The organism is Nitrincola lacisaponensis (assembly GCF_000691225.1).
In the GTDB taxonomy this organism is placed as follows: Bacteria; Pseudomonadota; Gammaproteobacteria; order Pseudomonadales; family Balneatricaceae; genus Nitrincola; species Nitrincola lacisaponensis.
Genome location: NZ_JMSZ01000001.1, coordinates 113,538 through 157,104, shown reverse-complemented (window position 1 = coordinate 157,104; position 43,567 = coordinate 113,538). Strand labels below are relative to the sequence as shown.

At 52.4% G+C, this 43,567-nt stretch carries 47 protein-coding genes and 1 pseudogene (1 of these 48 running past the window's edge); 12 read left to right on the top strand and 36 right to left on the bottom strand.

Annotated elements, in window-relative coordinates; all coding sequences use genetic code 11:
- Nucleotides 1-87: 87 nt before the first annotated feature.
- The 13 genes from ADINL_RS00770 to mnmG all read right to left on the bottom strand — a co-directional run bounded on the left by ADINL_RS00770 (nt 88) and on the right by mnmG (nt 11,507).
- The gene (locus ADINL_RS00770; RefSeq protein WP_036542552.1) at nt 88-513 is read right to left on the bottom strand and encodes a F0F1 ATP synthase subunit epsilon; all 426 of its coding nucleotides are present in this window, start codon (nt 511-513) and stop codon (nt 88-90) included.
- Nucleotides 514-545: 32 nt separating this feature from the next.
- Nucleotides 546-1,925 carry a F0F1 ATP synthase subunit beta gene (atpD, locus tag ADINL_RS00765; protein ID WP_036542549.1) on the bottom strand — a complete coding sequence of 460 codons (1,380 nt, stop codon included), beginning with the start codon at nt 1,923-1,925 and terminating at the stop codon, nt 546-548.
- 37 nt (nt 1,926-1,962) lie between these two features.
- Nucleotides 1,963-2,832 carry a F0F1 ATP synthase subunit gamma gene (gene atpG / locus ADINL_RS00760; RefSeq protein WP_036542546.1) on the bottom strand — a complete coding sequence of 290 codons (870 nt, stop codon included), beginning with the start codon at nt 2,830-2,832 and terminating at the stop codon, nt 1,963-1,965.
- A gap of 78 nt (nt 2,833-2,910) precedes the next feature.
- Nucleotides 2,911-4,455 carry a F0F1 ATP synthase subunit alpha gene (gene atpA / locus ADINL_RS00755; RefSeq protein ID WP_036542545.1) on the bottom strand — a complete coding sequence of 515 codons (1,545 nt, stop codon included), beginning with the start codon at nt 4,453-4,455 and terminating at the stop codon, nt 2,911-2,913.
- Nucleotides 4,456-4,470: 15 nt separating this feature from the next.
- Nucleotides 4,471-5,007, bottom strand: a complete 537-nt coding sequence (locus ADINL_RS00750; protein ID WP_036542625.1) for a F0F1 ATP synthase subunit delta — start codon at nt 5,005-5,007, stop codon at nt 4,471-4,473.
- Nucleotides 5,008-5,019: 12 nt separating this feature from the next.
- Nucleotides 5,020-5,490 (bottom strand): F0F1 ATP synthase subunit B, encoded by a 471-nt coding sequence (locus ADINL_RS00745; RefSeq protein WP_036542543.1) that lies wholly within the window; start codon nt 5,488-5,490, stop codon nt 5,020-5,022.
- Nucleotides 5,491-5,565: 75 nt separating this feature from the next.
- Entirely contained in the window at nt 5,566-5,790 is a 225-nt protein-coding gene (gene atpE / locus ADINL_RS00740) for a F0F1 ATP synthase subunit C (protein WP_036520659.1), read from the bottom strand.
- Nucleotides 5,791-5,862: 72 nt separating this feature from the next.
- Entirely contained in the window at nt 5,863-6,687 is an 825-nt protein-coding gene (gene atpB / locus ADINL_RS00735; protein WP_036542539.1) for a F0F1 ATP synthase subunit A, read from the bottom strand.
- 16 nt (nt 6,688-6,703) lie between these two features.
- Nucleotides 6,704-7,069 carry an ATP synthase subunit I gene (locus ADINL_RS00730; protein ID WP_161667713.1) on the bottom strand — a complete coding sequence of 122 codons (366 nt, stop codon included), beginning with the start codon at nt 7,067-7,069 and terminating at the stop codon, nt 6,704-6,706.
- A gap of 199 nt (nt 7,070-7,268) precedes the next feature.
- Complete coding sequence (locus ADINL_RS00725) at nt 7,269-8,171, bottom strand: ParB/RepB/Spo0J family partition protein (protein ID WP_036542531.1); 903 nt, start codon at nt 8,169-8,171, stop codon at nt 7,269-7,271.
- Nucleotides 8,171-8,986 (bottom strand): ParA family protein, encoded by an 816-nt coding sequence (locus ADINL_RS00720; protein WP_036542528.1) that lies wholly within the window; start codon nt 8,984-8,986, stop codon nt 8,171-8,173. The genes ADINL_RS00725 and ADINL_RS00720 overlap by 1 nt, the downstream gene beginning before the upstream one ends.
- 2 nt (nt 8,987-8,988) lie before the next feature.
- The gene (gene rsmG, locus ADINL_RS00715) at nt 8,989-9,612 is read right to left on the bottom strand and encodes a 16S rRNA (guanine(527)-N(7))-methyltransferase RsmG (RefSeq protein ID WP_036542525.1); all 624 of its coding nucleotides are present in this window, start codon (nt 9,610-9,612) and stop codon (nt 8,989-8,991) included.
- Complete coding sequence (mnmG, locus tag ADINL_RS00710) at nt 9,609-11,507, bottom strand: tRNA uridine-5-carboxymethylaminomethyl(34) synthesis enzyme MnmG (protein WP_152547584.1); 1,899 nt, start codon at nt 11,505-11,507, stop codon at nt 9,609-9,611. The genes rsmG and mnmG overlap by 4 nt, the downstream gene beginning before the upstream one ends.
- Nucleotides 11,508-12,075: 568 nt before the next feature.
- Here mnmG and ADINL_RS00705 point away from each other — a divergent pair.
- A complete protein-coding gene (locus tag ADINL_RS00705; protein WP_036542520.1) occupies nt 12,076-12,627 on the top strand; it encodes a copper chaperone PCu(A)C in 552 nt (183 codons plus the stop codon).
- A gap of 49 nt (nt 12,628-12,676) precedes the next feature.
- Here ADINL_RS00705 and ADINL_RS00700 read toward each other — a convergent pair whose 3' ends face one another.
- The 4 genes and pseudogenes from ADINL_RS00700 to ADINL_RS00685 form a co-directional block, all read right to left on the bottom strand.
- Complete coding sequence (locus ADINL_RS00700; RefSeq protein WP_036542517.1) at nt 12,677-13,234, bottom strand: carboxymuconolactone decarboxylase family protein; 558 nt, start codon at nt 13,232-13,234, stop codon at nt 12,677-12,679.
- Between the two features lie 9 nt (nt 13,235-13,243).
- Nucleotides 13,244-14,572: an aspartate aminotransferase family protein gene (locus tag ADINL_RS00695; RefSeq protein WP_036542514.1), complete on the bottom strand. Its 1,329-nt coding sequence runs from the start codon at nt 14,570-14,572 to the stop codon at nt 13,244-13,246.
- Nucleotides 14,573-14,701: 129 nt separating this feature from the next.
- Nucleotides 14,702-16,227 (bottom strand): annotated as a pseudogene (locus ADINL_RS00690) (cryptochrome/photolyase family protein).
- A 210-nt stretch (nt 16,228-16,437) separates the two neighbouring features.
- Nucleotides 16,438-17,319 carry a DMT family transporter gene (locus ADINL_RS00685; protein WP_036542511.1) on the bottom strand — a complete coding sequence of 294 codons (882 nt, stop codon included), beginning with the start codon at nt 17,317-17,319 and terminating at the stop codon, nt 16,438-16,440.
- Between the two features lie 105 nt (nt 17,320-17,424).
- Here ADINL_RS00685 and ADINL_RS00680 point away from each other — a divergent pair, with 105 nt between their 5' ends.
- A complete protein-coding gene (locus tag ADINL_RS00680; protein ID WP_051632431.1) occupies nt 17,425-19,674 on the top strand; it encodes a bifunctional diguanylate cyclase/phosphodiesterase in 2,250 nt (749 codons plus the stop codon).
- On the opposite strand, the gene lhgO is transcribed toward ADINL_RS00680, so the two are convergent.
- Together lhgO and ADINL_RS00670 are read right to left on the bottom strand one after the other, a co-directional pair.
- Entirely contained in the window at nt 19,671-20,867 is a 1,197-nt protein-coding gene (gene lhgO, locus ADINL_RS00675; protein WP_036542508.1) for an L-2-hydroxyglutarate oxidase, read from the bottom strand. The genes ADINL_RS00680 and lhgO overlap by 4 nt on opposite strands.
- Nucleotides 20,868-20,925: 58 nt before the next feature.
- Nucleotides 20,926-21,858: a LysR family transcriptional regulator gene (locus ADINL_RS00670; protein ID WP_036542504.1), complete on the bottom strand. Its 933-nt coding sequence runs from the start codon at nt 21,856-21,858 to the stop codon at nt 20,926-20,928.
- Between the two features lie 166 nt (nt 21,859-22,024).
- On the opposite strand from ADINL_RS00670, the gene aptA reads away from it, so the two are divergent.
- Nucleotides 22,025-23,359 carry an omega-aminotransferase AptA gene (gene aptA, locus ADINL_RS00665; protein WP_036542501.1) on the top strand — a complete coding sequence of 445 codons (1,335 nt, stop codon included), beginning with the start codon at nt 22,025-22,027 and terminating at the stop codon, nt 23,357-23,359.
- Between the two features lie 25 nt (nt 23,360-23,384).
- The gene (locus ADINL_RS00660; protein WP_036542498.1) at nt 23,385-24,872 is read left to right on the top strand and encodes a CoA-acylating methylmalonate-semialdehyde dehydrogenase; all 1,488 of its coding nucleotides are present in this window, start codon (nt 23,385-23,387) and stop codon (nt 24,870-24,872) included.
- An 11-nt stretch (nt 24,873-24,883) separates the two neighbouring features.
- Here the strand turns inward: ADINL_RS00660 and ADINL_RS00655 are convergent, their stop codons facing one another.
- From ADINL_RS00655 to ADINL_RS00645, 3 genes are read right to left on the bottom strand one after another with little or no spacing between them, the layout of a single operon-like run.
- Complete coding sequence (locus ADINL_RS00655; protein ID WP_036542495.1) at nt 24,884-25,432, bottom strand: YaeQ family protein; 549 nt, start codon at nt 25,430-25,432, stop codon at nt 24,884-24,886.
- Between the two features lie 9 nt (nt 25,433-25,441).
- Nucleotides 25,442-27,343, bottom strand: coding sequence for a M48 family metallopeptidase (locus ADINL_RS00650; protein ID WP_036542493.1), 1,902 nt, complete (start codon nt 27,341-27,343; stop codon nt 25,442-25,444).
- An 18-nt stretch (nt 27,344-27,361) separates the two neighbouring features.
- Entirely contained in the window at nt 27,362-27,958 is a 597-nt protein-coding gene (locus tag ADINL_RS00645; RefSeq protein ID WP_193364951.1) for a LemA family protein, read from the bottom strand.
- Nucleotides 27,959-28,124: 166 nt separating this feature from the next.
- Between ADINL_RS00645 and ADINL_RS00640 the strand changes: the two genes are divergently transcribed.
- Both ADINL_RS00640 and ADINL_RS00635 read left to right on the top strand, forming a co-directional pair.
- Nucleotides 28,125-28,376, top strand: a complete 252-nt coding sequence (locus tag ADINL_RS00640; protein WP_036542491.1) for a GNAT family N-acetyltransferase — start codon at nt 28,125-28,127, stop codon at nt 28,374-28,376.
- Entirely contained in the window at nt 28,373-29,212 is an 840-nt protein-coding gene (locus ADINL_RS00635) for an MOSC domain-containing protein (protein ID WP_051632430.1), read from the top strand. The genes ADINL_RS00640 and ADINL_RS00635 overlap by 4 nt, the downstream gene beginning before the upstream one ends.
- On the opposite strand, the gene ADINL_RS16470 is transcribed toward ADINL_RS00635, so the two are convergent.
- The 3 genes from ADINL_RS16470 to ADINL_RS00620 are packed head-to-tail and all read right to left on the bottom strand — an operon-like array spanning nt 29,203 to nt 31,711.
- Nucleotides 29,203-29,664 carry a DUF411 domain-containing protein gene (locus tag ADINL_RS16470; protein ID WP_036542487.1) on the bottom strand — a complete coding sequence of 154 codons (462 nt, stop codon included), beginning with the start codon at nt 29,662-29,664 and terminating at the stop codon, nt 29,203-29,205. The two genes, ADINL_RS00635 and ADINL_RS16470, sit on opposite strands and share 10 nt — an antisense overlap.
- 18 nt (nt 29,665-29,682) lie before the next feature.
- Complete coding sequence (locus ADINL_RS16465; RefSeq protein WP_036542484.1) at nt 29,683-31,269, bottom strand: multicopper oxidase family protein; 1,587 nt, start codon at nt 31,267-31,269, stop codon at nt 29,683-29,685.
- 46 nt (nt 31,270-31,315) lie between these two features.
- Entirely contained in the window at nt 31,316-31,711 is a 396-nt protein-coding gene (locus ADINL_RS00620; RefSeq protein ID WP_036542481.1) for a hypothetical protein, read from the bottom strand.
- A 168-nt stretch (nt 31,712-31,879) separates the two neighbouring features.
- Here ADINL_RS00620 and ADINL_RS00615 point away from each other — a divergent pair, with 168 nt between their 5' ends.
- A complete protein-coding gene (locus ADINL_RS00615; RefSeq protein WP_036542477.1) occupies nt 31,880-32,929 on the top strand; it encodes an NAD(P)H-dependent flavin oxidoreductase in 1,050 nt (349 codons plus the stop codon).
- 74 nt (nt 32,930-33,003) lie between these two features.
- Nucleotides 33,004-33,594, top strand: a complete 591-nt coding sequence (locus ADINL_RS00610) for a LysE family translocator (protein WP_036542473.1) — start codon at nt 33,004-33,006, stop codon at nt 33,592-33,594.
- Here the strand turns inward: ADINL_RS00610 and ADINL_RS00605 are convergent.
- A complete protein-coding gene (locus ADINL_RS00605) occupies nt 33,547-34,416 on the bottom strand; it encodes a helix-turn-helix transcriptional regulator (protein ID WP_036542468.1) in 870 nt (289 codons plus the stop codon). The two genes, ADINL_RS00610 and ADINL_RS00605, sit on opposite strands and share 48 nt — an antisense overlap.
- Nucleotides 34,417-34,533: 117 nt before the next feature.
- Here ADINL_RS00605 and ADINL_RS00600 point away from each other — a divergent pair, with 117 nt between their 5' ends.
- Nucleotides 34,534-35,586, top strand: a complete 1,053-nt coding sequence (locus ADINL_RS00600) for a phosphotransferase (RefSeq protein WP_036542463.1) — start codon at nt 34,534-34,536, stop codon at nt 35,584-35,586.
- A complete protein-coding gene (locus ADINL_RS00595; protein ID WP_036542461.1) occupies nt 35,583-36,839 on the top strand; it encodes an aspartate aminotransferase family protein in 1,257 nt (418 codons plus the stop codon). Before ADINL_RS00600 ends, ADINL_RS00595 begins: the two co-directional genes overlap by 4 nt.
- Here the strand turns inward: ADINL_RS00595 and ADINL_RS00590 are convergent.
- The 8 genes from ADINL_RS00590 to ADINL_RS00555 form a co-directional block, all read right to left on the bottom strand.
- Entirely contained in the window at nt 36,819-37,502 is a 684-nt protein-coding gene (locus tag ADINL_RS00590) for a GntR family transcriptional regulator (RefSeq protein ID WP_036542459.1), read from the bottom strand. The genes ADINL_RS00595 and ADINL_RS00590 overlap by 21 nt on opposite strands.
- 72 nt (nt 37,503-37,574) lie before the next feature.
- Nucleotides 37,575-38,000 carry a secondary thiamine-phosphate synthase enzyme YjbQ gene (locus ADINL_RS00585; protein ID WP_036542455.1) on the bottom strand — a complete coding sequence of 142 codons (426 nt, stop codon included), beginning with the start codon at nt 37,998-38,000 and terminating at the stop codon, nt 37,575-37,577.
- A 34-nt stretch (nt 38,001-38,034) separates the two neighbouring features.
- Nucleotides 38,035-38,520 carry a GNAT family N-acetyltransferase gene (locus ADINL_RS00580; protein ID WP_036542452.1) on the bottom strand — a complete coding sequence of 162 codons (486 nt, stop codon included), beginning with the start codon at nt 38,518-38,520 and terminating at the stop codon, nt 38,035-38,037.
- 94 nt (nt 38,521-38,614) lie between these two features.
- Nucleotides 38,615-39,022: a VOC family protein gene (locus ADINL_RS00575; protein ID WP_036542449.1), complete on the bottom strand. Its 408-nt coding sequence runs from the start codon at nt 39,020-39,022 to the stop codon at nt 38,615-38,617.
- A gap of 107 nt (nt 39,023-39,129) precedes the next feature.
- Complete coding sequence (locus ADINL_RS00570; RefSeq protein ID WP_239644304.1) at nt 39,130-39,654, bottom strand: GNAT family N-acetyltransferase; 525 nt, start codon at nt 39,652-39,654, stop codon at nt 39,130-39,132.
- A gap of 96 nt (nt 39,655-39,750) precedes the next feature.
- The gene (locus ADINL_RS00565; protein WP_036542445.1) at nt 39,751-40,293 is read right to left on the bottom strand and encodes a GrpB family protein; all 543 of its coding nucleotides are present in this window, start codon (nt 40,291-40,293) and stop codon (nt 39,751-39,753) included.
- An 83-nt stretch (nt 40,294-40,376) separates the two neighbouring features.
- A complete protein-coding gene (locus ADINL_RS00560) occupies nt 40,377-40,748 on the bottom strand; it encodes a VOC family protein (protein ID WP_036542442.1) in 372 nt (123 codons plus the stop codon).
- A gap of 262 nt (nt 40,749-41,010) precedes the next feature.
- The gene (locus ADINL_RS00555) at nt 41,011-41,547 is read right to left on the bottom strand and encodes a DMT family transporter (protein ID WP_036542439.1); all 537 of its coding nucleotides are present in this window, start codon (nt 41,545-41,547) and stop codon (nt 41,011-41,013) included.
- Between the two features lie 58 nt (nt 41,548-41,605).
- Between ADINL_RS00555 and ADINL_RS00550 the strand changes: the two genes are divergently transcribed.
- Nucleotides 41,606-42,574 (top strand): LysR family transcriptional regulator, encoded by a 969-nt coding sequence (locus ADINL_RS00550; RefSeq protein WP_204368172.1) that lies wholly within the window; start codon nt 41,606-41,608, stop codon nt 42,572-42,574.
- A 71-nt stretch (nt 42,575-42,645) separates the two neighbouring features.
- On the opposite strand, the gene ADINL_RS00545 is transcribed toward ADINL_RS00550, so the two are convergent.
- Together ADINL_RS00545 and ADINL_RS00540 are read right to left on the bottom strand one after the other, a co-directional pair.
- On the bottom strand, nt 42,646-42,945 hold the full coding sequence (locus ADINL_RS00545) for a type II toxin-antitoxin system RelE/ParE family toxin (protein ID WP_036542433.1): 300 nt from the start codon (nt 42,943-42,945) through the stop codon (nt 42,646-42,648).
- Nucleotides 42,946-43,215: a type II toxin-antitoxin system Phd/YefM family antitoxin gene (locus ADINL_RS00540; protein ID WP_036542430.1), complete on the bottom strand. Its 270-nt coding sequence runs from the start codon at nt 43,213-43,215 to the stop codon at nt 42,946-42,948. It lies immediately after the preceding gene.
- A 197-nt stretch (nt 43,216-43,412) separates the two neighbouring features.
- Here ADINL_RS00540 and ADINL_RS00535 point away from each other — a divergent pair, with 197 nt between their 5' ends.
- Nucleotides 43,413-43,567, top strand: the 5' portion of a protein-coding gene (locus ADINL_RS00535) for a type II toxin-antitoxin system CcdA family antitoxin (RefSeq protein WP_036542428.1). Its footprint extends 91 nt past the window's final position; the window shows 155 of its 246 coding nt (coding positions 1-155); its start codon is at nt 43,413-43,415; the stop codon falls past the right edge of the window.

Below are 43,567 nucleotides of genomic sequence, written 5' to 3'. Positions count from 1 at the left end.
ATTAACTATGCCACTACAATTCGTATGCATTACATCCGGTAAATAAAAAAGCCTCCCGAAGGAGGCTTTTTTTGTATCGGCAAGCGATTACTTGCCAAGCTTTTTCTTGATCTGCTGCAGAGTACGCAGCTGAGCTGCGGCTTCTGCCAGCTGGGAGGCAGCACGTGAGTATTGGAACTCACCGGATTTGTCAGAAATAGCATGCTGAGCATGTTTCTGAGCTTCCATTGCTGCAGCTTCATCCAGATCCTTGGCATGCAACGCTGTGTCTGCCAGTACCGTTACCTTGAACGGCTGAATCTCAATAAAACCACCAGAGACGTAGAATACGTCCTGTTCACCGCCCTCTTTTCGCAGTTCGACCGGGCCTGGTTTCAGTTCCGTTAACAGCGGAGTGTGACCGGGCATGATACCCAGGTCACCCAGGCTACCTGTCACCGAGATAAACTCGACCATGCCAGAGAAAATTTCCTCTTCAGCACTGACGATCTCGCATTGAACAGTTACAGCCATGTTGATTACCTCTTAAAAGGTTCCGCCAGAACTTATTTCATGCCCTTGGCTTTCTCAATCGCTTCTTCGATACCGCCAACCATGTAGAAGGCCTGCTCCGGCAGGTGATCATATTCACCTTCCAGAATACCTTTAAAGCTGCTGATAGTATCTTTCAGCGGTACGTATTTGCCCGGAGAACCGGTGAATACTTCCGCAACGAAGAACGGCTGAGACAGGAAACGCTGAATCTTACGTGCACGGGATACGATCTGCTTGTCTTCATCAGACAGCTCGTCCATACCCAGAATCGCAATGATGTCTTTCAGCTCTTTATAGCGCTGCAGAACACCCTGTACGTTACGTGCAACTTCGTAGTGCTCCTGGCCGATAACCAGCGGGTCCAGCTGACGTGAAGTCGAGTCCAGCGGATCTACGGCAGGGTAGATACCCAGCTCGGCGATCTGACGAGACAGTACCACGGTCGCATCCAGATGCGAGAAGGTGGTCGCTGGAGACGGGTCAGTCAAGTCATCCGCCGGTACGTATACCGCCTGGATAGACGTGATAGAGCCGACTTTGGTAGAGGTGATACGCTCCTGCAGAACGCCCATCTCTTCCGCCAGTGTTGGCTGGTAACCTACCGCAGAAGGCATACGACCCAGCAGTGCTGATACTTCAGTACCGGCCAGGGTGTAACGGTAGATGTTGTCAACGAACAACAGTACGTCACGACCTTCGTCACGGAATTTTTCTGCCATGGTCAGACCGGTCAGCGCTACACGCAGACGGTTACCTGGTGGCTCGTTCATCTGACCGTATACCAGAGATACTTTATCCAATACATTGGACTCTTTCATCTCGTAGTAGAAGTCGTTACCTTCACGGGTACGCTCACCGACACCGGCAAACACAGAGAAACCGCTGTGCTCGATCGCGATGTTACGGATCAGCTCCATCATGTTTACGGTTTTACCTACACCGGCACCACCGAACAGACCGACTTTACCACCCTTGGCAAACGGGCATACTAGGTCGATAACCTTGATACCGGTTTCCAGCAGTTCGTTGGAAGCTGCCTGGTCTGCATAGGAAGGTGCTTTACGGTGAATAGGCATACGCTCTTCTTCACCAATCGGGCCCGCTTCATCAATCGGGTTACCCAGTACATCCATAATGCGTCCCAGAGTCGCTGTACCGACAGGTACAGAGATAGGCGCACCAGTATTTTCTACATCCAGTCCACGGCTCACACCTTCGGTCTGACCCATGGCAATTGCCCTGACAACACCATCGCCCAGCTGCTGCTGAACTTCCAGTGTCAGGCCGGTTTTAGTGACGTGTAATGCGTCATAAACCTTCGGAATGGAGTCACGTGGGAATTCCACGTCAACTACCGCACCGATAATCTGAACAATACGTCCGCTACTCATGTTCGGATCCCCTCAACGTTTAAACCTGTTCACTGCACTATACAGCAGCAGCACCACTGACGATCTCAGATATTTCCTGAGTGATAGCCGCCTGACGAGCTTTGTTGTATACCATTTGCAGCTCATCAATAAGGTCGCCAGCATTATCTGTTGCGTTTTTCATCGCCAACATACGTGCTGCCTGCTCACAGGCGATATTCTCAATCACACCCTGGTAAACCACTGATTCCACGTAACGGATAAAGAGTGCTTCAAGCAACTCTTTGGCATCCGGCTCGTACAGGTAGTCCCAGCTGCGCTTGAGCTGTTCATGTGTATCACTTTCGTCTGCCTTGGCAGGCAAAATCTGCTCGACCGTCGGCTTCTGGGTCATGGTATTCACGAACTCATTCGAGACGATGAATATTCTGTCCAGTCTGCCTTCCTCGTATGCACTCAGCATCACTTTCACTGAACCGATCAGATCAGCCAGTTCCGGTGTGTCACCGAGATGGCCTTTCGCTGCCACCACGTTGCCGCCGTAGTTCTTGAAGAAGGTAATCGCCTTGTTTCCCAGTGCACAGATATCGATTTCGACATTCTGTGAATGGTACGCTTTCATAGCGCTGACGGCTGCCTTGAAGGTATTCACGTTCAAGCCACCACACAGACCACGATCCGTGGACACGACGATAAAACCGACGCGTTTCACTTCACGTTCCTGCATGTACAGATGGTTATACTCAGGGTTGGCTGTTGCCAAGTGATGTATAACGCTCTTGATGCCGTTTGCGTACGGGCGGGAAGCCTTCATGCGGTCCTGAGCTTTGCGCATTTTTGACGCAGCCACCATTTCCATGGCGCTGGTAATTTTGCGCGTGCTGCCAATGCTCGCAATCTGTGTCTTAATCTCTTTTCCGACTGCCATAGTTCCGCCTCTATTCCTAACTCAGTGTCCGGTCTGCCGGGTGCATGGCACCCGCAGACCCACTACTCTGACGAGTACTTACCAAGTCTGGGTAGATTTGAACTTCTCGATGCCGGCTTTGAACTTCGCTGAAATCTCGTCGTTATAATCGCCGGATTCATTGATAGACTTCATCAGGTCAGCAAATTCGCTGTTGAAGAAGCCGATCAGCGCAGTTTCAAAAGCACCGATTTTGTTCAGTTCTACGTCTTTCAGGAAGCCTTCGTTGGCAGCGAACAGACTCAGACCCATCTCAGCGACGGACATCGGAGAATACTGTGCCTGCTTCATCAGCTCGGTAACACGCTGACCATGCTCCAGCTGAGCACGGGTTGCTTCGTCAAGATCGGAAGCAAACTGTGCAAACGCAGCCAATTCACGGTACTGTGCCAGCGCCAGACGTACACCACCACCCAGTTTTTTGATGATCTTGGTCTGCGCAGCACCACCTACACGGGATACAGACAGACCCGCGTTGATCGCCGGGCGGATACCTGAGTTGAACAGGTCGGATTCAAGGAAGATCTGACCATCAGTGATCGAGATAACGTTGGTTGGTACGAACGCCGAAACGTCTCCACCCTGAGTCTCGATTACAGGCAGCGCTGTCAATGAACCGGTTTTACCTTTGACTTCACCCTTGGTGAACTTCTCAACATAATCTTCGTTAACACGAGCAGCACGCTCAAGCAAACGAGAGTGAAGATAGAACACGTCACCAGGATAAGCTTCACGACCCGGTGGACGACGCAGCAGCAGGGAGATCTGGCGATAAGCCCAGGCCTGCTTGGTCAGATCATCATAGATGATCAGTGCATCTTCACCGCGGTCGCGGAAATATTCACCCATGGAGCAACCGGCATAAGGTGCCAGGAACAACATGGAAGCAGGGTCAGCAGCACCAGCGGCTACAACGATGGTGTGATCCATCGCACCGTGCTCTTCAAGCTTGCGTACCACGTTAGCAATGGTGGACTGTTTCTGTCCGATCGCTACGTAGATACACTTGATGCCGGTACCTTTCTGGTTGATGATCGCATCAATTGCGATTGCTGACTTACCGATCTGACGGTCACCGATGATCAGCTCACGCTGACCACGACCGACCGGTACCATGGCATCGATCGCTTTCAGACCTGTCTGAACAGGCTGATCTACCGATTTACGATCGATAACACCCGGTGCCACTTTTTCGACCGGATCGCTCAGTTTAGCTTCAATGGGGCCCTTGCCATCGACCGGGTTACCCAGTGCGTCTACAACGCGACCGAGCAGTTCAGGACCGACGGGGACTTCCAGAATACGGCCTGTGCAGCGAGCAGTCATGCCCTCTACCAGACCTTGATAGTCACCCAGAACCACGGCACCGACAGAGTCGCGCTCAAGGTTCAGAGCCATACCATAGATACCACCCGGGAATTCGATCATTTCGCCGTACATTACGTCGGCCAGACCGTGAATCAGGATGATACCATCAGATACGCTTACGATTGTGCCCTCATTACGGGCTTCAGAAGACACGTCGAGCTTTTCGATGCGCTTCTTGAGAATCTCGCTGATCTCAGATGGATTCAGTTGCTGCATTGTTATTCCCCATACTCAGGAATTCATCGCTTCGGCCAGTTTCGCCAGTCTCGCGCGAACCGAACCGTCGATCACAAGGTCATTTGCGCGAAGGATGACGCCACCCAGAATGGACTGATCCACCCGAGAGGTCACTTTCACTTCGCGTCCCAGTTTGGAGCGCAGTGCTTGAGCCAGTTTATCAACCAGTTGTTGATCCAGTTCATACGCTGTTGTCAGATCAACATCGACTGACATTTCATGATCGGCTTTAAGCTGATCAAACTGCACTGAGATTTTTGGAAGCAGTGCCAGACGGCCATTTTCAGCCAGCAGGTGAATAAAATTCTGTCCTGCTTCGTCCAGATTTTTTTCACAGACTGAAATAATCAGCTGTGCTTTCTGCTCCGCACTCAGTGAAGGCGTTCCAAGAACTCGCTTCATGTCACTGTCATTCACGACAAGCGCCGTAAATGCCAGCATTTCTGACCACTGATCGAGGCCGCCCTTATTCAGCGCATAGTCAAACGCTGCTTTGGTATAAGGCCGTGCGATTGTGTTGAGTTCAGCCATCATAAACCTCGCTTAAAGCTCAGCGGCCAGTTTTTCAACCAGCTTGGCATGTGCTTTTTGGTCAACAGAGGCTTCCAATATCTTTTCAGCACCGGCAACTGCCAGAACAACAACCTGGGCACGAAGAGCTTCGCGAGCCTGGTTGATTTCCTGGTTCAGTTCAGCCTGAGCAGCCGCTTTCACACGGTTGGCTTCTTCACGAGCCTGCTCTTTTGCCTCTTCGATTATCAGGTTAGCGCGCTTGTTGGCCTGTTCTATGATAGCAGCAGCCTGTACTTTGCTTTCACGCAGATCGTCAGCGGCACGCTCTTGAGCGAGTCGCAGATCACGTTCAGCACGGTCAGCTGCATCCAAACCTTCGGCAATCTTCTTTTTGCGTTCTGCCATGGCAGCCGTAATCGGCGGCCATACATACTTCATGCAGAACATGACAAAAATGGCGAATGCTATGGCCTGACCAATGATGGTGAGATTAATATTCACGCCATTACCCCTCGCGGTTGATTTGTATGGTTAGGACCCGGCAGGGTCAGCCCCAAAAGGTATAATTACCGGCTATCAACCTGCGAACAGCATGTACAGTGCCATACCAACACCGATCATCGGAACCGCGTCAACCAGACCGACGACGATGAAGAACTGGCTACGCAGCAGCGGTACCAGCTCGGGCTGACGTGCAGCACCTTCCAGGAACTTACCACCCAGCAAACTTACGCCCAGAGCACCAGCCAGTGCAGACAGACCCAGCAGCAGAGCAACAGCGATAAACAGCAGTTCAGCCATTTTTTTTCTCCAACATTTTTAAGGTTAAAGTGAATTGAAAACTCGTTTTTAATGTTTGGCACTGATCAGCGATCAGTGCTCATGTTCATCATGTGCCATTGCCATATAGACAATCGTCAGCACCATGAAGATAAACGCTTGCAGAACGATGACCAGAATATGGAAGATCGCCCAAGGTACTGAAAGCACCCATTGAATCCAGAACGGCAACAGCGCGATCAGGATAAAGATGATTTCACCCGCATACATGTTTCCGAACAGACGCAAACCCAGTGATACCGGCTTGGCAAACAGGTTTACCAGCTCCAGGAACAGGTTGAACGGAATGAAATACTTGCCCAGCGGCTGCAGTGACAGCTCGGCTGCAAAACCTTTAACGCCCTTGACCTTGATACTGTAGTAGATGATCAGGAAGAACACACTGAAACTCATACCCAGTGTGGCGTTGATATCGGTTGTTGGTACAATTTTCCAGTAGGGCAGGCCCATTTCACCGGCAATGTAGGGAATAAAGTCTACCGGGATGAGCTTCAACAGGTTCATCAGGAAAATCCACACAAACACCGTCAGCGCCAGAGGAGCGATGGTGGGGTTATTGTGATGGAAAATACTCTTGACGTTGTCCTGTACAAATTCGACCACAACTTCAATGAAGTTCTGCAGGTTACCCGGAACACCACTGACTGCGGTATCGGCAACTTTCTTGAACAACCAGATGAAGAACACACCGGTCAGGATCGAAAAGAACATGGTATCGACATGAATCGCCCAGAACCCCATCTCTGCAGCTTTCTGACCACCAGCAAAACCCCAACCGTCAACGGGGTGATTACCAAAAGTCAGATTACTCAGGTGATGGGAAATATATTCTGAGGATGTTTGGTTTTCGCTTGCCATTCTCAGCTACTCTCAGTCAAAGTTTCAGAAATCGTTGATTCAGTTTCAGTTGCAGATACCAACCGGTGACCTGCAACAGGATATACGTCACAAACAGCGCGCCGGCATTCAGCGGCTCAACCAGCATGAACACCAGACTGAACAGTGCCACGGCCAACAAAACCTTTACGGTTTCACTGATATACATGTTGGCCAGTATTTCGCGTGGCGTCTGTGCTGTGTTTTTTACCAATACTCTGAGTGAAAACCAGCCTGCGGGCATCAGATACAAAAGCCCGCCTATCAATGCAGAATAGGCTGTCACAAAATCTTTCAACATCAGTAGCAACGCCAGCAAGCAGGTCAGAGCCAACTGCACCAACAGTATGCGAAAGTACTGCATTGCAAAGCGGCGACTCTGTTTACTTCTGCCTGCGTTTGACGCCAAACCAGCAGATTCTATTCGTTTCTCCTGATCCTGGCTCATGAGTTCCAACTGCAGCCCGATGTTAAGTCCGGGGATTATAGGGGTTTAGGCCTGATGACTCAACAGATATAGCGCTTCTCTGTTACTAAGGTCTTAAGATTTAACCCCTAAGGACTCAGATATCCTGAGCCGTATCCAACCGGGCCAGAATGGCGTCAAGTTGTTCTTGAGAGTTGAAACTGATACTGATTTTTCCTTTGCCCTGTGCACTGGCTGCGATCTTCACCGGTGCTGAAAAATGACGTGACAGCAACCCGGAAATTTCTTTGAAGGTTTCATTCTGAACCGGCGCTGTTGGTTTTCTGGAAATTTCACCTGACTGATATTTTTTCACCAGCAGTTCAGTTTCGCGTACAGACAGGGCGCGTGATACCACCTGCGCAGCCGCCTCAACCTGTTGTTCACCTTCCAGCCCCAGCAAAGCACGGGCATGGCCCATTTCCAGATCGCCATACTCGAGCATTTTTCTGACATCTTCTGTCAGGTTCATCAGACGCAGCAGGTTAGCAATGGTGGAGCGGGATTTACCCACGGCATCAGCAACCTGTTGTTGCGTCAGCTCAAACTCGGTTTGTAACCGGTGCAGGGCGACCGCTTCTTCCATCGGATTGAGGTTCTCGCGCTGAATGTTTTCAATCAGCGCCATGGCAATCGCCGCTTCGTCAGGCACATCCCGGATGATCGTCGGAATTGTGCTCAATCCAGCCATCTGGGTTGCCCGCCAGCGGCGTTCACCGGCAATGATTTCATAGCGATTGTCAGCGATGGGACGCACTACGATGGGCTGCATGACACCCTGCGCGCGAATCGATTCAGCCAGCTCTTCCAGTGCCTGAGGTTCCATATCACGACGCGGCTGATAACGCCCACGTTCAATACGGTTGATATCCATATGCTGCAGCTCACCCTGAGTGGACAAGGGTTCAGCAGCTTCATGCAGCGGTGATTCAGTGTCATCCGACATCCCTGACAACAAGGCATCCAGACCTCGTCCCAGACCACGCTTTTTCACCACCATTATTCTGCTTCCTGTGTTTCGGGTTGTTGTTCAACGGCCTGTTTCTGCTCAGCTTCGGTACGACGAATCAATTCACCAGCCAAAGCCAGGTAGGACAACGCACCACGTGAGCTTTTATCATATTGCAGTACCGGCAAGCCATGACTCGGAGCTTCAGCCAGACGCACATTACGCGGAATGACCGTGCGATACACCTTGTCACCAAAATACTCCACCAGATGCACCGACACATCACGCGTCAGACTCATACGTGGATCAAACATGGTGCGCAGGATACCCTCAATTTTGAGTTCAGGGTTCAGTCGCTTGTGAATCTTGTCGATGGTACCGATCAGGGCACTGATCCCTTCCAGAGCGTAATACTCACACTGCATGGGTATCAAAACACCGGCCGAGGCTGACAGAGCATTAACAGTCAGCAGGTTCAAGGAGGGGGGGTTGTCCAGCAGGATAAAATCATAACGGTCAGCCAGCGGCATCAACGCCATTTTCAGACGGAACTCGCGACGCGGCAATTGCAGCAGTTCAACTTCTGCCGCCGTCAGATCGCCATTGGCACCTATAATATCAAATCCACCAGGCAATCCGCGACGAATACAGTCTTCCGCACTCATGGCACCGGTCAGCAGCTCATAGGATGAACCTTCCAGTTCATGTTTGTCGACGCCGCTCCCCATGGTTGCATTCCCCTGGGGGTCCAGGTCGATCAACAGCACGCGCTTTTTGGTCGCAGCCAAGGAGGCTGCAAGATTGACACAGGTTGTGGTTTTACCAACACCACCTTTCTGATTGGTAATTGTGAGAATCTTAGCCACCGTCAAGCTCTCCCGAGTATCAGCAGATGTCGCTCAGCATCACACTCCGGAACACTCAGCGAATGAGTCTGTTTGACACAAAAGCCGTTCCGTAGCGTACTGATTTCCTGTTCAGGATACAGGCCTTTCATGGCAAGAAAAATACCCTTATCGGCACAGAGGTGATGTGTCCAGTCGAGCATATCGTTCAAGGACGCGAAAGCTCTGGAGATCACCGCATCAAACGGCTCGGGTTTATATGCCTCAACACGACTGTGAACCACCGTGAGATTGGTTAATCCCAGCTCCAGTTTAACCTGCTGCTGAAAGCGGGTCTTCTTGCCATTGCTGTCGATAGTGGTGATCTGGCAGTCGGGTTTACAGATGGCCAGGGGGATACCGGGCAGTCCCGGGCCACTGCCAACATCAATAATACGCTGGCCCTCAACATAAGGCAGAATACTCAGACTGTCAGCCAGGTGACGGCTAATCATCTCCTGAGGGTCCCGTACAGCTGTCAGGTTATAGGCTTTATTCCATTTAATCAGCAGCTCCAGGTAAGCGATTAACTGCTGTTGCTGTTCAGCAGTAATAGTCAGACCCATCTGCTGTAATTGGCGGGCCAGCTGCGCCGAATAATCCTTCATAGTGCTGCTGCTCGAGCCTGTTTGAAAGCCAGTTGCCGTTTTTTCAGATACACCAGCAACAAAGAAATTGCAGCGGGTGTCATCCCCTGAATTCGAGATGCCTGGGCGATACTGACCGGTCTGACAGCTTCCAGCTTGCTACGTAATTCATTCGAAAGTCCACCGACCTGGGCATAATCCAGATCATCAGGCAGGGGAGTATTTTCCTGCTTGCGCATCTGCTCAATTTCACCGCGCTGACGCTCAATGTAACCGGCATACTTGAACTCGACTTCGACCTGTTCTGCGACAGCAGGGTCGGTGACACCCTGGCCACGCAGCTCAGCGACATCAGCATAATTTAATTCCGGTCGACGAATCAGGTCAGCCAGACTGTATTCGCGTGACAGTGGCGTCTGAAGATGTTGCTGCAAGACCTGAGCTTCTGGAGAGGCTGGCTGTATCCAGGTGGTTTCCAGACGCTGCTTTTCCTGAACAATGGCTTCACGTTTGCGTTCAAAGGCAGCCCAGCGCTCATCTGACACCAGTCCGAGCTGGCGTCCTTTTTCGGTCAAACGCATATCCGCATTGTCTTCTCGCAGCACCAGGCGGTATTCCGCACGACTGGTAAACATGCGATAGGGTTCAGAGGTACCGTGGGTAATCAGATCATCAACCAGAACACCAATATAGGCTTCATCACGACGCGGATACCACTGCTCTTTTTCCTGAACCTGCAATGCTGCATTCATGCCAGCCAACAATCCCTGCGCACCGGCTTCTTCATAACCGGTTGTACCGTTGATCTGACCGGCAAAGTAGAGGCCGGATATAAAACGGGTTTCCAGTGTATGCTTCAGATCCTGCGGATTGAAATAATCATACTCTATGGCATATCCAGGGCGGGTGATATGGGCTTTTTCCAGGCCACGAATGGAACGTACCAGCTCCAGCTGCACATCAAAGGGTAAACTGGTGGAGATGCCGTTGGGATACAGCTCATGGGTCGTCAGCCCTTCAGGCTCAATAAAGATCTGATGTTGATCCTTGTCGGCAAAGCGGTGAATCTTGTCTTCAATCGAAGGGCAATAACGCGGACCGATACCCTCAATCACGCCACTGTACATCGGTGAACGATCCAGACCACCGCGAATAATGTCGTGGGTCCGCAGATTGGTATGGGTAATATAACAACTGATCTGACGTGGATGATCTTCTACCCGTCCCAGATAGGACATAACCGGAGTTGGTGTATCTCCAGGCTGCTCCTGCATCACTGAAAAGTCGACACTGCGGGCATCAATGCGAGGTGGAGTACCGGTTTTCAGACGTTCAACCCGGAAAGGTAACTCACGTAAACGACGCGCCAGCGCAACTGATGGCGGATCGCCGGCACGACCACCCTGGTATTGCTCCAGGCCGATATGAATCACACCTCCCAGGAAGGTACCTGCTGTCAACACGACCGCTCGGGCATGAAAACGTATACCACTTTGGGTGACTACACCGCGTACTTGATCCTGTTCAACAATCAGGTCATCTGCTGCTTGCTGAAAAATTTGCAAGTTGGGCTGGTTCTCCAACTGCTGGCGAATCGCCGCTTTATACAGAATCCGGTCAGCCTGGGCACGGGTAGCCCGCACAGCTGGGCCTTTACGGGCGTTCAGGGTACGGAACTGAATACCGCCCAAGTCAGTAGCCCGAGCCATAGCGCCATCCAGAGCATCAATCTCTTTGACCAGATGACTTTTTCCAATCCCGCCAATTGCCGGGTTACAGGACATCTGCCCGAGAGTTTCGATGTTATGGGTCAGTAACAGCGTGTTGACGCCCATGCGAGCAGCAGCCAGTGCCGCTTCAGTACCGGCATGGCCACCACCTATGACTATGACATCAAAGCGATCGGGGTAATCCACCATTCATTATCACCGTTTGGAAAAAGCCTGACAGCCAGGCGTTTGTTTCAGGGGGGCTAAGTATACCGTTCTGCGCAAGGATAAGGAATGGTCAAAAAATGATCAGTCTTTGAATTGTACGAATTTATAGAAATATAAAGAGATTTAAGAAAAGAGGATTATTGTGATGATTATGTATAGTACCGCTGTTTTCTGTTTAAAAGCTTAAATTTATATTTAATATCAATTGATTATATCAATGGTAACCCTGTTGTCAGCAGGGTACTGAGGGTGTGTGGGGCATGTACAGAGGCTGTGCACAAAACATCGAGTTATTCACAGCCAGATTTGTTCACAAGTTTCCAAAGAGGTTACACCAATAAATTATACATATTATTCACATGTAGATGTGTATAAGTATTTTTTCAGCATATTACTGTGTGTATAGCATGCATAACATGTGATTAAACTGTAGTTTTATCCACATTACCATTAAAAACAAACGACTAAAATCGAATTGGGAAGTGTGGACAAACTGAGATACACTAGCCTCGAATAAGGGAAATCCCCCATTAATCAGGAGTGAATCATGACAGGAACTTTGCGTTTAATTGGCGTATTACTGCTTTCGATGGTGTTTTCCAGTCAATTAATGGCTGCGAGAATCTATACAGACAGTGCCTGGACCCCGAATTTTGCAGTCCCCGGTCTCGATCGTGCACCGGTTTATCTGAGTATTACCAATTTATCTGATTCACCACGTCAGTTAATCGGTGCGTCGACTGAAATTGCTGATCAGGTCAGTATTCAGGCTTTGACTCAGGCGAACAATCGCATGCGGGTCAGCTATATTGAACGTGTTGAGTTACCGGTAGGGGTGACCGTTAATCTTGAAAATTCAGGTTTGTACCTGATGTTGGAAGGTATACAGTCCAATCTGCGCCCTGGCAGTCGCTTTAATCTGACGTTGCATTTTGATCGTGGGGAAGAGCATACATTGCGTGTTCAGGTACGCTCTGTCGGTGTGACAGCAGACCGTATGTTGGAGAATATGCGTACCGATCCGATGCAACCAGGCAGTGCACCCAGACGGACAGAAGGGCTGGAAGAAGGGATCAAGACAGACCCGCTGATTCGCTAAGCGGAAACGGGAACCTTGCCAGTTGTGCAACTGGCAAGGATTCCTGTAATCAAGGCTCGTTAAAAGGCAGGGGTTGCTCTGTATTACGGCGTACTTCAAACACATTCAAGGTCATCGCAACCAGACTGTAGTAGCCGAGAATACCAATCAGATCAACCAGAGCCGCTTCACCGAAATGGGATACAGCCTGCTGATAAAGTGCATCAGGAATGCGCTTTTCTGCATAGAGGGTCTGTGTCAATTGATACACCAGCTGTTCATCTGCATTGGCAAATACCGGGTGTTGTCCAGTGCGTATCGCTTCAGTAATCTGCTTGTCTATGCCGGCCTGATGCGCAATCGGTTCATGGATCTGCCATTCCGCTTGTGATTGCCAGCAGGCCGCTGTGGTGAGAATGGCCAGCTCGCTCAGTCTGAGCGGGATACGGGTATGGTAGCGGCAATAGGCGCCAAGCTGTTGTGCCGGGTCAGCCAGCTCCGGACTGTGCACCCAGGCCAGAAACGGACCATCCAGATTACCACGTGGGCCTTGCAGAATACTGTCCAGTACACGTTGTTGTTCAGCTGTGGTGTTGTCCTTGGTCAGAGTGGTCAAGCGTGATTGCATGTGCTTTCCTTAAAGTGCATTCAATGCCTGGTTAATGGCAAGATTCAGTTTAGTAACTATCTCATCAACATGCGCTTCGGTGATGATAAAGGGCGGTGCCAGAAGAATATGGTCTCCATCCTTACCATTCAGAGTGCCACCCATGGGGTAACACATCAGCCCTTGTTGCATGGCTGCTGCTTTGATTTTGGCATGAAGTTTCAAGCCTGAATCAAAAGGCGTTTTACTGTCACGATCCTTGACCAGCTCGATACCGCGGAACAAACCACGCCCCCGAATATCACCAATATGCGGATGATCTCCGAATTGATCAACCAGTGTCTGTTGCAACAATTCACCCATGCGTACGACATTATCCAGCAGTTGACCGGATTCAATACGCTTTTGCACGGCCAATGCAGCAGCGCAGGCGGTTGCGTGACCTATATAGGTATGACCATGCTGGAAAAAGCCCGATCCCTGGCGCAGGGTCTGGATGATTTCATCACTGACCAGCGTAGCGCCGATGGGCTGATAACCACCCCCCAAACCTTTGGCAATACAGATCAGATCCGGTTCAATTCCTTCCTGGGCACTGGCAAACAGAGCACCGGTACGGCCCATACCACACATGACTTCATCGGCAATCAACAAGATGCCATGACGACTGCAAATATCGCGCATGCGCTTGAAGTAGTCAGCTACCGCCGGAACAGCACCCATGGTGGCTCCAACAACTGGTTCAGCAATAAATGCCATCACATTTTCAGCGCCTAGCTCTGCAATTTTCTGTTCCAGCTCATCGGCCAGGCGTGCCGCAAAAGCCGTATCACTTTCATCCGCCAACTGCTCGCGATACGCGTAACAGGGACTCAGGTGATGGATGTTGATCAACAGAGGTTCAAACTGTTGGCGTCGCCACTGATTACCACCGGTTGCCAGGGCTCCCAGTGTATTACCGTGATAGCTCTGACGCCGGGCAATAATATGCTTGCGTTGAGGTTCACCTTTTTCAACATAGTACTGGCGTGCCAGTTTCAATGCCGACTCTACTGCTTCAGAACCACCGGATACAAAATACACCGAGTTGAGTGTTCCTGGCGCCCGGGCTGCCAGAAAGTCAGCCAGGGTTTCCATGGGTTCGGTGGTGAAGAAGGAGCTGTGGGCATAGGCGATCTGATCAATTTGAGCTTTGATCGCTTCAATAACCTCGGTATCACTGTGCCCCAGGCAGGACACTGCTGCACCGCCGCAGGCATCAATATAGCGTTTGTTGTTCGCATCCAGGATATAAACCCCATCTCCTTTGACAGCAGTGGGATAGTTTTGAACGAGGCTGCGATGCAATACGTGGCTCATGACACATCCTTTACGAAGTGACGTTGATTATAAAAGTTCGGGGTTTTGGGTGTTGATCGGTCAACATGGTTTCTCAGTATAGGCCAAGATCTTTGCCAGAACGACTGGCTGGATCAAAGTTGTTCAATATCATAGTTGCTCTATATTCTGCAGATACAACTCGGCGGTCTGTAAAATGGGTTGCTGTTCCTCCGGGCTGAGTGTTTGCCAGTGCTTTAATGGAAAAGCCATGCGTGGATTATCGGAGAAGAGTGGCAGATGCCGATTGATGAAATGCCAATACAGACTGTTAAACGGACAACTTTGAGGCCCACTGCGTTGCTTCACCTTGTAGTGGCAGGATTTGCAATAGTGGCTCATGCGCTGAATGTAGTTTCCGGAGGCCGCATAGGGTTTGCTGGCAATCAGGCCGCCGTCGGCAAACTGACTCATACCCCGGGTATTGGGCAACTCAACCCATTCAATCGCATCAATATAGATGCCCAGATACCAGCGATCCACAGCATCCGGATCAATACCGGCGAGCAAGGCAAAATTGCCGGTAATCATCAGGCGTTGAATATGGTGTGCATAGGCATAGTCCAGTGATTGTCGAATGCTGTGAGCAACACAGCGCATACGCGTTTCTGCGTTCCAGAAAAACGCCGGTAATGCCCGTTTGGCGGATAGGTAATTTTGCTCGGCATAGTTGGGCATCTGGGACCAATAAAGGGCACGAACATATTCCCGCCAGCCTAGAATCTGGCGAATAAAACCTTCAGCCTGTGCCAGGGATATTGTCTGAGAATGGCTTCGCCAGTGCTCTTCTGTTGCCCGAATCACCTCCATCGGATGCAGCATTTTACTGTTCAACGCAAATGACAAACGGCTGTGAAACAGGCTCCAGCCGCGCTCACTCATAGCGTCCTGGTAGCGGCCAAAGGCGGGTAAACAGTGGGTCAGGAAGTGCTGTAACAACTGTCGTGCTTCACGACGGGTGACAGGCCAGGGCAACTGACCCTGGGGCAGCTGGCCGAGAGTTTGAATATCATGGCGCTGCAGGCGTTCTATGATATCCGTCACATCCTGTGCAAATAACAGCGGCTGTGGCAGCTCGACTGAATCCGCCAGTGATTGGCGGTTTTCAGCATCAAAATTCCAGCGTCCGCCTTCAGGCTTACCATTGGCATCCATCAGAACCTTTTGCTGCTTGCGGAGTTGGCGATAAAAAACTCCATGCGGTGATTGGGTAAATGCTGCCAGGCATCGCGCGGGGTAATGAAGTGTTCTGTGTCGACTGCCTTGACGGTCAACCGGTCTTTAACTGTGTCACAAAATCTGACCAACTGTTGGTCCAGCCGGTATTCATCCGGTAGTTGATAACTGAAACGGGTAATCGAATATTGTTGAATGCAGTGGTGTAACAGCGCGGTTAAATCAGCATGGTCACGTGTTTGATCCAGCGTCAGATATTCGACTCTATGTCCGGCTTGCTGCAGGGCTTCAGCAAAGCGTTGCATGGCCAGAAAAAAGGCACATACCTTTTGCAGATGATGTACAACATAGTCCGTTTCCTGGCGTAGCTCCGCAATCAGATAGATCACCTCGGGATCGACCTGTTTAAACCAGGAATGTGCTGCATTTAACTGGTCACCCAAAATCAATCGGAGTTCCATCAGAATAGACCTTATTGTGGATAACCAAGTTGATATTCTGTCAGAAACACTTGGAATTTCCGTGGACTATGTCGAATTTACAAGGCATTCCAAGGTGTTTGCTGATAGAGTCTGTTTGTGGATAAGTCTGTTAGTCAATCGACTGACAGACTCATTTCAGGGGTTATTCGTGGAATCATCGTTTTCAGATCACCTGCAGTCCTATGCCTGTCAGGCTGATTTTTTTAGCTGCTGAATCAATAGGGCTGCGACGATCATCACCAAACCGACCAGCGTGGCGGGATAGATCTGTTCTCCGACCAGAAAGCGCAGCAGAATCAGGGAGGCGAAGGGTGAAATAAAGATCAGATTGGAAATACGTGCAGTATTTTCAGCATAACGCATTGCCATCAGCCACAGCATGAAGGCAATCGCCATTTCAAAAACCCCGACATAAATTGCTCCCACCCAGCCTTGCCAGGAGTGCATCTGGAAGTCTGACAATATCGCTGTGGCCAGTGTAATCATCGGCAACGCCAGCACAAAACTCAGGCTAATGGAGATGAGTGGATCAGACTGATTTCGGGTGTTGAGTATCCAGTAACCGGCCCAGATAAAGGTCGAGATCAGCGCCAGCGCAACCCCCAGCGGATCATCAAACTGCAGGCTGAGCAGATCACCCCGGGTTGCAATGACCATGGCTCCTGTATAGCCCAGCAGGATAGCGATCCAGTCCTGGCGCCGAATGGTCTGACCCAGAAATGGCACCGCCAATAATGTCAGGGTGATGGCCCAGGTATAGTTGAGTGTCTGTGCCTGCTGTGCGGGCAAGCGGTCATAGGCCTGAAACAGTACCAGGTAATAGAGCGTCGGATTCATCAACCCGGCCAGCAAAAAGAAGGCCGGACGTTGTTTGAAGGTCTGCAGAAGTTCAGACAGACGGCCCTGTACAGCCAGCAGTAGCAGCAGCAGAATGACGGCCGTTAGTGTTGCTACCCAGAGCAGTTGCGCCGGCGAAAAGTAGTTGAGTGATAACTTGAAGGCTGTCGCCACCGTTGACCAGCAGGCGACGGCACCCAGAGCCAGCCACACTGCTTTTTTCTGATCCTTCATGTAAATGATCCAGTCCTGTACTGAATTGATGGGAGTCAAACCAAGCTGTCTACGCTAAGCGTCTATACTGCATAAATCAACGGGTAATCCTGGGGCAAATTGCAGATGGATTCAGATGGACAGGAAGCGCTGTTAGCTCAGCGCTTTGAACTGGAGCGCTTGATCAGTCGCATTTCATCAGCGATCGTGATGTGTACTTATGCAGCACTGGACAGTGAAATCGAGCGCTGTCTGCAGTGGATTGCTGAATATACCCGTACAGACCGCAGTTATCTGTTTTTGATTCAGGATGAACGCTATGCCGATAACACGCACGAATGGTGTGCTCAGGGAATTACGCCCCAAAAGCAAGAATTGCAGCAATTGGAGCTGTGTGATGACTATCCAATGGTGCAGAAAATCCGTGCGCATCAGGTTATCAATTACCCGGATGTCGCTAATCTGCCTGAAGAAAGCCAAGTTGAACGTGAAATTCTGACCCGCCAGGGCATTCAGTCGATGCTGGCCGTGCCGATGGTTTCCAACCGTCGCTTGGTGGGTTTTATCGGCATAGATGCTGTCGTTACACGGCGCTGCTGGCTGGAAGATGATATTTATCTGCTGCGCATCTGTGGTGAGATGTTTACCCATGCCCTGGAGCACAAGCGTACCGAGGATCTGCTTAAGGCCAGTGAGGCACGTTTACGCTATGTGTTCGAGCGTATTCCGGCAATAGCGGTACAGGGCTATGACGCCAAACGCCGGGTGTTTCTATGGAATCGTGCCAGTGAACTGCTGTATGGGTTTTCTCAACAGGAAGCATTGGGGCAGCGACTGGAAGATCTGATTATTCCACCCGAGGACCGTGAAGCGGTGATTGCTGCGCATGAGCGCTGGCTGCATCAGGATGATGAAATACCTTCAGGAGAGCTGACACTGCTGCACAAGACAGGCAGTCGCTTACGGGTATTTTCCAGCCATGTGATGCATACCAGTATACTGGGTGACAAGGAGCTGTATTGTGTTGATGTTGACCTGACGCCGTTGAAAAAAGCACAGTATGATCTGGAAAAACTGGCACATTTTGATGCGCTGACCGGCTTACCCAATCGGATTTTACTGTCAGACCGATTGAATCAGATGATCAGTCTGAGTCATCGTACGGAACAGCTGGTGGCGGTGGCCTATCTCGATCTGGATGGTTTCAAGCAGATTAATGATAGCTATGGTCATGCGATGGGAGATCGGGTGCTGCAACAGCTGTCCGATCTGATGAAACAGTCCCTGCGAGAGGAAGATACCCTGGCCCGTATCGGTGGTGATGAATTTGTTGCGGTGCTTGGCGGGCTGAACCAGTTGCAGGATTGTGAACCGGTGTTGAAACGCTTGCTGACAGCTGCATCAACCGTGCTACAGCTGGATGGACAGAACTTCAGAATATCGGCCAGTATCGGAGTCACCATTTATCCACTGGATGATGCTGAACCAGACCAGTTGATGCGTCATGCAGACCAGGCTATGTACCTGGCAAAACAGGCTGGTAAAGACCGTTATCAGCTTTTCGATATTCAGCTGGAAACTGAAATCCGGCGCAAGCAACAGGCGCTGAAAGCCATATCCACCGGATTGCAGCAGGGTGAATTCGAGCTGCATTACCAGCCCAAAATCAATATGCAAACCCTGGCATTTGAGGGAGCTGAAGCGCTGATTCGCTGGCAGCATCCGCAATCAGGGCTGCTGTATCCCGGTGCCTTTTTACCGGTGACAGAAGGTCATCAAGTGGAGCTGGAGTTGGGCGAATGGGTATTGCATTCCGCGCTGGCCCAGATGCAGCAGTGGCGATTGCAGGGGTTCTACTGCCCCTTGAGCATCAATATCGCGGCACAGCAGATACAGCGCAGCGAGTTTGCCGATCAACTGGCTGCTGCCCTGCAAGCCTATCCCCAGGTTAATCCGCAGCAGTTGCAATTGGAAATACTGGAAACCAGTGCTTTAGAAGACATGGAACTGGTAACCGATACGCTGCTGCGCTGTCGGGCATTGGGCGTCAGTCTGGCACTGGATGATTTCGGTACCGGCTATTCATCGCTGGCGTATCTGAAGCGCCTGCCAATCGATTGTCTGAAAATAGACCAGGGATTTGTTCGGGAAATGCTCGCAGATGCAGATGACCTGTCGATTATCCAGGGTGTACTGGGTCTGGCGCATGCCTTTGACTTGCATGTCATCGCTGAAGGGGTGGAAACGCCAGCCCACTGTCGTCAATTACTGACACTGGGCTGTCGTTACGGACAGGGTTATGGCATTGCCCGGCCCATGCCGGCTTCAGCCTTACCTGACTGGGTGAGTAAGACTCTTCCCGGATTGCACTTTTAGTCTGCCAGCAGCTCGCTGACCTGGTTGACGATATGCTCGCCAATCGGCAATGACGAGGTTGCCGCCGGTGATGGCGCATTACAGACATTGACGGTTCGACGCGTATTGATAAACAGAAAGTCATCAATCAGTTTACCGTCTCGGCTGACTGCCTGGGCACGGACTCCTGCCGGATAGGGCTTCAAATCCTGTAGCGTGATACTCGGGCAGTACTTACGCACCTCTTCCAGATACGCGGATTTGAACAGCGAGTTCTTCATCTCCACCAGACCGGGGCGCAGGTTCTTCAGCAGCACTTTGACAATGCCGGGGTTGGTGAACATCTGCAGCATATCCCGGGGCGATATATCGGATTTACGGTACCCTTCACGCTTCAGTGCCAGCACGGCATTCGGTCCTACGGTGGTGGTGCCGTCAATCATGCGGGTCAGGTGGACACCGAGGAAAGGCATCGAAGGATCAGGGATCGGGTAGATCAGATGATTGACGATCTGGTTATGCTGTTCCGGCAGCAGGTAGTATTCACCACGGAAAGGACAGATGGTGAATTCAGGCTTCAGGCCGAGCATGCGTACCACACGATCCGCCATCAATCCTGAACAACTGATCAGATAGCGGGTGGTAAAGGTTTCCTGCTCGGTCGAGACCCTGACTTCCTGTTGGGTTTCCAGCAAGGCATTGACGGCCTGTCCATAGCGTATTTCACCGCCTTGCTGCTGGAACACTCGGGCCATGGCTTCAGTGACCTGGGCATAGTTAACGATACCGCTGGAGGGCACAAAGATGGCGCCGATACCGGTAATGTTGGGCTCACGTTCCCGTAGGGCATCGGCAGACAGCCATTCCCGCTCCAGCCCATTGGCTTCGGTGCGTTCCCAAAGCGCCTGCATCCGCTGCATTTCCAGATCATTGGTGGCGACCAGCAGCTTACCGCATACGTCATACTTGACCTGCTGTTCATCACAGAAGGCTTTCATCCGCCGGTTACCTTCCAGACAGAAGCGTGCCTTCAGGCTACCGGGGGTGTAATAAACACCGGCATGAATGACGCCGCTGTTGTGACCGGTTTGATGCTGCGCCGGGCCGGATTCTTTTTCCAGCAGCAGAATACGTTTGTCGGGATAGCGCTGTTGCAGCTGCATCGCCGTTGACATGCCCAGAATACCGCCACCGATAAGAATAAAATCGTACACCCTGCTGAACCTCATCTGATTGAATCGACAGTTATTGTGGCGCGTTTCGTGGAGACACTCAATCCTTGATCCGGGTGTCGATGGTATGTTGCAGGAGTTCCAGGTAGGTTTCCAGAATCAGGTTCGGACGTTTGCCCTTGCGGGTAATGGCGGCGAATTCAGTGGTAAACTGGCGTTGTTCAGGTACCACCGATTGCATCCGCCCTTCCCTGACCCAGCGCTCGGCATAATGGGTGGGTAGAAAGCCCAGGTAACGCCCGGTCAGAATCAGAAACGCAATGCCCTCACGATCCGTGGCACTGGCACTGACATGCAGGGATTGATAATGCTGCAAGGCTTCATCTGTCTGGGCATAGGCGGCAGCCACGACGTCCTGCTGGCGCAGTTCCTTGTCCTCAATAGGTGTCTTGCCATACAGCGGGTGATCATGGCTGCAATACAACTGAGAGGTTTCACTGTACAGCGGCAGGTAATTCAGTCCCGGTAGTGCCTTGATCACCGGAACCACGCCCAGATGCAAACGTCCGTCCAGCACCGCGACTTCAATTTCCGCTGGTGGTGTCATGCGGATATTGATCATCACTTCCGGGCCTCGCGCCTTGATCGCACCGATGGCATCGGTGATGAACATTTGTGGCATGGTGACCAGATTATCGGTGATGCCAATATTCAGCTCACCCTTGAGATGGGCATGCAGACTGTTGACCTGGGTGCGGAAGTTTTCCAGCGCCGACAACAGCTGCAGACTGTAGGCATACACCTCTCGGCCCTCCTCTGTCAGCGAAAAACCGCTGCGCCCTCGCTGACACAGGCGTAAAGACAGACGCTGCTCCAGATCCGACATGGCGGTACTGATAGCGGCTCGACTGATATTCAGATCAGCCTCGGCTGCCGCAAAACCGCCCCGCTCTACTACGGTACGAAAAATGCGTAACAGGCGGATATCGGCATCGGCGACCTGGCCAGACAGAGCAGGTTTCATCGGTTTCATGGGCAGAAATGATCGTGCTGAAAAAGATTCAGTTTAGTTAACTAAAAGGTTAAGTAAAGATAACTAAATAAATATTTTAAAAACCTAACGAGCAGATCACACTGGATTCACATCATTACACAGTCGTTGTGCCGGACCTCTGTACCGCCACCTGGAGAAACACATCATGTCGGATAATAAAGCCGCAGGCTTGAGCCGTGACCAGTTAGAAGCCTATTGGATGCCCTATACAGGCAACCGTCAGTTTAAAGACAACCCGCGCATGATTGTTGCGGCGGATGGCAAGTATTACATCGATGCAGAAGGCCGACGGATATTCGATGGTCTGTCGGGTCTGTGGTGTTGTGGTGCCGGTCATAACCGTCCGGAAATCGCAGAGGCGGTCAGCCAGCAACTGAAACAGCTGGACTACTCTCCGGCCTTCCAGTTTGGTCATCCGAAAGCCTTTCAGCTGGCCAACCGGGTGGTGGAGTTTATGCCGGAAGGGCTGGATCATGTGTTTTTCACCGGCTCAGGTTCTGAAAGTGCCGATACCTCGCTGAAAATCGCCCGTGCTTACTGGCGCAAGAAAGGTATGCCATCCAAGACGCGTCTGATTGGCCGTATCAAGGGGTACCATGGGGTGAACTTCGGTGGTATCAGTGTTGGCGGTATTGGTGCCAACCGGGCACTGTTTGGCCAGGCTGTTGAAGCAGATCATCTGGCACATACGATCCTGAAGGAAAATGCCTTTACTCGCGGTATGCCGAAAACCGGTGCCGAGCTGGCTAATGAACTGTTGGAACTGATTACACTGCATGATGCGTCCAACATTGCAGCCGTGATTGTGGAACCCATGGCCGGTTCAGCCGGGGTGATTCCACCTCCGGTCGGTTACCTGCAGCGGTTGCGGGAAATCTGTGATCAGCACAATATTTTGTTGATCTTTGATGAAGTAATCACCGCCTTCGGGCGCTGTGGTACCAAAACCGGTGCCGAGGCCTTTGGTGTGAAGCCGGATATCCTCAACATCGCCAAACAGATGACCAATGGTGCTGTGCCGATGGGTGCAGTGGTGGTGCGTTCTGAAATTTACCAGACCTTTATGGAACAGGGTGGTCTGGACTATGTGCTGGAATTGCCACATGGTTATACCTACTCCGCGCATCCGGTTGCCTGTGCCGCGGGTCTGGCAGCACTGGATCTGCTGGAAAAAGATCAGCTGATTCAGCGCTCTGCCAGCATGGCACCGGTATTTGAAGACGCGCTGCACAGTCTGAAAGGCAGTCGCCATGTGACCGACATCCGTAACTATGGTCTGGCGGGCGCACTGACTCTGGCAGCGGCTCCGGGTGAGCCGTTGAAACGCCCTTATGAGGTCGCGATGAAGTGCTGGGAGAAAGGTTTTTATGTCCGTTATGGCGGCGACACCATTCAACTGGGCTTGCCATTTACTGTGGATAAAGAAGAAATTGATTTGTTGATCAATGCATTAGGTGATGCGATCAACGAAACTGAATAATCTGAATTAAACAAGCGAGACTGTAATGAATCTGATTGGACACTTGATTAATGGCGCGGTGGTGACTCCGGAAGGACGTCGCCAGCCTGTGTATAACCCGTCTGCCGGTACGGCACATGCCGAGGTATTGCTGGCTTCGACAGCTACTGTAGAAGAGGCGATTGCCAATGCCAAGGCCGCGTTTCCTGCCTGGCGTAATACACCCGCTGCCAAACGCGCCCGCATCATGTTCCGTTTCAAGGAGCTGCTGGAAGCCAATGCGGATGAAATCGTACGCCTGATCGGCCTGGAACACGGCAAGATTGCACATGATGCTATGGGTGAGTTACAGCGCGGTATCGAGAATATCGAGTACGCCTGTTATGCACCGGAGTTGCTCAAGGGTGAGCACAGCAAGAATGTTGGTCCGGGGATCGATTCCTGGAGTGAAATGCAGCCCCTTGGCGTCGTGGCCGGTATCACGCCTTTCAACTTTCCGGCGATGGTACCGCTGTGGATGTATCCACTGGCGATCGTGTCGGGTAACTGCTTTATTCTGAAGCCGTCCGAACGTGACCCTTCCTCCACTCTGCTGATCGCTGAACTGCTGCACCAGGCTGGTCTGCCTGCAGGGGTTTTGAATGTGGTCAATGGCGACAAGGAAGCGGTGGATACACTGCTGACACATCCGGATATTGAAGCGGTTAGCTTTGTTGGATCCACGCCGATTGCCGAGTATGTCTACCAGACCGCTTCGGCGCATGGCAAGCGTTGTCAGGCGCTCGGTGGTGCGAAAAACCATGCCATCGTCATGCCGGATGCGGATATGGATAATGCGGTGGAAGCCCTCACCGGTGCGGCTTTTGGATCCTCCGGTGAGCGTTGTATGGCGATCTCTGTGGCTGTTGCTGTAGGTGATGAAGCCGCAGATGCGCTGGTTGCCAAGCTGAGCCAGCGTATGCAGAGCCTGAAAGTAGGTGCTTACTCCGACAGCAGCAATGACTTCGGTCCGCTGATTACCGCAGCCCATAAAGCCAAGGTAGAAGGCTATATTCAGAGCGCCGAAGAGGATGGTGCTGTGATCGTCGTCGATGGACGTAACCCTGCAGTGGGTGATGCCAACGGCTTTTTCGTGGGTGGGACACTGATCGATCAGGTCAAGCCGGGTATGCGGTGCTATGAAGAGGAGATCTTTGGTCCGGTACTGGTCGTGGTGCGTGTGGATTCAATGCAGGCTGCCATGGATCTGATTGATGCACATGAATATGGCAATGGCACCTGCCTGTTCACCCGTGACGGTGAAGCGGCACGCTATTTCAGTGACAACATCAAAGTGGGTATGGTGGGTATCAATGTCCCTCTGCCGGTCCCTGTGTCCTATCACAGCTTTGGTGGCTGGAAACGCTCGCTGTTTGGTGATCTGTTTGCCTATGGTCCGGATGGTGTGCGCTTCTACACCCGTCGCAAAACCATTACCCAGCGCTGGCCGTCATCTGGTGTGCGTGAAGGGGCACAGTTCTCCTTCCCCTCCTGATAGACTGCTGATCAGACCCCGGTGCCTTTCAGGCACTGGGGTTCCAATGCAACACTTTCGGTTCCCTGGGTAATCCACACCTGTCCTTCATTGATGCTGCATTGCAGTTCCATACGGCGATCTGCCAAGGCTCCCAGTGCCTGAACACTGTCATCGGCGATCTGCCAGACTTCCAGATTGGTATAGCGTTGCAGTGCTGCTGCATTTTGCTGCCACCAGACGGGTACACTCCGTCCTCCATAGGCATAAATCTTCACCTGTCTGGACTGCTGCGATGCCTTGCGTATCCATTTTTCATCGGGTGTACCAAACAGCACCCACAACTCAATATCGCCGTGTAGATTCTGTGACCAGAGCTCTGCCCCACCCTCGCCGCTGAGATCACGGGCAAACTCCAATTGCTCAGAGGCATTGAGTATAAATGCCAGTAACCGGATCATCAGGCGCTCATCGGTTTCTGACGGATGCTGTGCCAGATGCAAGGCATAGTCCTGATAATGGTGACGGTCCATATCGGCGATCTGGAGTTGCGCTTTGATCACCTGGGCTTTCAGTGCCATGGGGTTTCCTTAAGGTAATAACGGCGGTAAGGGACAGTCGATACAGTCTGCAATGGCACGCAGCAACTCCGCTTCAGTCGCCGTGATCTGACCATCATGGCTGGCACAGACAACCAGCGCATTGAGTAGCGCCGGTTTTTCCAGCGGCCTCAGGCGTAGCAGCTTATTCAGATCCTGTTCCAGCTGTTTCAGCCCCGGTCTGGCGGGAGGGGTTGCAGAGGCCTGTAATGGCAAAGACGCCAGCGCTTCAGCATAGGCGGCTTGTGCTTCCTGAGGGTCAGAATGGCCTGTTTCGGCCAATAAACTCAGCAGCCGCTGGATTTCATCCTGGCAATGGCTGAGCCGAAACCGGGATTTTCCCTGTGGCTGAGGCTCCAGATGACGCATCAGAATCTTTCGTAATGACCACTCGAACAGACTGATGCGCTTGTCTGCGCGGATCAGCAAATCGATGCAGGCTTTAAAGGTTTGATACTGGGTTTCGGATAACTGCTTCAGTGCCGGCAGGGACAGCTCAATCAGCGGCAGTCGCAGTCGCGGGTCCAGCTGTATCAAGCGGGTCTGATACTGTTGCAGCACTCTGAAGGTATCCGGATGCGCCGTGTTTTGCAGAGCCTCCAACTGTTGACTGCGTATCTCGGCCTGTTGGCTGAGCAACAGCCCGTAGATCAGGGCTCTGGCTGAAAAAGGTTCATGGGCCGCCTGTTGCAACTCCTGATCCAGTTCCTGCAACAGCTGACGGATATAGGTCAGATGACGTCCATCGGGATCACCAATATGTTGCATGGCGGTTTGACTGGCCTGTTGCGCATTCAGTGGTGCAGACAAGGGTGCCAGTCCGGCAACACCTGCCAGGCCTGCCGTGTCGCTCGTGCCAGCTGGCGAGGATCGGGGAGTCTGGCGTGCTGATCTGCCTTGCGGGTCGACTCGGGCAATGCGCTCATCCAGTGGCGGATGGGTGGAAAATAATTGACTCAACCCGGAGAAACGGGCATTACCAAAAAACATATGGTTGTATTCTTCGGCAGCGCCTGACTGCAGCGCTGAACCCTGTGGATAACCTGCCAGCTTGCGTAATGCGCCACCGATACCCTGAGGGTTACGGGTATATTGAACAGCCGAGGCATCGGCCAGAAATTCGCGCTGGCGACTGACGGCGGCCTTGATCAGACTGCCGAAAAAAGAACCGGCATAGCCGATGATCAATAAGCCCAGGCCCAGTGCCAGAATAACGGGTGTGGATTTATCATCCCGTGATGCACGTACCCGGCGGTAGCGCAGACTGTTCAGCAGCATACGCCCGATCAGACCGAGTAACAGTATGCCATACAGCCAGGCCACCAGCCGTATGTTCAGGCGCATATCGCCATGCAGAATATGACTGAATTCATGGGCAATAACCCCCTGCAATTCGTCACGATTGAGCTGTTCAACCGCACCCCGGGTAACACCTATGACCGCATCCTGTGGATTGAAGCCCGCGGCAAAGGCGTTGATACCCGGTTCATCCAGCAGATAGACCGGGGGTACCGCGATACCGGATGCCAGCGCCATCTCTTCAACCGTATTCAATAGCCGCTGTTCCAGCGGATCAGAGGTGGCGGTGTTAAGTAGCCGCCCTCCAAGCGATTCTGCAACACTGCGGCCACCGCCACTGAGTTGCATACGGCGAAAAAAAGCCCCCAGAAAAACGATCACAAACACCACCAGCGTGATACCCGCCAGCAGCGGTGTGTATTCTTCCAGCAGTGCAGGCAGGTCCTGCTGGGCAGCTGCAGGGGTTTGAAAATAGATCAGTGCGGCCAGCGCCAGTGTCAGCGTCAGGGCCAGACTGATCATGGCGAGTATAAACAGCGCGACCAGCTGCAGCGTTTTACGCCGGGCCCGGTCCTGATGCTCGAAAAAATTCACTCAGCACGTCCCCTGAGGTCAGAAGGACACCTTGGGTGCGGCCTGAATGGCGGCACTGTCTTCAAATACCAGCAGGGTGGCATCCTGCGCATGACCGAAGGTGGCCGCAAACACACGCTGTGGAAAGCTCTGCTTGTAGGTGTTGTAGGCCATTACCGCATCATTGAAGGCTTGGCGAGCAAACGAAACACGGTTTTCAGTACTGATCAGTTCTTCTGACAACTGTTGCATATTGGCAGAGGCTTTCAGATCCGGGTAGGCTTCCATGGTCACCTTCAGCCCGCTCAGCGCTGACTGTAAGGCGCCTTCCGAACTCATCAACTGCCCCAGAGCAGCCGCGCTTCCCGGGTTGGCCGCAGCAGCCTGTAAACTGGCCATGGCGGCATTACGAGCCGCAGTGACGGCTTCCAGTGTTTCCCGCTCATGCTGCAAATACCCCTTGGCGGTTTCAACCAGGTTCGGAATCAGGTCATAACGACGTTTCAGCTGAACTTCTATCTGAGAGAAGGCATTTTCAAAGCGGTTCTTCAGCGCCACCAGACGGTTGAAGATGGTGATGGTATAAAAGACAACAACGGCGACAACCACTATGAAGATAATCGTAGACAATTCCATGTTGCGTTCCTCTTTTGGGCTAAGTCTGTGGGCAAAATTCGACAACTGAATTTGCTGTATTATTGTAACTCAAGGTTAAGCTATTCTTATGGATTGACCTCGGCCTGTCCAGTGCGTTGTATGTCCGGGCAGGCGTTCGGTTAGCCAGATCAGCCAGGGAGAATTTATGATTCAACACCAACCGCAACAACAGCGCTTCTGTCTGCACCTGGACGGTGAAGAGGCGGTGCTGGATTATCAGCTGAAGGGGTCGCAGATTAATTTCACCCATACCTATGTTCCCGATGCGCTGCGAGGTCGCGGGATAGCGGAGCAGCTTGTACGTGCAGGCCTGGCCTGGGCGTGTGAACAGCAATATCAAATTGAAGCCAGCTGCTGGTATGTGGATAAGTTTTTACGCAAGGAGCCCTCTGCATGAGTGATATACGCGTTACCGATCTGTTCATTTATCCGGTCAAGTCCTGTGCGCCATTACGGGTGAGCCGTGCCTGGGTGGGGCCGCAGGGGCTGGCGGCTGACCGGCGTTATATGGTGGTGGATCTGGACGGAAAGTTTTTAACCGCCCGACGTTATCCACAGCTGACCCGGCTATGGGCAACGCCGCTGGAGTCAGGATTGATTCTGGCAACTGATCGAGGCTCTTCACTGACGCTTCAGGTGGCGGATTATCCGTCAGAGTGGGTGTCAGTTGAGGTGTGGAAGCAGACGGTACAGGCACAGTCCTGTGGTACAGAAGCGGATGCCTGGATGAGCCAGTTTCTGGGAGAGCCCTGCCGTTTGGTCTATTTTGCCGCGCAAAGTGAACGACCTGTGAAAGACAGTCAGGATGATCAGGTCGGTTTTGCGGATGGTTATCCGTTGCTGTTGACCTCGGGTGCATCGCTGGACTGGTTGCAGCAACGTTGTCCGGTTCCGGTGGACCGGCAGCAGTTCCGTGCCAATGTGATCGTTTCCGGAACCCTGCCATTTGCCGAAGATGGCTGGCTGGACCTGGCGATTGGTGATGTCCGCTTGCGGGTGCATTCACCCTGTGAGCGTTGCAAGCTGATTACCCTGCCCCCTGGGCAGACAACATTTGATGCCACACAGGAACCCTTGCGGACACTGTTACACTATCGCCGTTTGCCGGAAGGGGGTGCCATTTTCGGGCAGAACCTGCTGGTACGTCAGCCAGGTGTGATTGCCGAAGGCATGCAGGTGGAGGTGCTGGCGCACAAAACTCCACCTCTGTTGCGTGAACCTGATCAGGGCTGAGGATAGCTGGACCAGACCTGAGTGGCCTGAGTGTCGGCATCAAATGCCAGCACATCATAGGCATCGATACGTCCGGTTTCCATGCCCGGTGAGCCATGAGGCATGCCGGGTACCGTCAGTCCGGTGACCTGAGGTTGTTCCTGCAACAGCCTGAGAATGTCACTGGCAGGCACATGGCCTTCGATCACATACCCGTTGATCACACCTGTGTGGCAGGATGCCAGCTGTGCCGGTACACCCAGCTCGATTTTCTTCAACTGCATCTGCTGTAAATTGGTTGCTTCAACCTGAATCCCGGCAGCCTCGATATGTTCAATCCAGTCATCACAGCAGCCACAGGTTTCAGATTTGTATACCTGCATGACCTGTGACTCAGCGACGCTGTAACCACTGAACAAAATCAGTGCTGCTGCGATCAGGCTCGACAGAGCCAGTGTAGATAGGCGTTTCATGTGCGACTCCTTAAGGGATCAACTGACCCGTATGCTGGCCATCATACCCATTTCTTCATGTTCAATAATATGGCAATGGAACATCCATTCGCCAGGCTCGGCAAATGCCAAACGCAGCTTTAACCGCTGTTTCGGTTTCAGATTCACGGTATCCAGCCAGGCCCGGTAGGCTGGAGCACGCCAATGGCCTTGCTCATCCTGTTCGGCGATAACCTGAAAATGGGTGCCATGTACATGGAAGGGGTGGTCCATGTGGGAGTTGTTAAATACCTCCCACTCCTCCACTTCATTTACCCGGCCTTCAAACAGTATCTTGCCCGGTGTGAAGGTCTCTCCATTCAGCATAAAACGAATCGGTGGTCGTGCTGAATCCTGTACCTGAATCGAATGCTGTCCGTGTCCGTGGTTATGCCCATGTCCGTGTCCGTGATGTTGGGCATGACCTGCCGCCATGCCGCCTGCGGCATGATCCGCATGTCCAGGCATCTCTTCCGACAGCTCGATATGGCGCTGCACCGCGGGCTCTGCCAGTTCAGGGATAGAACCCAGACGATCAGGCAAGGTGATTGCCGCCTGAATCGGTGCCGCCTGAGTGACGAAGGTCAGCAGTGTTTCGGTTTCACGATAATGTGCCGGTTCCTGCCCCATCCAGTCCCGATCATAGGGCAGATTGAGCAGTTGAATCTGCTGCTCAGGCTGCTCGCTCAGACGTACCAGCAGGTCACAGCGTTGACCGGGTACCAGCAACAACTCATTCAGTGTGACCGCCTGTTCCAGATAGCCGCCATCGGTACCGATCAATTGCAGTGCATGTTGCGGAATTGCCAGACGCAGATAACGTCCGGCACAGGCATTAATCAGGCGCAAGCGCAGCGTCGAACCGGGGGCCGCCTCCAGACGCGGATTCCGCTGTGCATTGACCAGCAGCAGGTCCCCCTCCCGACCATTCATCCAGTCTTCCGGTGTGTGTGGTGCTACCTGCCCCTGCTGGTCCAGACGCAGATCCGTGATCATCAGCAACTCGCCCTGCAGGTCTGCCAGGGGATCGCGTTTGGGGTGTACCAGAAAGGCCCCTGCCAGACTGTGAGCAATCTGCTCCGCCAAATAATCATGCGGGTGTGGATGGAACCAGTGTAAACCGGCATTACCTTCTTTGATACGGAACTGATAATGACGTTGTTGATGGGGTTGGATCAGGTCATGAGGCCCCCCATCCTGATTGGCCGGTACATGCACGCCATGCCAGTGGACAGTGGTGGGCTGATGCAAGTGGTTTTCGACCTGAATAGAGACCTCATCTCCTTCTGTTACTTCAATCAGGGGTGTCAGTTGCTGGTTATAGAGCCACAAGCGGGTTTTCTCAGGACCGGTCAGCTCTACGTGGGTGACCGCAGCCTGGAGTTGAGCACGAAATCCGTCATCTGCTGACAGATTGGTGATGTGTGGCAGCTTTCGCAACGGCAGCTGCTCCGGTAACTGGCGTGTTAACAGCGGGTCGGCAGCCGGGCTGCCATGCCGGTGAGCATGAGTGACACTGGCATTAACCAACGGACTCAGGCTCAACAGCCCGAGCGCGCTCAAGCGCATAAAATCTCGACGTAACATAGTCATAAGCCTCTTCAGTGATGAAAAAAATACGCATCAGTCTGAATCAGCTTTTGGGTGGGCGCTCCAGTCGCGAAGTACGCGCTTTGGCAGGCTGGGCTTGATGTTGAACCTGTTCGGATAATGCTGTCATGGCACGCGGTGGACTGGTGGAGGCCAAAGCCGCACAGCTGCTGCATTGCAAACAGCCATCACCCTGACAGAAGGTATTGTGAGTCTGTGAGTCCTGGGCTTGAGTAGCCTCATCGGCCGCTGGCAGGTGTGCGTGATGTGTATGCATCTGCCCATCACAGGGAGAAGACAGGCTGGATTGAACAGCGGTATCACCGGATTGAGCATGCCCTTGTGACAGCGCATGTACGGGTGACAGCCCGGCAAACAGCAACATCAGCGTCAGCCAGACACTGATAAATCTGTTACGTTGCAGGGGTTGCTGGGTCATGGCTATAGAGTCCACAGAGTTAGCAGTATCTTTTCAGACTTTGACTTTAGCGCAGAGTTCCTGTGCTGGCAAAAGGTGATGGCTGCAGAACGACCAAAATCTAACGGCGAGCGCGACGCTTTTCTGCTAGCCTGACTGGCTTCAAAGCGAAAATCGAGGAAGATCATCGTGTCGATATCCAGAATAACGGACTGGCTGGCTGTATCCCGGCCGATTATTCAGGCGCCCATGGCGGGTGTTCAGGGAAGCGAGTTGACCCTGGCTGTCTGCGCCGCAGGCGGATTGGGATCACTGCCCTGTGCCATGCTGACGCCTGAACAGTTGCAACAGGCATTGGTGCAGATTCGTGAGTCGACAACACAGCCATATAACGTAAATTTCTTCTGCCACACTCAGCCTGCACCGGATGCGGCGACTGAAGCGCGCTGGCAGGCACGGCTGCAGCCTTATTATCAGATGCTGGGACTGTCACAGGACCGGATTGTAGCCGGTGCCGGACGCCGCCCCTTTGATGCTGAAACACTGGCGCTGTTAGACGACTTTCGTCCACCGGTCGTCAGCTTTCATTTCGGCTTGCCGGATGAATCGCTGCTGGAAACCCTGCGTAGCTGGGGGACAAAAATACTCTCCAGTGCAACCACTCTGGAAGAAGCGCTGTGGTTGCAAGCGCGCGGGGTGGATGCGGTGATTGCGCAAGGACTGGAAGCCGGTGGCCATCGCGGTATGTTCCTGACCGATGATATGACAACACAAACCGGACTGTTTGCGTTGCTGCCGCAACTGGTGGACCGGCTGAGTGTTCCGGTGATCGCTGCCGGGGGTATTGCCAGTCCGGCGGGTGTGCAGGCTGCATTTGCTCTCGGGGCATCGGCTGTACAGGTAGGCACTGCCTATTTGCTCTGTCCTGAAGCGAAGACATCGGCGCTGCATCGTCAGGCATTGCAGTCACCTGAAGCGGTCCATACCGCGTTGACCAACCTGTTTTCCGGACGCCCCGCGCGTGGCATTGTGAATCGTGTGATGCGAGAACTTGGACCCATCTGCGTCGATGCACCGGCGTTCCCGCTGGCAACTGCAGCGATTGCGCCATTACGTGCTGAAGCCGAGGCCCGTGGCATTGCAGACTTCTCGCCACTCTGGGCTGGCCAGAATACATCCGGGTGTCAGGCTATTCCGGCGGCAGAACTTACCCGCTGGTTGATGTCTGCAACATCATAAGCCGCAAAAATTTTATTCAATACAGCCAGACCACTCACAGCAGACAATCTGTTCTTTTGAACAGGAGTCTGTCTGTGAGCCTATCCATTCTGTTTTCCATGTCGGCCTTTGCCCTGGCCGCTTCCATCTCTCCCGGACCGGTGAATCTGGTCTGTCTCAGCAGCGGGCTGCGTTATGGCTGGAGTCGGACGCTGATATTTGTTACTGGTGCGACGCTGGGATTTGTACTGCTGTTTATGGGGCTGGGACTGGGGCTGAAAAGCCTGTTTTTGCAGTGGGAGCAACTGGAATCCTGGCTACGCTGGGGCGGTATCGCGTTTTTACTCTACATGTCATATCAGCTTTTACGTGCCGATGGTAATGTAGAGGCGCATGCAGCGTCCAAACCACCGGGGTTCATACTGGGCGCACTGATGCAATGGCTCAATCCCAAGGCCTGGCTGGCGGGTATTTCCGGCATTGCCGCCTACACGACAGGTGGTGATATGTGGCTGGTCGTGCTGTTTGCACTGATTTACTTGCCGGTTTGCTGGTTGTCTTTAAGTATCTGGGCGGCGGCGGGCAGTTGGTTGCAGCAGCGCTGTAGCTCAGCTCCGGGCTTGCGCTGGTTGAATCGATTACTGGCGTTTCTGTTGCTGCTCAGCTGCGGTGTATTGCTGATGTAGGCGTTTGGGGCCATCCCGATACTGTATCGGTGTGGCCGCCAGCAGACGCTTAAAGGTTCGCTGGAAATGTGGCTGATCGGCAAAACCATGGGTCAGAGCGACTTCAGCAAGAGGCGTTTCACTGCGCAGCGCAATCTGAGCCATTTGAATGCGCAGATTGGTCAGGTAGGCATGCGGTGTCATGCCACAGGCCTGACGAAATAAGCGGATCAGTGCCCCTTTATTCAGGTCTGTCAGCGCACAGAGTGTTTCCAAAGTTACATTGCTATCATAATGTTTATGTAGATAGACCAGGGCTTTCTGAAGAGTGGCCGAAGGTGGTTCTGAGCCCGCCAGGGAGTCGTCCTGAAGCTGACTGAACAAGCTGCGCAGAAAGGCACTTACATCAGCCTCTTTCTGCTCAGTGGTCAGCTGTGGATCAAAGAGCCCTGTGGCCAGCGTAGTAAATTGCTCAAACAGTAGTGGATGGGTCAGACAGGAAATCGACAGGTCCTGCCACTGATCACACTGCAGCTCACCCAGATCCTGGCGCAGCCGGGTTAACCAGTCTGTATCGACATACAGCATGTAATAAGACCAGCGCATCGACTCACAGGGATTACACGCATGTACCTGATGAGGATTGATCAGCAGCAACTGCCCTGTCTTGATGATCTGTTGCTGTCCGGCGTATTCAAAGTGGCTTTGTCCGGCCAGAATCGCGCCCAGGGACCATTGGCGATGACTGTGCGGCGCATAGCGCAGCTGTCGGCCGTCTTCGATATAGCGAAGCTCAACCTGAGGCAGTGCGGGATCGCGCCAGAAGCGCGGAGTGGTATTCATACTGATTCAGAGGTCTGAGGTTCCATATATAAATGTATGTCCAGCATAGCATTGAGGGGTGACTTTACCCAGTATTCAATTTATGATGCATCATACATCATAAAACAGGGTATCGGAATGCATGCTTTTACGGCCTCCACGACATTGATGACCCAGGCTGCTCCAGCGATCAATCCGCTTGAGGCCCAGCAGGTGCTATACACTCACTATGGCCTTACAGGGGTGCTGGAGCGCTTACCGGGTGAGCGGGATACCAACTTCTGCCTGAGTTGTGAATCAGGTCAGCGTTTTATGGTGCGCTTTATCAATGTCGCTGAAGCGGATCAGGAGATCGACTTTCAGACCCGGATGCTGGTCTATCTGCAGCAGCGCGCCGCTCACCTGCCCGTCCCCGGAATACTGGAAACCCTGACCGGTGACTGTCAGCCGCAGGTTGAGTTCTCTGGACAGCAGGGTTCTCTGCGGGTGGTCAGCTATCTGGATGGCATACCCCTCTATCGGCAGGCTCCCTTTACGGATCTGGCTCGACAGTTAGGAGGAATTCTGGGCGAGATGGACGCTACTCTGGCAGGTTTTAGCCATCCAGGCGCAACGCGAGAGCTGCTGTGGGATATCACCCATCCACAGCGTTTGCTGGATCGGGTGCACACCCTGGATCATCTCGATTGGCGTCGGGAAGTGGCTGGGGTCATTGATCAGCATACACAACGGGTCTTACCGCTACTGGACAGCCTGCCCTGGCAGGTTATTCACAATGATCTGAATCCGCACAATGTCCTGGTGGATGAGTTGGGTACCCGTATCACCGGCATTATTGATTTTGGTGACGCACTCTATGCACCGCGTGTGAACAATCTGGCAACAGCGCTGGCCTACCAGTTGGTGGATGAGTCTGATCCGTTGCGTCGGGTCGGGCCTTTTCTGAATGCCTATCTGGCACAACAGCCGCTGACCGATACAGAACTGAGTGTCCTGGCCGATCTGGTGGCCACCCGCTTGTGTCTGACACTGGTGATTGCTTCCTGGCGAGCACAGCTGTATCCGGACAATCGGGACTATATTCTACGTAACCTGCCCCATGCCGGACGCAGTCTGATGCGACTGCGTCGTTTGCCTGACGGGTGGGTTGAGCACTTGATCACCTCGACTACTTCAGGGAGTCATGTATGACCGACCATACTGCATTGATTGAACGGCGACAGCGCTTGCTGGGACGCAGTTATCGATTGTTCTATCAACAACCCCTGTATCCGGTCAGAGGTGAAGGCGTGTGGCTGTATGAGGCGGATGGTCGCCGCTATCTGGATGCCTACAACAATGTAGTCTCGGTTGGCCACTGTCACCCCAGAGTGGTAGAAGCGATTTGCCGCCAGGCGTCGGTGCTGAATACCCACACCCGCTATTTACATGACGGCATACTGGAGTATGCCGAGCGGCTGCTGGCGCTGTTCCCGGAGCGGCTGAATAATCTGACCCTGACATGCAGTGGCAGCGAAGCCAATGATCTGGCCTTGAGGGTTGCTCGAGAAGTCACGGGGAACAGGATTGCACTGGTGACACGCTGGGCCTATCACGGCACGACCAGCAGCATCGCAGAACTGTCACCTGCGTTGGGTGTCGGCGTTGGTGACCAGGTACGTTTGCTGGATGCACCGGATAGTTATCGGGCACCCGGTCAGTGGCTCAGGCAATTGCGCCAGCAACTCGATCAACTGGCCGCAGAGGGACTGCGTCCTGCGGCACTGATGATGGATGGACTGTTCTCCAGTGATGGTGTTTTCAGCCCGCCTGCGGCTGAAATTCAGCAGGCCGTTAATTGGGTGCGCCAGGCTGGCGGGTTGTACATTGCCGACGAAGTACAGTCAGGCTTTGCACGTACTGGCGAGGCATTTTGGGGCTTTTCACGCTATCAGGTCGAGCCTGATCTGGTCACCCTCGGCAAGCCCATGGGCAATGGGCACCCGGTTGCCGGGATGGTTGCGCGAGCTGATCTGCTGGATCAGTTTGGTGCGCGGCAGCGTTATTTCAATACCTTTGGTGGAAATCCGGTCTCCTGTGCTGCCGCTCTGGCGGTACTGGATGTGATCGAAACGGAGCATCTCCAGGTGAATGCCCGGATTCAGGGGCAGCGCTTGCAGCGTCGACTCAGTGAATTGGCCAGCCAGCATGTGGTGATCGGTGATATTCGTGGTGCCGGGCTGTTTTACGGTGTTGAGCTGGTTCAGGACCGGGAGAGTCTGGCACCGGCAACGGATCTGGCCAGCCGTGTGGTGAACGGCATGCGTGATGCCGGTGTGTTGATCAGTGCGACAGGTCCCGATGCCAATATACTGAAAATCCGTCCACCGCTGGTGTTCAGCTCAGAACATGTGGAGCTGCTCAGTGATACGCTGGATCAGGTATTAACCGGGTTGGGTGTTTAGGCTTTCAGTGCGCAGGAAGGCCTGCATCTTCTGGTTACCATCGAGAATATCCTGCTGAATGGCGGTGCGTGCGGCATCCGGGTCACCTGTTGCCAGCGCTTGCCACAGCATCTCATGGTGACCGATCGCCATTTGCTGGGAAAACTCCCGGTAGCTTTGCGCAATCAGCGGGCCGGTGCGCATCCAGAGCATATCGATCAGACTGCGCAGCAACGGCATTGCTGCCGCATCGGCCAGCAACAGATGAAACTCACTGTTGAGCCTCAAGGCTTCGGCCAGATTATCGGCCAGAATTGCCTGATGATTCAGATCGATATTCTGACGCAAAGCCTGCAGAGCTTCCGGTGTGATGTTCAATGCAGCCTGCTCGGCACCCATCCCCTCCAGTGACAAACGCAACAGGCGTATCTCGTCATACTGGCTCTGGCTCAGCTGAGGGACACGAATGTCCCGCGGTGACCGCATCTCCAGCGCCTGCTCCTTGGCCAGTTGCAGGATGGCATCGCGTACCGGGGTGACACTGGTGGAGAGCTGCTCCGCCAGTTCACGAATGCGCAGGCGATCATTGGGTTTGAAGCGACCGGTGATCAGGGCTTCGCGCAACAGTGCATAAATACTGCTGCCCAGTCGGGCATGATGAATCTCACTGATCGGATAGCTCATAGCGAATTAGGCTCTTGCAGATTGGGATGATGCATCATCCAAGTGTACCCCAGACCCCCTGTCCGGTGATAGCTAGGCGGATTCACCCTGCAATGTCAGCACCAGCCGCCGTGAGCCGCCATGATTGCGATGCTCGCACAGATAGATGCCCTGCCAGGTCCCTAGATTTAATCGCCCATTGCTGACCGGCAGGGTTAAAGAACAACCTAACAGACTGCTTTTCAGATGTGCCGGCATATCATCACTGCCCTCATCCAGATGTACATAATAGGGTGCATTTTCCGGGACGGCATGATTGAAAAAACGTTCAAAATCGCCGCGCACATCGGGATCAGCGTTCTCGTTAATCGTCAGCGAGGCAGACGTGTGCTGAATAAACAGATGCAACAGCCCCACCCTGCACTGTCTCAGTTCTGGTATTGCCTGGAGTACATCGGCTGTAATGAGATGAAAACCTCGGGGTCTGGCTGCTAACTGAAGGTTTTTTTGAATCCACATATCGGCGTATCCGGCTGATGTTTATTAACAGTGTTCAGGTGTCTAACCATTTATACATAATGTAACAGTCAACATAGCCCAACTGTCCATGCTGGTAGGCATCCGGAATCGTACCAATGATGTTGAAGCCCAGTGCTTTCCACAATTGAACGGCCTGCGTATTGGTTGATACCACACTATTAAACTGCATCGCCTTAAAGCCCCGCTCTACCGCCACGCGTTGTGAGTGCTCACATAATGCACGCGCAATGCCCCTGCCTCTGGCGGCTTCAGCAACCATGTAGCCACAATTACAGATATGACGGCTGGGACCCATGGCGTTGGCTTTAAGGTAGTAGGAGCCCAGGATGACACCCTGCTCTTCCCAGACATAGGTTTTGAGTGGCAGTTCGCACCAGAGGTGATAAGCCTGCTCTAGCGTCATATCGGCATCAAATGCGTAGGTCTCTTGCGCTTGAATCACCGCCGAAAACGTTGGCCAAAAGGATTCAAAATCAGATCTTGTCATTTCCCTGATCATTCGGTGCCTCTGCTGATCTTATCGATTAGGACTACATGTTGTGACAAGTATACTCCGGGAACCTAGCGTTTCTCCTGTCGGCTGGTTACGCATGTCAATCCTTTGGTCCGACCCAAAACAAGGGGTTATATGCTACCTCCCACAGATAGCCGTCAGGATCAGAAAAGTAACCTGAGTATCCACCCCAAAATACCTTCTGGGCAGGTTTCACCAAGGTGGCACCTGCGAAGACAGCCTGATCCAAAAGTTCGTCAACGGCAGCCTCCGAATCCAGGTTGTGCGCAATCGTGAAACCGGCAAAGCCCGTACCCTCGACAGATACCCCTGCATCCTCCGCCAAAGACTCGCGACCATATAGCCCGAGCCAGCTACCATTGAGTGTAAAGAAGGCTACCTCTGGTGGTGAATCCATTCTCGGCAGACCAAGGCCTTGCTCATAAAACTCAACCGACCTTTCCAGATCCTTGACGCCCAGGGTAATCATGCTGATTCTCGGTTTCATATAAAACCCTCCTCTAATGTACAGCGCAATAGCGCTGATGAGGCATTACTCAAGTGGTGTAAGATATGGGGCATCTGCATCAGCTCCAATAGCCACTGCGATTTTACCTATGAACCCGGAGAGGCTGACAGGTGGTATGTGTTGACATCTCGTGCAACCATAATGACTTCGTCTGCTGAGTAGAGGTTAGTCAAGGTTGCCTCCACTTCAGCGCCAAGTACCTCTTTATACAGACGCTGTGCATGGTTATCAGCTCGCGTCGTCACCAGAATATGCTGCAAGACAGAACCCTGCTTCTGCAACTTGATAGTGACATCCGGCAATGTTCGAGAGATCAATGCTCTGCCAATACCTTTTCCTTGAAAACCTGGGGATACAGCGACCTGTTCAAGTTCGATGATGGCGTTAGACCTAAACCCCGCTTTCTGAGACCAGATGATATAGCCTACACAGGACTCCTCCGCATACGCCACATAGCAAAATATCTTTGGGAAGGCTTGTAGATGACTCCTCAGCCATTCCAGGGAATGTTGTTGCCGGGTAAATGCAAGCCGGTGAACTTCGGCTGCCGTCTCTAAATCCTCCGGCTGCATTTCTTTTACTGATACTGAAATATCTCTTTTGGCTTGCACCTGTTTCTCCAGAAAAAATAACCTTTGTGTCCTGGCATAGTTAATTTGGCCACCAAAAATAGTATGACCAGATGTTGTGACAGGATGCTTATCTGGCTATTTTTCTGTATATCGCAAAGCGTCCTGTATGAAGCTCGTCTTCGCTGCAGTATAGGCTTCTCTATCAGACCGGAATTCAGCGGCCCATGCCTGCTTTTTCCGTTCATAATGCATTGCTATCTCAGTATGGGTACGAAGTGTGTCACGGAAAGCCAACCGTTGTTGCCATTCTTTGCTTCCATGAACGACAAGATGCAAGTGGTGTGTTCTACGGCCCTCAGACCACCGCATCAGCCAACGTCGACCAGTGAGAGAAGCGTTGAATTCCATTGATGTCGTATATTTCGACTGGCACAAAGGCTCCAATAAAGCGTCAGCGCTTTCCATCGTTGCAACCCCGGCAAGTATATCGATGATAGGCTTGGCCGAAAGGCCGGGTACTGCTGTACTGCCAATATGCTCAATAGCTAAAAAGCGACTGGGAAACAGATGAAGAAGGCGGCTGCGTTCTTCTTCAAACAAAAGTGGCCATTCCTTGTCGTAAGGGAAAATAGCCACTTCTTCATAAATTGCTCTGTTGAGCGATTCTTCTTCGTTCACCGTTCATCATTTCCTTACAGTCTTTATCGACGTGAAGCGATGGCTGCTCCGTCCCTGCTCTGCTCGACAGCGGAAGCTGTTGTCTATGTATTTTTGCCAACTCTCAACTGAAAAATATTACCTTCGCAGTCACAGCCATCACATACCTGACGACCACCAAACTCCCAGCTTTTGGGTTGATATACAGTGCCACCATTTTCTTTTATTTTTTGGCTTATGAGTTCAAGCGGAACATCAATAAAGAATACCGGTTTTATTGGTGTATCCTCTCTGGCGCTGTCTGTGCTCAGTGCTTTTTTAGACATTGCTGTTTCAAGCAACACAAGTTCAAAATCACCTGTCATGAGTAAAGCATAGGATTCATCACTCTCCTGCACGTCAAAGTCAAAGACCTGACAATAAAATTCGGCTAAGCGTCGAATTGACGAAGAATAGATAACCAACCCTGTTCTCACATACCCTCCTTACGCGCGATCAGATACACAACAGAAAACCATATCTTCTTCGGTCATGATTGTGTGAAAAACTGCTATTTCGTTGTCGACACCACGTAAAGCCCAAATGATTGATGGCGCATCTCAGAGAATGCCGACCGCAGCAGGCCGAGTCTGAATCATTGACGAGTTCGATGCACTGTTCTTGATGTAGTGAGAGCTGCAACTGCTTTCCTGAACTTCATTCAATAGTAGCGCTTGAACTATCCTTGCCACAAGCTCATCACCCCTTGGGCTCGGTGGCTCCGGAAATACCCGTCGTAAACTGTGTAGCGCTCTGTTGAGACACTACAACGGTCGGTGAGAACCACTGTACCGTCACCATCCCCACCAGCACCAGTATGACCCCTAGCACACGCCCTATGCTTATCTCCCTAACAGGCAAATTCAACCAGCCGTGATAGTCCAATAGCAGTGAAGTGATCAATTGCCCTGCTATGACACACACAATGAAGCTAGTTGCTCCGACACGAGGTACCAGTATCAGCGCAGACGAAATGTAGATGGCTCCTGCCACACCGCCCAGCCACGCCCAAGCCGGTAGGTTCTTGATGGCCCCTAAGGCAGGTAGAGGTGCCTGTATGGCAAGCAAGATGGGGATGACGACCAGCATACTGACAAGTAGCGAGACCAGTGTTGCCCAAAGGGGATGGCCCAACGCTCGGCCCAATTCAGCATTGCTGCCTGATTGAAAAGGCACCAAGGCCCCGGCGATCACTGCCAAAGCCGCAAGCGCCACTAGAGTGAAAGATGAATTCATGACAAAACTCCTGATGCATAGTAAAGAGCCTTGTATCTTGTATAATCCATATTAAGAATTGAAATTCTATTTTTTATATTTCCATATTCGTAGAATGAATAACTTAAGACGTATCGATCTCAACTTACTGGTTACCTTGCACGCGCTACTGATGGAAAAACACGTGTCGCGGGCGGCACAGCGCTTACATAAAAGCCAACCAGCCGTCAGCCATTCGCTCGCCAGTTTGCGAGCCATCTTTGACGACCCTCTGCTGGTGCGACGAACAGGCAAGCTGGAGCTCACTGCCCGCGCCAATGAATTGCTACCGCTCCTAACAGAAGCGCTGCATCAGCTCGGTGCGCTCATTGACCTGCCTGCTTTCGACGCCTCCCAGGCAAAACGGGTATTTCGACTTGCCATGTCAGACTATGGAGCCCGCGTGGTGCTTCCTGGTTTGGTTAGGCGATTGCGTTCAGACGCTCCAGGGATTGATCTGCAAGTTTCTCAAGGCAGCCGTGCCGCGATGTTGGCAGGTGTCCATGATGGGGAGATCGATATGGCGTTTGGCGTGTTTCAGGCGCCTCTTTCGGATGAGTTACGCACCCATACGCTCTTCATCGAGCATTTCGTCTGCGCTGCAGATAAAAACACACTGCCCCAAACGGGCCATCTTGAGAAAACAGAGTGGCTCTCGCGTCCCCACGTACTGGTCGCCATGCAAAGTGGCGAAAACAATGAGATAGAAAACGCGCTGCAGCGAGAAGGTGTCAACCGTCGGGTTGCAATGACTCTGCCTCATTGGGGCGTGGCCAGTCGTGTGGTGGCCAACACAGATTTGATCTTGACGGCTGCTCGGCGCAGCTTCGATCTATTTCAGGAGGACTCACCGCTGCAACTCTTCGTGCCGCCCTACCCGATTGATCCTTTTGCGTTCAACATGGTTTGGCACTCGCGGCGGGAGAGCGACGCCGGTCACAACTGGCTTAGGCAGGCGATCATTGGGACCCTGATACAGGGTGAGGATGGGCAACAGACTGGCGGTTAACGCGGCCAGTGCTACGTAGTATGGTTGCTTTGGTTGGAACTGTGCTTTAACAAGCTTTCTGCAGGGATTGGTTATGTTTCATTCGCTGGTAATTCGAGCGGCCTCTCACTACGCCAAACACGAATGAGTACAACCTCTTGAACCTGCCTAACGTAGACAACCCGAAATGGCGCGTGAATCAGTTCACGAATATCATCCAGGTTGAATTCAGGAACAACTCGACCAGCATCAGGTTGTCGTTTAAGTATTTCGCTGTACTCCAGAATTGCAGTTACGAAATCATCGCCGCTATGTGGCACATCCTGCTCTTTGTAATACTCCTGAATAGCCTGTAAGTCCTCAAGAGCGGACTGTGTGATGCGTAATTCCATTTACTTGATACCCAACGTTTTCCTGGCGTCCTCCAACGATATGGTGTTGCCCTCGCGAACATCCATAAGCCCCTGCGCCACCGCCTTTACAAACCGCAATTCCTCCGCGGCTCTCTCATAATCCTCCAGTCCCTGAACAACAGCGATGCCTCGGCCTCGGCTGGTAAGCAGGATTGGGCGATGCGTATCTTGCGCTCGGCCAACCACTTTTCCGGGATTGATCTTCAGGTCTGATAGAGGAATGACATCCTCGGAAAATTTCACGTGCATATTGAATACCTAATAAACTATTAGGTGCCATTAATAGTACCAGTTAACAGGTACGGTCAAGAAACATAATGCCGCAATAAGGTGTGAGCAACGCTATTCGGTGCAGGGTATTGTGGGGACTGGGTTAAGTGCTTGCATGCGCATTATAATGCGCATAAGCTACAAGCGGTCTATTTAATAACTTTTGCGAGGCTCTGATGGCCGAACTCTATGACCCGACTGCACCCAAAAAAGCGACGAACCTCTCAATCAATAGCGATCTTCTGCGCAAAAGCCGTGAACTGAACATTAACTTGTCTGCCACCCTGGAGCGATCCCTGAAAGAAGAGCTTTCCAAACGCGAAGCGCAACA

Excerpts from the sequence above, each read along its gene's own strand:
- ADINL_RS00770 (WP_036542552.1), bottom strand. The coding sequence starts at position 513 with ATGGCTGTAACTGTTCAATGCGAGATCGTCAGTGCTGAAGAGGAAATT.
- atpD (WP_036542549.1), bottom strand. The coding sequence starts at position 1,925 with ATGAGTAGCGGACGTATTGTTCAGATTATCGGTGCGGTAGTTGACGTG.
- atpG (WP_036542546.1), bottom strand. The coding sequence starts at position 2,832 with ATGGCAGTCGGAAAAGAGATTAAGACACAGATTGCGAGCATTGGCAGC.
- atpA (WP_036542545.1), bottom strand. The coding sequence starts at position 4,455 with ATGCAGCAACTGAATCCATCTGAGATCAGCGAGATTCTCAAGAAGCGC.
- ADINL_RS00750 (WP_036542625.1), bottom strand. The coding sequence starts at position 5,007 with ATGGCTGAACTCAACACAATCGCACGGCCTTATACCAAAGCAGCGTTT.
- atpE (WP_036520659.1), bottom strand. The coding sequence starts at position 5,790 with ATGGCTGAACTGCTGTTTATCGCTGTTGCTCTGCTGCTGGGTCTGTCT.
- atpB (WP_036542539.1), bottom strand. The coding sequence starts at position 6,687 with ATGGCAAGCGAAAACCAAACATCCTCAGAATATATTTCCCATCACCTG.
- ADINL_RS00730 (WP_161667713.1), bottom strand. The coding sequence starts at position 7,069 with ATGCAGTACTTTCGCATACTGTTGGTGCAGTTGGCTCTGACCTGCTTG.
- ADINL_RS00725 (WP_036542531.1), bottom strand. The coding sequence starts at position 8,171 with ATGGTGGTGAAAAAGCGTGGTCTGGGACGAGGTCTGGATGCCTTGTTG.
- rsmG (WP_036542525.1), bottom strand. The coding sequence starts at position 9,612 with ATGAAGGATTATTCGGCGCAGCTGGCCCGCCAATTACAGCAGATGGGT.
- ADINL_RS00705 (WP_036542520.1), top strand. The coding sequence starts at position 12,076 with ATGACAGGAACTTTGCGTTTAATTGGCGTATTACTGCTTTCGATGGTG.
- ADINL_RS00700 (WP_036542517.1), bottom strand. The coding sequence starts at position 13,234 with ATGCAATCACGCTTGACCACTCTGACCAAGGACAACACCACAGCTGAA.
- ADINL_RS00695 (WP_036542514.1), bottom strand. The coding sequence starts at position 14,572 with ATGAGCCACGTATTGCATCGCAGCCTCGTTCAAAACTATCCCACTGCT.
- ADINL_RS00685 (WP_036542511.1), bottom strand. The coding sequence starts at position 17,319 with ATGAAGGATCAGAAAAAAGCAGTGTGGCTGGCTCTGGGTGCCGTCGCC.
- ADINL_RS00680 (WP_051632431.1), top strand. The coding sequence starts at position 17,425 with ATGGATTCAGATGGACAGGAAGCGCTGTTAGCTCAGCGCTTTGAACTG.
- ADINL_RS00670 (WP_036542504.1), bottom strand. The coding sequence starts at position 21,858 with ATGAAACCGATGAAACCTGCTCTGTCTGGCCAGGTCGCCGATGCCGAT.
- aptA (WP_036542501.1), top strand. The coding sequence starts at position 22,025 with ATGTCGGATAATAAAGCCGCAGGCTTGAGCCGTGACCAGTTAGAAGCC.
- ADINL_RS00660 (WP_036542498.1), top strand. The coding sequence starts at position 23,385 with ATGAATCTGATTGGACACTTGATTAATGGCGCGGTGGTGACTCCGGAA.
- ADINL_RS00655 (WP_036542495.1), bottom strand. The coding sequence starts at position 25,432 with ATGGCACTGAAAGCCCAGGTGATCAAAGCGCAACTCCAGATCGCCGAT.
- ADINL_RS00645 (WP_193364951.1), bottom strand. The coding sequence starts at position 27,958 with ATGGAATTGTCTACGATTATCTTCATAGTGGTTGTCGCCGTTGTTGTC.
- ADINL_RS00640 (WP_036542491.1), top strand. The coding sequence starts at position 28,125 with ATGATTCAACACCAACCGCAACAACAGCGCTTCTGTCTGCACCTGGAC.
- ADINL_RS00635 (WP_051632430.1), top strand. The coding sequence starts at position 28,373 with ATGAGTGATATACGCGTTACCGATCTGTTCATTTATCCGGTCAAGTCC.
- ADINL_RS16470 (WP_036542487.1), bottom strand. The coding sequence starts at position 29,664 with ATGAAACGCCTATCTACACTGGCTCTGTCGAGCCTGATCGCAGCAGCA.
- ADINL_RS16465 (WP_036542484.1), bottom strand. The coding sequence starts at position 31,269 with ATGTTACGTCGAGATTTTATGCGCTTGAGCGCGCTCGGGCTGTTGAGC.
- ADINL_RS00620 (WP_036542481.1), bottom strand. The coding sequence starts at position 31,711 with ATGACCCAGCAACCCCTGCAACGTAACAGATTTATCAGTGTCTGGCTG.
- ADINL_RS00605 (WP_036542468.1), bottom strand. The coding sequence starts at position 34,416 with ATGAATACCACTCCGCGCTTCTGGCGCGATCCCGCACTGCCTCAGGTT.
- ADINL_RS00600 (WP_036542463.1), top strand. The coding sequence starts at position 34,534 with ATGCATGCTTTTACGGCCTCCACGACATTGATGACCCAGGCTGCTCCA.
- ADINL_RS00595 (WP_036542461.1), top strand. The coding sequence starts at position 35,583 with ATGACCGACCATACTGCATTGATTGAACGGCGACAGCGCTTGCTGGGA.
- ADINL_RS00590 (WP_036542459.1), bottom strand. The coding sequence starts at position 37,502 with ATGAGCTATCCGATCAGTGAGATTCATCATGCCCGACTGGGCAGCAGT.
- ADINL_RS00585 (WP_036542455.1), bottom strand. The coding sequence starts at position 38,000 with ATGTGGATTCAAAAAAACCTTCAGTTAGCAGCCAGACCCCGAGGTTTT.
- ADINL_RS00580 (WP_036542452.1), bottom strand. The coding sequence starts at position 38,520 with ATGATCAGGGAAATGACAAGATCTGATTTTGAATCCTTTTGGCCAACG.
- ADINL_RS00575 (WP_036542449.1), bottom strand. The coding sequence starts at position 39,022 with ATGAAACCGAGAATCAGCATGATTACCCTGGGCGTCAAGGATCTGGAA.
- ADINL_RS00555 (WP_036542439.1), bottom strand. The coding sequence starts at position 41,547 with ATGAATTCATCTTTCACTCTAGTGGCGCTTGCGGCTTTGGCAGTGATC.
- ADINL_RS00545 (WP_036542433.1), bottom strand. The coding sequence starts at position 42,945 with ATGGAATTACGCATCACACAGTCCGCTCTTGAGGACTTACAGGCTATT.
- ADINL_RS00540 (WP_036542430.1), bottom strand. The coding sequence starts at position 43,215 with ATGCACGTGAAATTTTCCGAGGATGTCATTCCTCTATCAGACCTGAAG.